Here is a 56,895-nt window from a genome sequence, read left to right as displayed (position 1 = left end):
TTCGCCCTCGTCGATCCAGCCGTTGCGTTCGTAGAACCGGCGCGCCCGGGCATTGCCCGCGACCACGGCCAGCCAGGCCCGGCGATGGCCGTGGTCGCGGACCAGCTGCTCGGCGGCAGCGAGCAGCAGCGCGGCCACGCCGCTGCCGCGATACTTCTCGCCGACGTAGACCTGCTCCACTTCGTCGTCCTCGACCATCACGAACCCGGCCACCGCACCGTCGACGGTCGCGACCGTGGTATCCGGAACCCGTTGTGCCGCACGTGTATCGAATGATTCCCGCGGCCGCACCGCGAGCAGGGCGTCGGGCACGTTGCCGAGATGCCCGTCCTGCCAGCCGTCGTACCAGATCCGCGCGACCTCGGGGGCGTCCGCCGCCCGCCCGGGCCGCAGCTCAACCGCCGCCGCGTCTGCCATTCCGGAACTGTAGCAACGGAATCGGCGCCGGTTCAGCGGTTGCCGAAGACCCCTTCGAGCCGGTTGCGGGACCCGGGATGGACCAGCCGGGCGGCGCTCACCAATCCGGTCGAGGACCAGGTGCGGCGGCGGATGAGCAGGCACGGTTCGCCGCGTTCGATGCCGAGCAGCCGGCATTCCTCGGCGGAACCGAGCACCGCTTCGACGAGGTGCTCACCGCGTTCCAGCGGCGCGACCTTGCTCAGGTAAGTGTTCGGGGTCAGGGCGGTGAAATCCTGGTCGAGGTAGTCCGGCGCCTCGGCCGGATTGACCAGCCGGTCCTCCACCTGGATCGGCACCTCGTCCTCGTAGTGCACGAGGATCGAGTGAAAGACCCGGCGCGGCAGCAGTTCTCGCATGATCGAGCGCCGGTCGAGTTCCTCTTCGCACACCGACACCACCTGGGTGCGGTGCCGGTGTCCGCGCTGCTGGATCTCGTCGGCGATGTTCTTCACCTCGAACAGCGACGACGGTGCCTTGGTGCCCGCGACGAAGGTGCCCACTCCGGCATGCCGCACGATCAGGCCCTCAGCGGTGAGTTCGCGCAGGGCGCGGTTGATTGTCATGCGGGACAGGCCGAGTGCGGAAACGAGCTGGTTCTCCGACGGCAGCTGATCGCCCTCGGACCATCTGCCGGACTTGATCTGCGCGGTCACGAGGTTCTTGATGCGTTCGTAGGCGGGCGCGGACTGGCCCGAATCCCGGAACAACGCAGCAAGTTCCGCGTCGACCGCCGCGATCGCCATCTCCCACACCCATCCCTGAAGTCACACCGATATCTACCGGCGGCTGAAGTGTATCGAGCTTTGGGACGCTCCATCCGGGCACTTGACAGCCGGTTGTCTATACAGGACTATACACCTCAGTCGCCGCGAGCGTGACGCGGCACACAGTGAATGAGGCAAGCCAGTGACCCATGACGATCAATCCGGAGCGGGGCTTACTCCGGAACGCCGGACCATCGACGTCGTACCCGACCATGAACGGCACGGTTCGCCGCGCAGCCAGTTCACCCTGTGGTTCGGCGCGAACATGCAGATCACCGCGATCGTCGACGGTGCGCTGGCCGTGGTCTTCGGCGCCGACGCCTGGTGGGCGATCCTCGGTCTGCTGATCGGCAACGTGGTCGGCGGCGCGGTGATGGCGCTGCATTCCGCGCAGGGCCCGCGGATGGGTCTGCCGCAGATGATCTCCAGCCGCGCGCAGTTCGGCGTGCAGGGCGCGGTGGTGCCGCTGGTGCTGGTCGTCCTGATGTACCTGGGCTTCGCGGCCACCGGCACGGTGCTCGCGGGCCAGGCCATCAACAAGATCCTGCACATCGACACCCCGGTGGTCGGCATCCTGATCTTCGGCGGGCTGACCGCGTTCGTCGCGGTGACCGGCTACAAGCTGATCCACGTCGTCGGCCGGATCGCCACGGTCGTCGGCATCGTCGGCTTCACCTACCTGTGTGTGCGGCTCTTCAGCGAGTACGACGTCTCGAACTTCGTGGGGACCAAGCCTTTCCACGTCGCCACGTTCCTGCTCGCGATCTCCCTGGGCGCGGGCTGGCAGCTCACTTTCGGACCGTACGTCGCCGACTACTCCCGCTACCTGCCGCGCTCCACCAGCGAGCGCACCACCTTCTGGTCCACCTTCGCGGGCACCGTGATCGGCTCGCAGTGGGCGATGACGCTGGGCGTGCTGATCGCCGCCTGCGCCGGCAAGACCTTCCTCTCCGACCAGGTCGGATTCGTCGGCCAGCTGGCCGGGCCCGCACTCATCGCCATGCTGATCTACCTGGTGATCGTGGTCGGCAAGCTGACGGTGAACTGTCTGAACGCCTACGGCGGCTTCATGTCGATCCTGACCACGGTCACCGCGTTCAACGGGCAGTCCCGCATCTCGACGGCCGCGCGTACCGCCTACATCGTCGGCTTCACCGGCGTCTCGGTGCTCATCGCGATCGCGGCCAGCGCGGACTTCCTGAACAACTTCAAGAACTTCGTGCTCGTGCTGCTGATGGTGTTCACGCCGTGGAGCGCGATCAACCTGATCGACTACTACCTGATTTCCAAAGAGCGCGTGGACATTCCAGCGCTGTACGACGTGAACGGCCGCTACGGCCGCTGGAACGTGACCGCGCTGAGCTGCTACGTCATCGGCGTCGTCGCCCAGATCCCGTTCCTGGCCCAGAAGATGTACACCGGCCCGATCACGAAAATGCTGGACGGCGCGGATATCTCGTGGATCGTCGGCATTCTCCTGACGGCCGCCATCTACTACCCGATCGCGCGCCGCTCCAGCAATCCGCCGGACCGGATGATCTACCCCCCGCACACCGAAATGGCCGACACCCGAGCCTGATTCGCCCCCCGCACCGCCCCTCGATCCAAAGGAGCAGATTTCATGTCCGACCGCACTGACGGCGCCCGCCCCGTATCCGCGCCGCGCGGCAGCGAGCTCACGACCCTCGGCTGGCAGCAGGAGGGGGCCCTGCGCATGCTGATGAACAACCTCGACCCCGAGGTCGCCGAGCACCCGGACAGCCTTGTCGTCTACGGCGGCACCGGCCGCGCCGCCCGCAGCTGGGCCGCGTTCGACGCCATGGTGCGCACCTTGAAGACACTGAAGTCGGATGAAACCATGCTGGTGCAGTCCGGCAAGCCGGTCGGAGTGTTCCGCACCAACGAGTGGGCGCCGCGGGTGCTCATCGCCAACTCGAATCTCGTTGGCGACTGGGCGAACTGGGAGGAGTTCCGGCGGCTCGAGGAACTCGGCCTCACCATGTACGGGCAGATGACCGCCGGTTCCTGGATCTACATCGGCACCCAGGGCATCCTGCAGGGCACCTATGAAACCTTCGGCGCGGTCGCCCGCAAGCTCGCGGCGGCGGGCCGGGGGAGCGGGACGCTGGCGGGCACCATCACCCTCACTGCCGGGCTCGGCGGTATGGGTGGCGCGCAGCCGCTGGCGGTCACCATGAACGAGGGCGTCGTGATCTGTGTGGACTGCGATGTGACCCGCATCGATCGCCGTATCGCGCACAAGTACCTCGATACCAAGGCCGACAACCTGGAGCACGCGCTGCAGCTCGCTGTTGAGGCACGAGATGCCAAGCGGCCCCTGTCGATCGGCGTCGAGGGCAACGCTGCCGAGCTCTTCCCGCAGCTGCTCGCCATGGGTGCGCCGATCGACATCGTCACCGATCAGACTTCGGCGCACGACCCGCTGTCCTACCTGCCCGCCGGAATTCCGTTCGCGGACATGAAGACCGCGGCCGAACGGGACCCGGGCCTGTTCACCAAGCAGGCCCGGGAATCGATGGCCCGCCACGTCGAGGCCATGGTCGGTTTCATGGACGCCGGCGCCGAGGTGTTCGACTACGGCAACTCCATCCGTGACGAAGCCCGAAAGGGCGGCTACCCGCGGGCTTTCGAGTTCCCCGGCTTCGTGCCCGCCTACATTCGCCCGCTGTTCGAGGAGGGCCTCGGCCCGTTCCGCTGGGCGGCGCTCTCGGGTGACCCGAAGGACATCGCCGCCACCGACAAGGCGATCCTGGAGCTGTTCCCGGAGAACGAGCATCTGCGCCGCTGGATCGAAATGGCCGGGGAGCGGGTCGCATTCGAAGGCCTGCCCGCTCGCATCTGCTGGCTCGGCTACGGCGAGCGGCACCTGGCCGGCCTGAAGTTCAACGAGATGGTGGCCTCCGGCGAGCTGTCCGCCCCCGTCGCGATCGGCCGCGACCACCTCGACTCCGGGTCGGTGGCCTCGCCGTACCGCGAAACCGAGGCCATGCTCGACGGCTCCGACGCCATCGCCGACTGGCCGCTGCTCAACGCCCTGGTCAACACCGCCTCCGGCGCGTCGTGGGTGTCGATCCACCACGGCGGCGGCGTCGGCATGGGACGCTCCATCCACGCCGGCCAGGTGTGCATCGCCGATGGCACCGAACTGGCCGCCGAGAAGATCACCCGAGTGCTGACCAACGACCCCGGGATGGGCGTCATCCGGCACGTCGACGCGGGCTACGAGCACGCCGCCGACGTGGCCCGGGAGCGTGGCGTGCGCGTCCCCATGACGGAAGGCTGAGCCGTGTCGGTGCTGCTGACCAATATCGGCACGCTGGTTACCAACGACCCCGCGCTCGGCGCGGGTGCGCTGGGCGTGATCCACGATGCCGCAGTCGTTTTCGACGATGGTGCGGTCGCGTGGGCCGGCCCGGCGGCGCAGGCGCCGGACGCGGACGCAGGGCACGACCTGGGTGGTGCGGCGGTGCTGCCCGGGTTCGTCGAAAGTCACTCGCACCTGGTGTTCGCCGGTGACCGCGCCGAGGAATTCGGGGCACGCATGGCCGGAAAGCCATACGCCGCGGGCGGTATCCGCACCACCATCGCGGCGACCCGCGCCGCAACCGACGAGCAGCTACGCGCCAACGTGCGACGGCTGCTGGACGAATCGCTGCGCTCGGGCAGCACCACCGTCGAAATCAAAAGCGGCTATGGGCAATCGGTGGAGAGCGAACTGCGCAGCGTACGGATTGCCGCTGAGTTCACCGACGAGGTGACGCTGCTGGCGGCCCACGTGCCGCCACCGGAGTACGCGGGCCGCGCCGACGACTACGTGAAGATGGTCTGCGCGGAGATGATCGATGCCTGTGCACCGCATGCGAAGTGGATCGATGTGTTTTGCGAGCAGGGCGCGTTCGATCGCGATCAGGCCGATGCCGTGCTCACCGCGGGTGCTGCCGCCGGGTTGATCCCGCGGGTGCACGGCAACCAGTTGCATCAGGGGCCGGGTGTGCAGGTGGCTGTTGCGCACAACGCGGCATCGGTCGATCACGTGGCGCACGTCAGCAAGGCAGACATCGAGGCGCTCGCCGGTAGTTCGACAGTGGCGACGGTGCTGCCCGCCGCCGACTTCTGCACGCGCAATGCCTATCCCGACGCGCGCGCACTGATCGACGCGGGTGTCACGGTTGCCCTCGGTGCGGACTGCAACCCGGGCACGTCGTACACGACCAGCATCCCGTTCTGCATCGCCCTCGCGGTGCGGGATCTGCACATGACACCCGAGGAGGCGGTCTGGGCCGCAACCGCTGGCGGAGCGAAGGCATTGCGCCGCAACGATATCGGCGCACTGACAGCAGGCATGCGCGCCGATGCCGTCGTCCTCGACGCGCCCTCTTACCTGCACCTGGCCTACCGCCCAGGTGTGCCATTGGTCCGGGAGGTGTGGCAGGGCGGGGTAGCCGTCCGCGCCTGGCGGACTCAGCGAAATGACAAGTGAGGCAGGAGCAGTGAGCGAATCGAGGTCGATCATGACTGCGGGCGTCGAGGTATGCCGATGAGCGCGCCGGCAAGGGCGAAGTCGTGGACCGGCCGGGTCGACGGCACGGGGCCGGAGCATCTGCGCTGGCACCAAGCAGTCGAAACCTACACCGGTACAGGCGAACCCGGTGCACCTGTGTTCATCGGCTTCGCCAGCGACGAGGGCGTCCGGCGCAACAAGGGGCGACTCGGCGCGGCCGCGGGTCCGGCAGCCCTGCGCCGGGCGCTGGCGTCCATGGCGCTCCCGGAAGCTTTGCGCGCCTACGACGCGGGCGATATCGAGGTCACTGACGGGAACCTGGAAGGTGGCCAGGATGCACTGGCCACAGTGGTGTCCGCGGCGCTCGACTCCGGCCACTTCCCGATCGTCCTCGGCGGCGGTCACGAGGTGGCGTTGGGTACCTACCTGGGCCTGGCGCGATCCGAGCAGCGCACCGCCGCGACGCGCATCGGCATTCTCAACCTGGACGCGCATTTCGACCTGCGCCCGGACCCGGTGCCGAGCTCGGGTACTCCGTTCCGTCAGATCGCGGAGTGGGAGCAAGCCCAAGGTACGGCCTGGCAGTACTCGGTGATCGGCATCAGTCAACCGAGCAACACCCCGGTGCTGTTCGAAACCGCCGATCGCCTCGGAGTCCGGTACATGCTCGACGATTACTGCGGCACCGGCAATCTCCCGTCGGTCCTGGAATTCGTGGACGGCTTCCTGGAATCGGTCGACCAGGTCTACCTCACCATCGACCTGGATGTACTGCCCGCCGCGGTCGCTCCGGGCGTCAGCGCACCGGCTGCCTACGGTGTACCGCTGGAAACCGTTCAGGCGGTCACCGACCATATCGCCGCCAGCGGAAAGCTCGCGGTTTGCGATGTGGCAGAACTGAATCCGGCTCTCGACATCGACAACCGCACCGCTCGCACGGCCGCTCGTCTGCTGCACCGCATCGCCACCAGGCGGGTCGCGATCACCGACTGAATGGTCGTCCGGTCACCTGGTGGCGATGCGTGCGTGCAACGCCGTGACCACTTCGCGCGCGGAGGTGAAGGCTCCGTGCTGCCAGGCGACCGCATTCGAGAGGTAGTCGCCCGCGAAGTAGATGCGGTCCACCGGCGCGTGCAGCTCGGCGTACCCGGGTCCTTCGACCCACGCGCCCTCGGAATACCGGGTGCGCCGCCAGCTTCCGGAGAACGACGAGAGGATTTCACGGCCGTACTTGGCACCATGGATGGCCGTGCCCGCATCGAGGGCTTTCGTCAAACGTTCGCGGTGCGAGCGGGATTCGAACGCCAGCTGCCGTCTGCCGGTGTTGTAGTAGCCGACGATCACCCCGCGGTCACCGTTGAAATGGTCGGAGGGATACATGATCTGGGTGATGTCGAGGTCGGTGTAGGTGATTCCGCCGAAGATCCGGTCGTCCAGCTCCCACCAGCGCCGGGCGTACTCGATGCCCAGCTTGCCCGCGGGCACCGGTCGCGCTGCGCGCAGCGTGGCCAGCACGTCGGCGGGCAGGTTGGTCGCTAGCCGGCCGATCAGATTCGGCGGCAGCGTGCAGATGCAGTAGTCGGCGGTGACGGACTGTTTCCTGCCGTCCTGACCGAACTCGACGAGCACTCCTGTCGCGGTGTTCATCATCGAGGTGACCTCGGCACCGAATCGGATTCGGCCGGCGCCGATTTCCCGCTCGAACGCGCCGTAGATCCGATCCATGCCGCCGACCGGGACGAGCATCGCCATGGCCTGGTCGTACCCGAACTCGAAGCTGAAGTCGCGACCGAGACCGCCGCGGATCACCTCCGACATGCCGAAGGGAGTCGGCTCGTGTCCGCGGCGCGCCGATCCGAGATAGCGCCCATCGCTGGACAGGTCGCCGAAGTCGCGCAGGAACGACGACAACGCCTCCTTGTCCGCGCCGGTGAGCACATCGTCGAGCGCCCCGCGCGCGGCCGCCTTTTGCAGCAGCTCCGAAAGATAGCCGTACACATCGGCTTTGGCCGCGCGGTACGGAATCGACCGTCTGGAAAGCTCGGTGTTACTTGCGTAGTTGACGAGCGCGTTCGCGTTCTGGTTACCGAACGTCTGGAGCTGCACGCCGAGTTCACGGCAATAGTCGATCGTGAGGTGGCCCTGCGGGATTCGGCTGGCACCGAGGTCGAGGTGGTGACCCGCGCCGAAGGTGCAGGTCTGGGTTTCCTCGTCGAGGTCGGTCTCGACGGTTCCGCCGCGTACCGACCACACCCGACCTCCAGCCCGCTGCCGCGCCTCCAGCACGGTGACTTCGTATCCCGCCTTGCGCAGTTCGTAAGCCGCACACAGCCCGGCCGGTCCGGCGCCGAGCACCAGCACCGAGGCGTCACCCGCGGCCTTACCGATGAGATCGCCCATGGCAGGCGGCCGGTAGCGTGCCGATCCGTCAGTAACCTCGGGCGCGAATCCGAGCGTCGCCAGTGCCCCGTAAGCCAACCCGGCGCCACCGGTGATCCCGAGACCCTGTACGAAATTTCGCCTCGTGACCTTCATCGGAACCCCATCCGTCGCGCCGGGAATCCACACCGGCTACCGAATGAGAATGCCACCGCCGCGCTTGTTCTGCCGCGGTTACCGCATTGGCAAGTGCGGGTATCAGGTGGCCGCCGTGGGTGCCAGGTGGCGTCCGATGACGTGGTAGGGGGTGCCTTCGGCAATGAGGCGGCCGTTGCGCAGGTGCAGGCAGTGGGTGGCACGCCGGGCATCGTCGAGGTCGTGGGTGGCTTGGACCACCGTGACTCCCTCGGCGCTGATCTCGGTCAAAATGATCGAAATCGCTTCTTGTGCTTCGGAATCCAGGCCCGCGGCGGGCTCGTCGAGCAGCAGGAGCTGTGACTCCTGCGCGAGTGCCTGGGCGAGCAGTGCGCGCTGACGCTGTCCGCCGGACAGGCTGTCGAGGCGGCGCGAGGCGAGGTCGGCGATGCCGACTCGGGCCATGCAGGCCGCCACCAGTTCGTGGTCGGCGCGCTTCAGGCGGCGCCATGGGCCGCGCACACCCCAGCGGCCCATGGCCACCGTCTCGCGCACGGTCAGCGGGAGCGTGGTGGGGACAGCGGTGTGCTGGACCACGAAGGCGGGGCGGTCCGAGATCGTCCGACGCACCTGCCCGGCCTGCGGCGACAGCACGCCCGCGAGGACGCTGAGCAGGGTGGATTTGCCGGAGCCGTTCGGGCCGATCAGTGCTGTGACCTGGGCGCGGGGGATTGTGGCCGTCACCTCGTACAGGACCAGGGTCCCCGCGTAGCCCGCGCTCACCCCGTTCAGGTGGATCGCGGCCGGGTCCGGTTTGTGTTCCATGTCACCTCACTTGTAACGATAATCATTTTCATCATAGTGTGTCGCGACATGGAGTGGCTGATGGACCCGTTCGAGGTGGCGTTCGTGCAACGAGCGTTGTGGGGTGGGCTGCTCGTCTCCGGGATCTGCGCGGTGGCGGGGACCTGGGTTGTGGTGCGGGGCATGGCTTTTCTCGGGGATGCGATGGCGCACGGGATGCTGCCGGGGGTGGCGGTGGCGGCGCTGCTCGGTGGGAATCTGCTGCTGGGTGCCGCGATCAGCTGTGGAGCAATGGCTTTCGGTGTCTCAGTGCTGAGTCGTAATCGGCGCTTTTCACCAGACACCGGGATCGGGCTGTTGTTCGTGGGGATGCTGGCGCTCGGTGTGATCATCGTGTCGCGGTCGGATTCGTTCGCCGTGGATCTGACGGCGTTCCTGTTCGGTGACGTGCTGGGCGTGCGGACCAGCGATCTCGGGTTCCTGGTGGCGGCGTTGGTCCCGGCAATCGCGGTGGCGGTGCTCGGGCATCGGGCGTTCGTGGCGCTGGCCTTCGATCCGCGCAAGGCGCACACCCTGGGGTTGCGGCCGAAGGTGGCGCAGGTGGCGCTGGTCGGGTTGGTGACGCTGGCGATCGTCGCCTCGTTCCATGTCGTCGGCACGCTGCTGGTGTTCGGTCTGCTGATCGCTCCGCCGGCGGCGGCGACGTTCTGGGCCGACCGGATACCGCTGATCATGGTGCTGGCGGCGGTCTTCGGGGCGGTGTCCACCTTCGCGGGGCTGTTGATTTCGTGGCACGCGCAAACGGCGGCCGGTGCCACGATCGCGATCGTCGCGGTGGGCTTGTTCTTCGTCTCCGCCATCGTCTCGGCGCTGCGGGAACGGCTGCGCCGCGCCGGGGTCGGCGCGGCCGTGCTGGCCGCTGTGGTCGCGGTGCCGCTGGCCGGTTGCGGTGCGGAAGAGGCGCCGAGTGCGCCCACCGAGACGCCGCACGGTTACGTCGAGGGCGCCGAGGAAACCGCCGACGCGCAGTCCCGGTTGATCCTGGCCGACCAGGCCACCGGGGCGATCCGGGTGCTCGACCTGATCACCGAGAAGGTCACCGAGGCAGGCAAAGCCGAAGGCGCGCAGCGTCTGGTCGGTGACGGCCGATACGGCTATGCGGGCGTGCGGGATGCGGTGCGGATCACCGATGGCGGCGCGTGGATGGTCGACCACGACGATCACGTGCACTACTACCGTGCGCCCATCCGCGCGGCGGGTTCGGTTGCGGGCGGGCCGATTACGGCCGTGCACAGTGACAAGTCCGTCGTGGCGGTGGCATTCGAGAACGGCGCCACGGTGCTGCTGGATCGTGCTGAACTCGACAAGGGCACCGTCAAGGAGCTGCACCGGATCGGCGATGGAGTCGCGGTTCCGTATGCCGAGAACCTGGTGGTCGCCGGGCCGGCGGGGCGGGTCGAGATCCGTTCCCGTGCGGGCGCTCCCGTCACCACTGTCACCGAACCCTGCCAAAACCCGCGCGGCCAGGCGGTCACCCGTCGCGGCGTCGTATTCGGTTGTGCGGATGGCGCTTTGGTAGTGCGCAAGCAGGAAGACGGCTTCACCGGGGAGAAGATCCCCTACCCACAGCCAGTGCCGGAGGCCGACCGTGCCGTCGAGTTCACCCACCGCCCGAGCAGTACGGCGCTCACCGCCAAGGCTGGTCGGCAGGGTCTGTGGTCGCTCGACATCCGCAAGAAGACGTGGAAGCTGGTGCCCCTCGCCGACGTGGTCGCGGTCAATACCGCAGGTGAGGGTGCACCACTGCTGGCGCTTACCCGCGACGGCATGCTGCACGGCTTCGACCCCGAAACCGGCGAGCGGACAACGCAAACCAAGGTCCTGGTGACTCCCGCCGACACCGCGTCACTCGTGGTCGACACCGCCCGGGCCTACATCAACGACGCACCCGCCCGCGTCGTGCACGAGATCGACTACAACGACAACCTGCGCGTGGCACGAACGTTCACCCTCGACATCGCGCCGACGCTGATGGTGGAGACCGGCCAATGAGAACTATCACCCGCGTAATTGCCTGCCTGGCAGTGCTTTTGCCCGCACTGAGCGCCTGCTCCGGCGACAGCGGCGACCGTCAGGGCATCGTCGTCACCACGAACATTCTCGGCGATCTCACCCGCAGCATCGTCGGCGACGCGGTCCCGGTGACCGTGCTGATGCCCGCGGGCGCCGACCCGCACTCGTTCGCCATCTCCGCCCGCCAGGCCGCCGAGATCGAGCGGGCTGGTCTGGTCGTGCACAACGGCCTCGGTTTGGAAGAGGGCGTCGCACGCAATGTCACCGCCGCCGTCGAAACCGGTGTCCCCACGTTGTCGGTGGCCGAGAAACTCGACCCGATCGATTACAGCTCCGACGAGTCCAAGGGCAAACCGGATCCGCACTTCTGGACCGACCCCAAACGGGTGCGCAAGGCAGTCGAGCTGATCAGCGCCCGGGTCATCGAGGACGTCGACGGCATCGACACCGCCGCCGTCCGGCAGCGCACCACCGCCTACCTCGCCGAGATCGATCAGCTCGATCAGTGGATGACTCAGCAGTTCGCCACCATCCCCGCCGAGAAACGCAAGCTGGTCACCAACCACCACGTATTCGGTTATTTCGCACAGCGTTTCGGCTTCACGGTGGTCGGCGCGGTCATCCCCAGCGGCACCACGCTGGCCTCCCCGAGCGCCTCCGATCTGAGCAATCTGGCCGACGCGATCCGCACGGCCGGCGTCGGCGCGATCTTCGTCGACTCCTCCCAGCCGGACCGGCTCGCCCGCGTCCTGGCCGAACGCGTCGGCCTGAACGTCCAGGTCATCGGCCTCTATACGGAGTCGCTCACCGAACCCGGCCAGGGCGCGGGCAGCTATCTGGAGATGGCGCGCGCCAACACCGAAGACATCGTCCGCGGTCTCACCGCACCTTAGAAAATGGAGTACCGAATGAATATCCGGTCACGTGCCACCAAGACGGTGGCCATGTCCGCACTTGTCGCCTCCGCCGTCGCCCTGAGTGGCTGCGGCGCAGACGATTCCGCCGACAAGCACAACCATGAGGCGGGCGCCGAGCCGATCGCTCTCACCTACGACGGCGGCATCCTCGTCCTCGACGGCAAGACCCTGGAACAGCAGGGCGAAGTCAAGCTGGAGGGCTTCAACCGCATCAACCCGGCGGGCGACGACCACCACCTGATGGTCACGCACAAGGACACCTTCAAGGTCTTCGACGCTTACGACGCGAAGTTCACCGACATCGAGTTCACCGCGGCCAAGCCGGGCCACGTGGTGAACCACGCGGGACGCACCGTGCTGTTCGCGGACGGTTCCGGCGAGACGACCAGCTTCGACTCCAAGCAGCTGGAATCGGGCAAGCCCGAAACCAAGACCTACAAGGCCGCCGCGCCGCATCACGGTGTGTCGATCGAACTGGCCAACGGTCAGCTCGTTACCACCCTCGGCACCGAGGACAAGCGGGTAGGCGTCGTGGTCCTCGACGCCGACCGCAAGGAGATCGCCCGCACCGAGGACTGCCCCGGCGTGCACGGCGAGGCCACCGCGCAGGGTGAGGCCGTGGTCATCGGCTGCCAGACCGGCGTGGTCGTCTACCGCGACGGCAAGATCACCAAGGTGACCAGCCCGGACCCGTACGGCCGCATCGGCAACCAGGCCGGCACCGAGGTCTCCGCGGTCGTGCTCGGCGACTACAAGAAGGACAAGGACGCCGAACTGGAACGGCCGACCCAGGTTTCGCTGATCGACACCGTCACCGGCACCCTGAAGCTGGTCGATCTCGGCACCAGCTACACCTTCCGTTCGCTGGGCCGCGGTCCGGCCGGTGAGGCGCTGGTGCTCGGCACCGACGGCAAGATCCATGTGATCGACCCGATCGCGGGCAAGGTCACCAAGACCATCCCGGTGCTCGACTCCTGGTCGGAGCCGCTGAAGTGGCAGCAGGCGCGTCCGGCGCTGTTCGTGCGTGGTGATACCGCGTATGTCTCGGATCCGGCTACCAAGAAGGTGTACCGGATCGACCTCGCCGCGGGGACCGTCGCCGCCAGCACCACGCTGCCGTCGGCGCCGAACGAGATCAGCGGTGTCGTTGCCCACTAGGCGCAGCTGGACGAACCCGCCGTACCCCTGGATGGTCGGCGGGTTCGAGCTCGTCCGCCCCTATCGGTATAGTTGCCGCGGATGAATAGTTCCACCGCGCGTGATGCATCCAAGTCACCGGACCGCCGTTTCCGGCCCGTCGGGTGGCTTGTCCCGGCGCTCCTTGCCGTGGTGGCCTACCTGTTCCTGACCGGGCCGATCTGGCCTGTGCAAGCCGTAGACGGCGGTGTCCCGATCACCGGCGATTTCATCGACCTGCAGGTCTACCGGCTCGGTGTCGAAGCGTTGCGCGATGGCGGCAATATGTACGGCCAGCTGCCCGAGACGAACGCGGGGATCAGCCTGCCGTTCATCTATCCGCCGTTCGCCGCCCTGGTGCTGGGGCCGTTCGCGCTGCTGCCGTGGGATCCGGCGGCGTTCCTCTTCTTCTACTCCTCGATCGCCGCGCTGGCGGTGACGCTGTACCTGGTGGCCCGGCGCATCTGGCCCGAGCGGACCCAGCTGCGCACCGCGCTGTACGCGACCGCCTGTGCCGTGCCGCTGGCCATGCTGCTGGAGCCGGTCTGGGCGACCTTGAACTTCGGCCAGGTCAACCTGCTGCTGATGGTGCTGATCGCGGCCGACGTGCTGGCGCACAAGCCCAAGTGGCGGCGCGGCATGCTGATCGGTATCGCCGCCGCGATCAAGCTGACCCCGGCCGCGTTCGTCCTGTACTTCCTGGTCAAGAAGGACTACAAGTCCGCGATCACGGCCGCCGTCACCGGTGCGGTCGCGACCCTGCTGAGCTTCGCGATCCTGCCCAAGGCGTCGGTCGAATACTGGTTCAACGGCATGGGCAATGTGTCCGGGTTGAGCGGGTCGTCGTTCCACACCAACCAGTCGATCCAGGCGGTGCTGGCCCGGTTCGAAATCGAGAAGCCGCTGTTCACGATCCTGTGGCTGGCGATCAGTGCGCTGCTGCTGGTGCTCGTGGTGGCCGCCATGCGCCGCACGCTGGACTTCCCGCCGCTGGCACTGGCGATCAACGCGGTGTTCACGCTGCTGGTCTCGCCGATCTCGTGGTCACATCACTGGGTGATGATCGCGCCCGCGCTGTTCGCGATGTTCGGGTACGCGTTGCGGTTCCCGTGGCCGCGCCGGCTGCGCTGGTTCGCGGTCACCGCGATCACCGCGTGGGTCTTCGTCTACGGTCCGCAGAACTGGCTGCCGGGTGACGACGATCGCGAATTGTCCTGGACCCCTTGGCAGCACTTCGAGGGCGACACCTACGTGTGGCTCAGCGTGCTGCTGGTAGTGCTGTTCCTGCTGGCGACCCGGCGTTCGGCGCGAGTGCTCGGCACTACGGAACCCGCTGAGCTGCAGCCGATCCGCTAGTCGCGCAGGGCCGCGCGGATCTCGTCGATTCCCGGATTGACCAGGGCCTTTCCGTTCACCAGGACGGTCGGGGTGATCTCGTCGCCGCCGGTGATCGCGCGCACCGCCGCCGCGGCTGCGGGATCCCGAATGGAGACCTTGCGGAACGGGATTCGCGCCGCCCGCAACCGGACGGCCAGCCGCAGGCAGTAGGGGCAACCCAGGCGCCAGTACACCGTGATCGGAGTGCGAGCTTCGGTCATGCTGTGTCTCCGGAAGTTTGGCGCTGCCTGCCGCCCGAGAGGTGATTCGGGCGGGGCAGCCACCATGCATTCAACCGGCCGAAGCTGAGTTCGCGCGGGTGTTTCGGTGTGATTCTGCTGAGAATGCCTGGCGCGTTGCTCATCGGCCGGGCATCCCATCCAAGAGCGACTCCGAGTCCACCGCGCCGGTGACCACGGCATTGGACAGATCCACCAGGCGAATATTGTTGCTGCGGGCATGATCACGCAACCGCTTGAAGGCTTGATCCATGTCCAGGTGGCCGCGTTCGGCGAGCACACCTTTGGCCTGCTCGATGATGATGCGGCTGTTCAACGCCGAACGCAGTTGGCTGTTCAAGGTTTCGGCGCGGTTGAGGATCCGGTGCTGTAGGACGCCGATGCACGCGACGTCGGCCAGCGCCTGCGCAACCCGCAGATCGTCGCCGACCAGCGCACCCCGGGTCGCGCCGAAAAGGTTCAGCGCTCCGATGGTTTCGGTGCGCAACCGCAGCGGCAACGCGTAGACCGACCGGTAACCGTTCTCTTCGCCCCGGCGGACGAACTCCGGCCACTTGCCGGCGGCGGCGCTGAGATCGTCGACAAGCACCGGAGTGCCGGTGTCGTAGGCCTGCAGGCACGGCCCGTGATCGGATTCCAGCTGGAACAGCTCCAGCAGATGAGTCTGCTCGCTGGTCGAGGCCAGCACCTGCAGGGTGCCGCGGTGATCGGCGAGCAGCAGACCGGCCTGAGCGGCGTCGAGCAACCGCACGCAACCTTCGACCAACTCTTGGCAGAGTTCGACCACGTCGTAGTCGGCCACCAGCGTGTCGGCGAGTCGCACGAAGGCATCGACCAGTGGTCCTTCCCGGGATTCCATGTATCCCTCCACCTTCCTAATTGTTCTCGGGACCGAAACGCAGCTGCCGGCGCACTACGCGGGTGGCTACCTCGGTCATGGAAAGTTCTTCGGCGAAGGCGTATCCGCGGAGCAAGGCGTAGGCGTCGCGGGCGGTCGAGCCGGTCTGGGCGATCACCATGCCGGCGGCCTGATGGATATCGCGAGTATTGGTGGCCGCTTCCCACCACCACTGCTCGGCACCGTCGAGATCGCCGCTCGGGCCCGCGCCGTCGGTCCCGGGTTCCTGCCCGTTGCCGCCGGCATGGATTCGGCCCTTCGGCCAGTCGGCATCGTCGACGCGCGGACCGCCCGACAGCAGCAGCGTGGTCACCAGATCAGCCACGTGCAGACCCGCCGCGAGCGTCCGGCGCTCGAGTGGGCCGGGCTGCGCGCAGTAGATGTCGAGTACTCCCAGCCGGATCGCGCCGAGATGCAGCGGCAGGGCATACATCGCCCCGGTGATGTCCTTGTCGGCGACGGCACTGAGAAACCCGGGCCAGCGCGGGTCGTCCGCGGCGAGATCCGGGACCAGCACCGGCACACTGTCCCGGATCGCCGAGACGCCCGGGCCCTCGCCCAGCATCGACTGCAGCGCTTCCACATCCGCCGCCACCTTGTCGCTGGCGCACCAAACCTGCAGGCCCGCGTCCGCCTCGTCGATCGCGATCGCCGCGCGCTGCATCGACAGCACCTCCGCGGCGGCGGTGCACAGCCCGTCGACCCGGTTCCCGTCGTGATACAGCGCTGAGAGGAATTCGGTGGTCAATTGATCGAAGGACGTCATCGGACGCGATTCGGGAAGCCCACGCCACCGCGCCTGTCCTGTCCGCCGTTGGTGTTGTCCCTGCTCCTGGAGCGGCCTGCGGCCGTTGGGCAGTGTGGCCCCCGCGCCGCGGACGTAAGCGCGAGAGTCTCCGTCTCTCAGCATAGTGCGATGAAAGGTGCATTGCGGCCGCGACGCGGCGTACCAATCGCCGACGCGAGCAGCGGTCGTGCCGTCGAGCTCTTCCGCTACCAGGTGCGACGCCGTACTCTTACCGCCTACGCACCCGGAGACTGTGTTACTCCGGCTCGGTTTCGACATTCTGCATTCTCTTCTCCGCCCCGGACCCTGGTGGATCACGCATCCACGTTTGATCGATACGGCAAGGGGCCGAATTCATGACCAGCGGCGAGCTCGAATTATCTGCGACAAGAATGCTTTCCGGCCTGACCGCGCTCGTCCGGCTCCGCCCCGAGGTGCCACAGATCTCGCCGGCCAGGGGCACGCTGCTGCGGTTGGCGCTGGAATTCCCCGATGTCGCGCCGGAGGTGATCCGGGCGATCGTCGTGAGCAGCAGTGCCGATCTGCGGCCCAGCGTGGCGGAATCACTGAACGAAATGGCGGAATTACTGGCCCGGCAACGTATTCGGCGAATCGCCGCAGCCGGGAAGGTGGCGTCGGGATGATTGGTTAACGGGTGTCGCACCGGCGGTGATATGGACTGCGGGGCCGATACTTTCACAGCAGGGAGACGCCGGATGCGGTTGTCCATGATGCGGGCTGCGCTGATCGCGACCGCGGTTTCGGTGTTGCTCGCGGTGGTTCCGGCGGCTGCCGTGCCACCGCCGACCGAGCAGACGGCGACATTGCAGGCTGAGCTGGACGAGCTGGTGGCGACGGCCGGGGTGCCCGGCGCGCAGCTGGTGCACACCGTCGCCGGGCGGGTCGATCAATTCGACAGTGGGGTAGGAGATTTCGGTACCGGAGCGCGTTTCCCGGATGGCGCGCAAGTACGGATCGCGAGTATCACGAAGTCGTTTGTGGCGACGGTGGTGCTGCAACTGGTGGCGGAGGGGCGGGTCGAGCTCGACAGTCCGGTGCAGCGTTACCTGCCCGGGGTGGTGCACGGCCCGGGTGGTGACGGTGCGGTCGTCACGGTGCGAAATCTGTTGCAGCACACCAGCGGTATCCCGAACTACCTGTCGAAGATCGATCAGGATTCGGTCGAGGGCTTACGGGCCGCCCGCCCGGCCGCCGAGCTGATCCGGATCGGGCTGGACAGTCCGGCGGAGTTCACGCCGGGCTCCGAGGTCGGTTACTCGAACACGAACTATCTACTGCTGGGGCAGCTGATCGAGCGGGTCACGGGACTGCCGGTGGGGGTGGAGGTCACCCGCCGGATCCTGGTGCCGCTCGGCATGCTCGGGACGTATTGGCCGCTGTACCCGGTCGAACAGATGATCCGCGCACCGCATCCGCGCGGATATCACGAATTCGACGGCGTCCGGGTGGACGTCACCGATATCGACGCCGGGTGGGGGCTGGCCGACGGGGCGATGGTCGCAACCGGCGGTGACCTCAACCGGTTCTTCCTGGCACTGCTCGCGGGCGAACTGCTGCCGCCGGACCTGCTGGCGCAGATGCGCGACGGCCTGCCCACCGGCCTGGTCGGCTACGCCGAGGCCGCCGGACTCGGGCTGTTCCGGTTCTCCACCTCGTGCGGCGTGCAGGCCTGGGGGCACACCGGCGCCATCCACGGTTTCAGCACCCTCAGCGTCGCCACCGAAACTCGCGCCGTCACCGTGGTCATGAACGAACTGCCGGGCGTCGCAGGCAATATCGGGATCACCGTCGGCTCGGACACCATCCTGGAGGCGGTGCTGTGCATGAGCTGACCCGGGCAGTGACTGACTGGAGTGGTACCGGCCGGGCGCGGGTTCCGGTCGGCGGCCCGAACATCGGGTGATACTTGCGCGCGTGTCTGCGACCAAGCTCGATCCGCGACGGCTGCTGGCCGTCCTCGTGGTAGGCGGTGCGACCGCCCTGACGCCCGCCTTCGACAGCGCGGCACAGGTCGACGTGCTGTCCGACTGCGGGTGGAGCCAGCGGATCGGCGCGGACACCGTGAACGTCGCCCTGCCCGACACCTTCGCCAACTACTGGATCGCCGCGATCCCCGGACTGCCCGCCGAGGGCGTCACGCTGCACGGCCAGTTCCCGCACGGGCGCTACATCTCTTTCACCAGCTATCAGGGCTCGCGCACCCTGGACGGGCTCGACGACCTGCGCATCGAACCCGATCCGGGCAGCGTCAACCCGTTCCGGCCGGGCGCCGACCGCACCGCCGCGAAACGGTCGTACACCGTGCACATCAAGCCGGGACCGCGCCCGGAACGGCCCGAACCGAACACCCTCTACGCCGAATCCGGGTTCGCGGTGTTCATATATCGGATCTATCGGCCGGATGCGGGCCTCGGTCCGCTCGGCGGTACGTCGCTGCCGGAGCTGACGATCAATCGGCCCGACGGCCCCGAACGCATGCCCGCCTGCGAGTCCCCGCAGGAGGTCAGTGCTCCCAAGGTCGCGCACCTGCCCAGCGGGGCGCCATTGCCCGCCGACGTAGCCGGGCCCGATCCGCGCCGATGGGTGCGGACCACCGGCAACGGAGTTTTCGCGAACCCGGACAACACCTATCTGGCCGCCCATGTGACACCCGATGCCGGCGAGGTCGTGGTGGTGCGCGCGAAGCTGCCGACCACCCCTGCCACGTATCACGGCGAACCCGAGATGGGGCACGGTCAGCTGCGGTACTGGTCGATGTGCGCCAATGAGCTTGTCAGCACCCGGGTTTCGGCATGCGTCGCCGATGACCAGATTGCTGTGAACGAGGCGGGAGAGTTCACCGTGGTGGTCTCCGACCCCGCCGACCGCCCCGCCACCGCGACCCCGGAGTGCGGAATCGCCTGGCTCCCGACCACCCACGTCGCCACTCTGCTGCTGATGCGGAACCTGCTGCCTGCCGAGGACTTCGCCGAGGCGATCCAGGACGCCCCGGAGGACGATCTGGCCTCGGCCATGGGTGCGTACTATCCGCTTACCACCGTCGAATCGAGCACCGATTTCGAAGCGGCGGAGTGCCCTGCGGCCAGGTAACAAGCCGACCGGTCGGCACTCTCTGTGAGTTCCCCTGTCGCCCAATAGGTTCCGCATGCACGGAGTAGGATTTGTCCGGCATATTCGAACCGGCCGAAGGGGAATCAACTGTGAGCATTATCCTCGCCGCGACACAGGACTTGGTCGGCTCCGCTGTGCTGGCCCAGGTCGGCAATCCGGAACCGCTGGCCCCGCCGATCGCGGACAAATTCCAGCAGATGGTCAGCTATTTCACCTGGTTCGTGCTGCTCGCGGGCATCGTCGCCATCATCTTCGCGGGCGGCAAATTCGCCTGGGAGAAGTGGACCGGCGGCGGCTTGCAATCGCCGAAGATGGTCGCCGGGGCCATGATCGGTGGTGTGGTCGCCACCAGCGCGGGCACCATCATGAACGCCCTCGTCGGCTAGCCGTCACCAGGAGCTCGGGTCGGTGTTCGCGCCGCACAGCACGACACACACCCGTTCGCCGGCATCGGGCCGGTAGCGCCCGGAGGTGATCGCAGCGAGCGCCGCCGCCGCGCCGTGCTCGACCGCGATGCGGCGATCCGCCCACAACATCCGCCGCGCCGCGACGATCTCGTCGTCGGTCACGAGCACCGACTGCGCGTCGAACCGCTGGGCCGCGGTGACGGCCAGCTGCGTGGCCCGGCGCGCCCCGAGCGAGTCCGCGGCGATCGAGCTCACCTCCACATCGACCGGCTCCCCGGCGGTGAGCGCCGCGTTCAGCGCACAGCACCCGGCGGGCTCCACCGCGATCGTCCGCACCCCGTAATGCCCTGCGGCCGTAGCCACTCCGGCGAACAAGCCACCTCCGCCCACGGCCACGACGATGGTGTCCAGCTCGGGCAGGCGGTGGTGAATCTCCTCGGCCAAGGTGCCCGCTCCGGCGGCGATCAACGGATGATCGTAGGCGGCCGACAGCAGCGCGCCACTGGACGCCGCGAACTCCCGGCAGGCCTCCAGCGCCTCGGCGTACTCGGTGCCGACCAGCCGCACCTGCGCGCCGTAACCGCGCAGCCGCTCGACCTTCACCGCGGGCGCTGTCGTCGGCACGAACACCGTCGCCGGAATGCCCTGATTACGCGCCGCCCACGCGCACGCCAAGCCCGCGTTGCCGCCCGAGGCGATGGTCACCCCGGCATCGGGCACGGTGCCCTCGTCCTTGTGCGCCTGCAGGAAGTTCTGTGCCCCACGCGCTTTGAAGGTTCCGGTGTGCTGCATGTACTCCAGCGCGAACCACGCCTCGAACGGATTCGAACCGCCGGGCGCGATGTCGTCAGCGGGTGCGACGGTGACCGGGCGGATCCGGCCTTCGATGCGAGCGGCGGCGTCTTTGACATCCCCGTAAGACAGTTCCATCGTGCTCCTCGATACGCGGTCGATCCGAGGACCATTCTGTCGGATGGGGCAGGCGGCTAGCGGCGGCGGTCCGGGAAGTTGCGCTCGAGCAGGGCGAGTAGATCGGTCAGGTGCCGCTGGTAGGCCTGCTCGTCGAACACCGGGGTGTCGCGCATCGTGAAGCCGTGCTCGGTCTCCGGGTAGACCACCGAGGTGTGCCGCACACCAGCGGATTCCAAAGCCTGCTCCAGCACCTTGATCTGCTCCGGCGGCATCGACTGGTCCGCGCTCGCGTGCGCGACGAACACCTCCGCGGTGACATTGTCGAGGGAATGGTGCGGGCTGTCGGGCGCGTCGGCATCGGCCAGGCGCCCGCCGTGAAAACTGGCCGCGGCGGCGATGAGCGCCGGGTAAGCGGCGGCGGTGCGCAAGGCCATCCGCCCGCCCATGCAGTAACCGGCGACGGCGACCGCGCCCGGCGCGCAGAACTCCGACGCGGCAAGATAATTCAGATAGGCCGCCGCGTCTTGCAGCGATTTCTCCGGGGTGAGTGCCGCGCGCACGGGGCCGAGTTTCTTGAAGAATTCGGCATGCCCCGCCGGATCCCGCCGATCGGGCATCGGCAATACCGGCGAACGCCCGGACCGATACAGCACATTCGGCGCGAGCACCGTGAATCCTTCGGCGGCAATGGTTTCCATGATCTCGCGGATCACCGGGCGGAGCCCGTAAGCGTCGGCGAGCAACAGCACCCCGGGGTGTGCGGCGCCGTCGTCCGGACGGGCCAGATAACAGTCCGCGGTGCCCTCCGGCAGCGCGATATCGGGGGTGCTGAATGCGACGGACTTGCTCACCGATGTCCTCCAAGACAAATGCCGGTCGATACAGCGACGCGCGCGGCCGACAAAGGCCGCCACTTGCGCGATCATAGCGGCGGATCAGCGGTAACGCCGTCGGCGTGGAATCCGGTGGGGGGTCGGATTTAATTCCGAATTATTCCGGCCGGGTAGTCTGCATTCGCTGTTGAAGATTCATGCTCGGTTCGATCCATTGATCCCATCCTGTCGCCTGGTGCGCGGGCGTGACGAGAGGTTGATCTGTGAGGCTGATCTGGCTGACGGTTCCGGCGCTGCTCGCGGCGACGGTGGCGGGGTGCGGCGACGACAAGGCGACGGAAGCGGCGCCCGTGACCGCCACGACGACCGTCGCGGCGACCACGACCGTCGCGCCGCCGGTGGTCGAGGGTGTCCGAATTCCCCTGGGCGACACCGATATGGTCGTCGTGCCCGCCGACGCGGTCATGGATATCAAGGTGCCCGCGGCGTGGGGCGGCGCGGTCTCCGCGTTGCGCTGCACGGTCACCGACAGCACCGGCCGCAACGAGGACCTGCGTTCCGGGGATCAGCGCAAACGCGAATCCCTCGAAGGCCGTGATTGGACCACCCTGTGGACCTTCTCCTCCTCACCGGCCACCGAGGTCACCGTCGGCTGCAAGGACCCGCAGTCCAAGGTCACCACCGGCGACGTCGACTACCTGCGCGTCACACCCCGGGGCCTGATGCCGGAGTAGGTGTCACAGCCCCGACGTAGCCTGGGTTCGTGGCTGACATCAGTGGGTCGCCGGGCTACCGGGAGCGGCCGTCGCGATTCGGCGATGCCGTGGTGTGGGAGCGCACCGTGGCCGCCGGTGACGTGGCGGCCCCGGTGCTGCCCGACGGCTGCATCGATCTGCTGTGGCGTGAGGGCCGCCTGGTTGTCGCGGGCCCGGACACCACCGCCTTCGCCCCGGCCATGCCGGCCGGTACGCGGATCGCGGGCATCCGGTTCTTCCCCGGCACCGCGCCCGCGCTGCTCGGGGTGCCCGCGCACGAACTACGCGACCGCCGAGTAGAACTCGCCGACCTGTGGCCCGCCGCGCAGGTACGCAGGCTCACCGAACAGGTCGACGACGCGCCCGACCGGCTCGCCGCGCTCGAAGCCATCGCGCTGGACCGCGCGGTCGAGGCCGATCCCGCTGATCCGGTGTTGCGCCGGGTCGTGCACGCGCTCGGCTCCGGCCGGTCCGTCGCGGCGACCGCCGTCGCAACCGGGCTCAATGCCCGTGTGCTGCACCGGCGTTCGCTCGCGGCCTTCGGTTACGGCCCGAAGACTCTGGCCCGGATCCTGCGGTTGCAGCGCGCGATGGAGGTGGCGCGTTCGGGCACCCCGTTCGCCGATACCGCGGCCCTCACCGGTTTCGCGGATCAGGCGCACCTGTCCCGCGAGGTGCGCGAGCTGGCCGGAATGCCGTTGGGGGAGTTGCTCGCTCGCGCCTAGCCGTTACGACAGCGGCGCGTAGAGGTCCACCCCGTTGCCGTCCGGGTCCTTGATGACCGCGTAGCGCTGGCCCCACGCCGCGTCGAACGGTTTGAGCTCGGCCTCGTACCCGGCGTCCACCAGTTCCGCGAAGACGGAGTCGACCTCGGCGGCCTCGGCGCAGCGGAACGCCATCCCGATCCGCCCGCCGTCGGCCGTCGCCTGCCACTCGGGGTAGAACGACTTGATCACGGTTTCGGTGTCCAATGCGATTCGTACGCCGCCGGGAATTTTCGCCTCGGCGTGTGATTCGGTCTCGGCCCCCTCCGGGAACGCCAGCCCCAGCCGTTGGTAGAACGCCACCGAAGCCGCCATATCCGAAACCACGATGCTGAAGAAATCCAATTGCGGAGTCATGGCTCTCACCCTAGGAGCCCGCCGCGAGCCCGGTCTTGAAGAAATCGGACTCAGTGTGGCGCGGGTACCAGTTCCGCGATGAGGTTCTCGACGAGGATGCGGATGTGGTCGCGGATCGGGCGCACCACCTCGATGGACTGCCCCGACGGATCGGGCAGTACCCAGTCTCTGTAGCTGATGCCGGGGAAATACGGGCAGGCATCGCCGCAGCCCATCGTGATCACCACATCGGAAACGCCGACGGCTTCGTCGGTCAGTTTCTTCGGGGCGGCATCGGAAATGTCGATGCCGATCTCGGCCATGGCGGCCACCGCGACGGGGTTCACCTGCTCGCCGGGCGCACTGCCCGCGGAACGTACTTCGATACGGCCCCCGGAGAGCGCGGTGAGGAAACCGGCCGCCATCTGGGAGCGACCGGCATTGTGCACGCAGACGAACAGCACACTGGGTGTGTGGGCCATCGAGCGCCTTTCGGGGGTGAGGAGAGAGCTACCAGGGCTGTGCCGCCTGCCGGCCGACGCGACGTCGGTGGCCGAAACGCTGTCGTAGCGTAAGGGATACAGGTTCTCGCCTCATGCAGATGGGCCGGTTCCGGCGCGTTCGATGCGCCCGGGTCGGCTTGCCGAAAGATTGCTGTGCAGCTGGTGGTGGGTGTCGGCAAACCGGGCGCGCCGACGGCGGGCCCGGTTCGCGACGCCTCAGATCGGGCGCAGGTCGATGACCTTGCGCAGGCGGACGCGGTCGCGTTCCAGGCGCCGGGCCTCGTAGGCGATCGGGAAGTAGCGCAGCCGCTCCGGCAGCAACGGCACCAGCCGCGCGATCAGCCAGCCCAGTGCCCGGAGTTTGCGCTCATCCGCTTCGGACCAGGTCAGCCCGAGCTTGCGGCGAGCGGGTTCGGGCGTGGTGCCGACGGTGACGAAATACTGCAGCTTGCCCACCGGCGCGACCGCAGCCCGCCAGAGCGGCGTGAGCATCCGCGGCAACTGCTTGGGCGGCGCGACCGACTGGATGACCCGCAGGTAGTCGCGGGCCGTGCCGGTAGCTTCCAGGTGGTTCTCCACCATGTCGGCGAAGAACTTCTCGAACGCGGCGAAGTCCGCCGGAATCTCCTTGGGCGCCACCGAGAAGTTGCGCATCATCTGCAGCGTTTCCTGGTAGTACGCTTCCTTTTCCGCGTAGGTGAGCGGCCGGCGTGCGAAGTACTTCGCGTTCTCGGTGAAGGCGAAAGTCCCGGTGTGCAGCACCCACGCCCACGGCCCGGACGCCAGCGCCTGGTGCTTGAACCCCGCCTCGTCGGTGGTGTTGAGGGTGGCGTGCATGGTGCGTAGCCGGGCGGCTTCGGCGAGTGCCTCCTCGCCGCCGTAGACCCACATCATCACCGAGGAGATGCTGCGCAGTGCCCGGCCCACCGGGTCGGTGCGGAAGGTGGAGTGCGCGTCGACCACCGCGGCGATGGTCGGCTCCATGGTCTGGAGCAGAAAGGCCGAACCCGCGGTCAGCGAGAAGGTGATGAGCCCGGTTTCGTCCCAGGTGCGGGTGCCCGGGCGAAACGGGTTGGGGGGCGGGAGTTCCGGTGCGGTGGCTTCGAGGGCGGCAGTCATCGCGATCTCCTTTGATCGACCTTCACAAGACAATGAGAAGATTAGACCAACACTCTCTCATTATCTAGGTCCCGCGAATCGCCCCTGGTCATACGCCCTCTTCAGTTCATCGGGCCGAGCACGCTGTCCAGATAGGGGTTGGTGAACAGTCCCTTGGGATCGAACCGCCGGCGCACCTCGGCGAACTGATCCCAATGCGGGTAGCGCTCGCGCAGGGTGTCCGCGGTCTGGAAATGCCGCTTACCCCAGTGCGGGCGGCCCTCGTAGCGATCGAAAACGGCCTCGCAGGCGCGGAAGAACGGCTCCCACTCCATGCCCTGGTACTGGTGCACCGCGATGTAGCAGGTGTCGCGGCCACCAGCAGGGGAGAGGAAGGCGTCGTCAGCGGCAACCCAGCGCACCTCGATGGGCATCGGGGTCTCGTACTTCGTGGCAAGCTCCTTGATCGCGCGGATGGCGTCGGCCGAATGTGCCCGCGGGATCGCGTATTCCATCTCGGTGAAGCGGAACAGCCTGGGGGAGGCGAACACCCGGTAGGACCGGTCGACCTGGCGGCGGTAACTGCCCGCGTAGGCCGCGCCGCGGTGGATCCACGGAATCACGCCCGGGCGCCACTTGCTGAGGCGGCACAGGCCGTCGAACATGTAGTTCGACATCAGGATGTCGGCGAACCAGTCGACCGCCTTGGCGCGCGGCTGCTCCGGCAGCTCGGTCGCGTTGTTGCGCTTGGTCATCGCCAGCGGGCTGTGCGCGAACATGTAGAACTCGAAGTGCTCGTTGCCGTCTACGTGGGAGTCGAGGTCGTCGAGGATCTCCTCGACCGGAACCGGGCGTTCGATGCCTTCGAGCACGAACGAGGGCACCAGCTGCAGCGTCACCGCGGAGACCACGCCGAGCGCGCCGACGCTGACCCGCGCCGCCCGCCAGCTGTCCGGATCGGAGGCCTCGTTCAGTTCCACCACGCTGCCGTCGGCGAGCACCAGCTCCATCGAATGCAGTGCGGCCGAGATGTTCTGCAGGCCCGCGCCGGTGCCGTGGGTGCCGGTGGCGGTCGCGCCCGCGATGGTCTGGACGTCGATGTCGCCGAGATTGGGGAACGCCAGGCCGGAGGCGTGCAGAGCGTTGCTCGCGGCGTTCAGGGTGAGGCCGCCCTCGACCCGAACCAGACCGGAGGCGCTGTCGACCTCGAGGATGCGGTTCATGTTCGACAGGTTCATCAGCGTGCCGTCGGTGAGCACGGCGTCGGTGAACGAATGTCCCGCGCCGGCGACGCGTACGGTGTGGCCTCGGTCGGCTGCGCGGGCGAGGATTTCCGCGATTTCGTCGCGATTGCGCGGTGCGGCGACGTCGGCTGGAGCGCAGCGTTGATCGCCGGCCCAGTTCACCCACGAGTTGGTCATGTGACCAACTTTAAGGGAACTCTGTGACCTGCGCTACCCCGCTGCTGGTTTTTACGAGTTCCGGCGGCGCCCGTTGCAGCCCTTGGCCTGCTCGACCTCTTCGTCGGTCAGCGGAGCCACCGTCAGTGGCCGCCGCGGCACCGCGTCCGAGCGCAGGCCGTTGAGCGCGATGGCCATATAGCGCTGCCAGGTGTCGGAGTTGACCGGCCGGGCGAATTCGGCCAGCGCGTCGACCATATGGATGAGCGCGAAGAAGTCCGACGGCTCGATGCCGGGCGCCAGCGCACCGGCGTCCTTGGCGCGGTCGATGATGAAGCCGACCGTCGGCTTGATGCGATCGCGCACCTGGGTGAATCGCTCCAGGTCGTCCTCGAGTTCCAGCAGGACATCGCTGAAGCCGCGATTGGTGGCCAGGTGGGTGCACGCATATTCGAAGAACTGGACCATCCCGAGCCACGGATCCTCGTGCCGCGCCGCGTCTTCGGCGGCCACCGCGAACTCGTCGATCTTCTGTGCGAAGACCTCCGCGATCAGTTCCTTCTTGTTGGCGAATCGGCGGTACACCGTCCCGACCCCGACTCCGGCGCGCTCGGCGACGTCGTCGAGGGTGATCTCCAAGCCGTGCTCGGCGAACAGGTCCGCCGCGGCGGCGAGGATCCGTTGCTGGTTGCGGGCGGCATCGGCGCGTAAACGCCGTGGTGGAGCGGGTGTAGTGGCCTGATTCACAACTCGATGCTAGCAACGGATCGGATAAGTGGAGAGTTGATCTCCGCTATTGCTCGAAAAGCGTTGCGGGTCAGCAGTTGGTCGGCGCGGGGCGTCCGGCGAAACGATCCGACATGTACATGAACGCGTTCGGCAAGCCCTGGATGACCGCGGTGGCGTGGTCGGCGCCGGGGACCATCTCGAGCAGCATCGGGGTGCCCGCGGAGCAGTAGCGTCCGGCCAGTTCGCGCACCAACTGCGGGTTGACCTGGTCGGCGTCACCGTGCCACTGGTAGACCGGCGCGCGCGGCACGCCGGGGTAGGTCTCCAGGCTGTTCTCGTGCAGGATCCGGATCAGGGTCGGATCCGCGTTGCTCACGCTGACTTGGGTCGCGCCCGGCTGGAACACGTCATAGAAGCTGCGGTTCGCCCCGGCCGAGATGATCTCGGCGGAACAGGCGTTCGCGATCTGGTTGCGCAGCCCGTGACCGGCGTCGTTGAGCTTGGGCCCCATGTTCACCTCGTCGGGGTACTCCCGCTCCAAGCCCATCGCCGCCGCGAAACCCAACCCGAACAGCGCGTGCGGTGACTGTCCGACGTCCAAAGCGAGCTTGCCGATGTTCACCGGCACACCACCCTGGGCGACGCCGACGATCGGCAGCTCCGGCGCGTATTCCGGAGCGAGGGCCGCCGCGAAGCCGGTCGTCATCCCGCCACCGGAGTAGCCGGTCATGCCGACCTGGCTCTCGGCGAGATGCGCCGGTTCGAAGCGCCGGACCGCGCGGACGCTGTCGAGGGTGATCTTGCCGCCGAGTTTGGCCGCCCCGTAGGCGCTCGTCGGGCCGAGATGGTCGGGAACGTTCACCGCCCAGCCGCGGGCCAGCGGGAGATTCAGCGCCGCCGCCTCCTGCATCTGGCCGTTGAACAGGCTGTGCGACGGCGCGCATTGCATGCCGAGCGAGTTGACGAAGGCCTGATATGAGAGCAGTGGACGACCGCCGCTACTTCCGGTGTCGCTGCTGCCGGCACCACCCACCGGGATGAGCAGGGTGGTGACGGCGGCGATCGGATTGTCGTGGGAATCGCTGGAGCGGAACAGCAACTGCCATCCGGTGGCGCCGGGGAAACCGGGCGTCGGGACGGAGCGGCTGCGAATGACATCGCCCGGCTGGAAGTTTGCGATATCCGGCGGCGCCCAGTAGAAAGCGTCCGGGTCCGGGATCGGGTAGATCGCCGCCGTCGCGGGCGGCGCACCGAGCAGACCGGTCGAAAGCGCGGTTGCCGCAACCACTGTCAGCGCGCGCACCGCTGCCCGGCGCAGTCCTCGCACGCTGGAGGTTTGCGGCTGCTCCGTCGGGGGGTATTGACACGTGGTCGGAACTGCCTGTCGTGCCGCCATCTTCGCTCCCGGTATGAGGGTGTGCAGAATCGGTGGGACTTTCGGCGAAACCTTGGTGGGAATTCGTACGTGGTAGCGGCGTGCAAGTCAACGAACGAGGCTGTTCTTCATGGGCGTGGCGTCCCCTGGGGACCGTACCGTGCGGTCCTACCGATACCATGCTGCGCGATGACATTCGGCGCGGCAGGAGGTCAGGACATGGGTTCGCGGACCCGTACCCCGGCCGTCGAGCCGATGGTGCTGGTGGCGATCGCGTTCGGTGGCGGGCTCGGCGCGGTGGCGCGCCACGGCATCGGCGAGCTGTGGCCGGTGCTGCCCGGGCGCTTTCCGTGGTCCACGTTCATGATCAACGTCGTCGGCTGTTTCCTGATCGGGATACTGATGTTCCTGATTACCGAGGTATGGGTTGCTCATCGGCTGCTAAGGCCGCTGCTGGGCGTCGGATTCCTTGGTGGCTTTACAACTTTTTCGACCTATAGCCTCGAAATTCGTAGACTGCTCGAATCTGGTGACACGGCCGTGGCATTCGGCTATCTCGGGGGAACGGTGGTGGCGGCGTTGGCCGCGGTGGTGCTCGGCCTGGCGGCCGCGCGGGTAGTGACAGGACGAAGGCGGGGACAGCAGGCCCGACAGGGCAACCGACGAGACGCGAAGGGGGTCGACCGATGAACGGGGTGCTGGTGGTGCTCGGCGGCATGGTCGGCGCACCGGCTCGTTACCTTCTCGACCAGGCTGTCGCGGCCCGTTTCGGATCCCGGCTGCCATGGGGCACATTGACCGTTAACATTGTCGGTTCGGCGGTGCTCGGCGCTCTCATCGGCGCCGGGGTTGACGGATCCTGGCTGGCCGTCGCCGGTACCGGCTTCTGCGGTGCGCTCACCACGTACAGCACGTTCGGTTACGAAACCATCCAGTTGGTCACCACCGGTGCCTACGCGTCCGCGTTCGGCAACGTGGTGCTCAACGTGGCGGCCGGCCTGGCCGCGGTGTTCGCTGCCGCGTCTGTAACCCAAGGGTTGTGGGCATGATCCTGATGACGAGCCGGGCGCAGCCGACACTGAAGGGAGACCCGAGCATGGCCCATGATCGAGCCGGGCGTCCCGCGCGCCCGACCGACCTGGAAGACATCGCACACTTGGTGACGGCCTACTACAGCCGCATTCCGGATCCGAAGGAGCCGGCGCAGCAGGTGGTCTTCGGTACCTCGGGCCATCGCGGATCCAGCCTCGACACCGCGTTCAACGAGGCGCATATCCTCGCCGTCACCCAGGCGATCGTCGAATATCGCGCCACGCGGGGGATTACCGGTCCCGTGTACCTGGCCCGCGACACGCACGCACTGTCGGAGCCCGCGTGGACGACCGTGCTGGAGGTGCTGGCCGGCAACGGCGTCACCGCCGTGGTCGACGCCCGCGACCGCTACACCCCGACCCCGGCGCTGAGTCATGCCGTGCTGCGCCACAATCGGCGGCGCACCAAGCATCAGGCCGACGGCATCGTGGTCACCCCGTCGCACAATCCGCCCCGCGACGGCGGCATCAAATACAACCCGCCGCACGGTGGCCCCGCCGACACCGTCGCCACCGACGCCATCGCCGCGCGCGCCAACGAACTGCTGCGCGCGGGCCTCACCGAGGTCAAGCGCACCACCCTGCGCAACGCCATGCGGACCCTGGTGGAGCGCTACGACTACCTCGACCACTACATCGCCGACCTGCCGAATGTGCTGAACCTGGACGCGATTCGGGGTGCGGGCATCCGGCTGGGCGCCGACCCGATGGGCGGGGCGAGCGTCGACTACTGGGAAGAGATCGGGCAGCGCTACGACCTCGAGCTCGAGGTGGTCAATCCCTTTGTCGACCCGACCTGGCGGTTCATGACGCTGGATTCGGACGGCAAGATCCGGATGGATCCGTCCTCGCGGTACGCCATGGCGGCGCTGGTCGCGATCAAGGACGACTACGACATCTCCACCGGCAACGACGCCGACGCCGACCGGCACGGCATCGTCACGCCCGACGGCGGGCTGATGAACCCGAACCATTTCCTCGCCGTCTCCATCGAGTATCTGGTGGCGAACCGGATGGGCTGGGACGCGCTCACCAAGATCGGCAAGACGGTCGTCACCTCGTCCATGATCGACCGGGTGGTCAGCGTCCTCGGCCGCGACGTGCACGAGGTGCCGGTCGGATTCAAATGGTTCGTGCCCGGATTGTTCAGCGGCAGCCTGGCTTTCGGCGGTGAGGAAAGCGCCGGGGCGTCGTTCCTGCGCCACGACGGCACGGTGTGGACCACCGACAAGGACGGCATCCTGATGGCGCTGCTCGCCGCCGAGATCGCCGCCGTCACCGGGCAGAGCCCGTCCGCGCGATACGTCGAGTTGGAGCGTCGCTACGGCAGCCCCGCCTACGCCCGGATCGACGCGCCTGCCAGCGCGGAACAGAAAGAGCGTCTGGCGAAGTTGAACCCGGACATGATTGCCAGCACAGAGATCGCGGGCGAGCCGATCACCGCCGTCCTCACCCGGGCGCGTGGAAACGGCGCGCCGCTGGGCGGATTGAAGGTCACCACCGAGAATGCGTGGTTCGCCGCCCGCCCGTCCGGCACCGAGGACAAGTACAAGATCTACGCCGAGTCGTTCCACGGACCCGAGCACCTGACGCAGGTGCAGGCGGCCGCGGAGGAAATGGTCGGGCAGGCGCTGCAAGGTGCCAAGTAAGGATTTGCCGGGTCCCGGAGTGGGTCCGGGGGGCGGTGGCGCTGTCGCGACCGGGGATCAGGCCGGCGGAAGGGTCGGGGCCGGGGATCCGGCGATCGATGGGACCGTGACGCCCGCCGAGTCGGTGACGATCCGCGAGCCGGTGCGGCGGGGCCGGAGTCGGCCCGAACCGCTGCCCGTCGAGATCTGGGTGCTGGTCGGGGGCTCGTTCGTCATCGCCCTCGGGTTCGGCTTGGTCGCACCTGTGCTGCCCCAGTTCGCGCGCAGCTTCGGGGTGGGCGTGGCCGCCGCGTCCGCGATCGTGAGCGCGTTCGCGTTGATGCGGTTGCTGTTCGCGCCGTTCAGCGGGCGGCTGGTGCAGCGGCTGGGGGAGCGCTGGGTGTATCTCAGCGGGCTGCTCATCGTGGCGGTGTCGACCGGTGCCAGTGCGCTGGCCCAAACCTATTGGCAGCTGCTGGTTCTGCGGTCGGTGGGCGGAATCGGGTCGACCATGTTCACCGTGTCCGCGCTGGCCCTGGTGATCCGGATGTCGCCGCCGCAGCAGCGCGGTCGGGTGTCCGGGGTGTGGTCGACCAGCTTCTTGGTGGGATCGATCAGCGGACCGCTGGTCGGTGGTGCGCTGGCCGGGCTCGGGGTGCGTGCGCCGTTCGTCATCTACGCGCTCGCGCTGCTCGCGGTGACCGCCGCGGTGTACCTGGCGTTGCGAAACTCGAAACTGGCCGCGCCCGAAGTGAGCGGCGTGCTGACGGTGATGTCTTTCCGGCAAGCGCTCGACCGCTCGGAGTACCGGGCGGTGCTGTGGTCGAACTTCGCCAACGGCGCCGCCATCTTCGGTGTGCGCATGGCGTTGGTGCCCTTGCTCGTCGTCGAGGTGCTGAAGCTGCCCAGCGGGATGGCCGGTGTCGCGCTGACGACGTTCGCGGCGGGCAATGTGGCGGTGCTGTTCCTCGCGGGGCGCGGCTCGGACCGGTTCGGGCGCAGGCCCTTCCTGATCGCCGGAGCATTGATCTGTGCGGTCGGCACCGCCGGGCTCGGGTTCGCCCCGAATCTGCTGTGGTTGCTGGTGACTTCGGTGATCGCCGGCATCGGATCCGGCATGCTCACCCCGAGTCAGCAGGCCGCGCTGGCCGACATCATCGGGCCGAAGGCGCGTGGCGGGCCGGTACTCGCCGGGTTCCAGATGGCCGGGGATCTCGGGACGGTGATCGGGGCGGTGTCCGTCGGCGCGCTGGCCGAATACACCTCCTATGAGGTGGCGCTGACCGCCACCGGGGCACTGCTCGCCGCCGCGGCCGTCGCGTGGTTGCTGGTGCCGGAGCCGATGCAGCGGGGCGCCGGGATGGTCGACGAGCCGGAGCGACCCAAAGTCGAGTCCGGCTGAGGAGACCCGTCGGTCCGCGTGTCGGTACGGCCCGGCGGCGGCGGTGGGCGGCTGGTGCGGCAAAGTATCCGGGGTGAGCGATTCGCGTCCGAATTACACCCCGCGCCCGATGTCCAGCGCGACCACCTACGCGCTCGGCGCCCTCGCCCTGGTTGTCGTCGTCGCCATCGCGATCGTCGCGGTCCGAAACGGCCGTCAGGATGAGTTGCCCGTCCGCAACGACGGCTACGGCGCGGTCCACAACGCCGCCGTGGTTTCCGTCCTCGGCGCCGACGGGACGATCCTGCTCGGCCGCCCCGACGCCGCGAAGACCATCGACATCTTCGAGGACCCACTCTGCCCCGCCTGCGCCATGGTCGAACGCGCCTACGGCCAGGAACTCGCGCAGCGGGTCGACGACGGCAAACTCGCCATCCGCTACCACTACGTGAACTTCCTGGACAAGCAGTCCGGCAGCGGCGACTACTCCACCCGCGCCATCGCCGCCGTCGAATGCGTCGCCGCCGCCGGTTCCGGGCCCGTCTACTCCCAGTTCCAGCACACCTTGTTCACCAGCAAGCAGCCCAAGGAAGGCGGCGACAGCGATCTCACCAACCAGCAGCTCGCCGACATCGCCCGCGAATCCGGGGCACCTGCCGACGCGGTCCAATGCGTCGTGTCCGGCGCGAAAGTCGAAGCCGCCAAGGCCAATGCCAAAATCGCCAGCGATGCTCTGAAGGTTCTGAACGACGGAAAGGTCGCCACCCCTTCGGTTTTCGACGGGACGAACCGTCAAGACATGAACAATCACAACTGGGTCGCCGAGGTGGCCGGAGCGTAATTACCGTTCGGTGTCGGGGATTTCGTCCTCGGGGGTGATTTGGCGGAGTTGGCGGTGCAGGGGGCCTGTCACGGGGTAGGCAAGGTCTTCGGGGGTTGGGGAGTCCGCGTGGAAGGGGGAGGGGCGGCGCGGATCGGAGTCGATGGGCGGGGGCGCAGGCGGGGCGTCGATGTCGGTGTGCGGGAAGAGGTATCGGGCACCCTCGCGAATGGTGGTGTGGATGTCGCCGTTCGGGGTGGTCCATTGCAGGCGGTCGGCATCCGCGCGCCAGACGCGCCAAGGTTGTTTCTTGTTGTCCGACAAGGATTTCAGGCGGTGGTGGCGGCTACACAGCACCGCGAGGCCGGATCGAGGTGAATTGGTGGTGGGCCGCGCATCGAGTTCGCACTCGGCGGCCGGAAGTACGCAACCCAGGAAGCGGCACATTCCGTCGATCGCGCGTACTTCGCGGACCAGACGGGCGGCTTCCGCGGCTGCCACCGGTTCCGGGGAGCACTCCGGGATGACCTCGAATCGCGCGTGTTCGGACAGGATTCGCGCCAGGGCCGCGTCGATGGGTCCGTAGCCCGCCAGGAGGGCCGGCGCCTCCTGCATGCCGAACAGCGAATCGGCTGGTATTCCGATCTGAATCAGCGGGCGGCGCGGTGTCTCGGCCTCGATCTGGGCCGGGCAGCGATCACCACGCCCGCAACCACACCGCAGACTGCCCGAGCCGTCCGCCAGAGCGACCAATGCGTCTGCGCGGCGCTGCGGCATGGTCCGTGGATCCTGGGCGCACACCTGCAGGCTCATCTCCCGCAGACGCATCGCCACCGTTTGCGCGCCCGGCGCCGGCAGCAACCCGTCGAACACCGCCATGCTGTCCTGCACGGCCCGGATCCGGATCTCCCGCTCCTCCTGCCGCACTTCCCGGCGTCGTTGCGCCCCACCGGGATCCAGCCGCGCCGCCCACCGCCGCGCCGCCTGCCGCAACCGCGCGGGATTCGTCCGCCCCGCCGCCTCGATCAACCGCGGCTCCAGCACCTCGACCATCTCCTTGGTCAAGGCCCGCGTGCTGTCGACGATCACCCGCACCTTCGCCAGATCGATCCGCCCCGCCGCGAACGCCTTACGCGTCCGCGGCAGCACCTCCTCGAGCGCCAGCCCGATATCGATCAGCGCCGCCGCCGTCCCCTCATCGGCGTGCAACGCCACCGCCGCCTCGGTCGCCGCGAACTCCCCACCCCGCACCCCACCCGGCCCCGGCTCCACACTCCGCGCCCGATGCCGCCGATACAACTCCCGCACCGCACCCACCTCCGCCGCCTGCGCAGCAGCGGCCACCCCATGCACCTCCCGCAACGCGTCGATGAGTCCTTCGTCACCCATCGCCCCGAAGTCCAGGTCAGCCAGCCGATCGAGTTCGAACATGCGTTCGATTCTACGTCCCGCAAACCCACCCCGCCAGCCCATATCTAGGCGATTTGGTTTCCACACACCACGTCGTGTAACTTCATTCAAGCGCGAACGGGGAAGCCCGGGAGCGTCCACCCAGGGGCTATGGCGCAGCTGGTAGCGCACCACACTGGCAGTGTGGGGGTCAGGGGTTCGAGTCCCCTTAGCTCCACAATCAGGGTCTGATCGAAAGATCAGGCCCTTTTTGCTGTCCCGGCACGGCTAGGCCGGTTCGCGGCGGAGCCAGTTCGGCCGCGAACGGTTCGGCAGTGCATGCCTTGCTACGATCCGCTTGATCAACTGATGTGCCGCTAGTGCGGCATGGCGGGGGTGTCTGTGAATCCGATGGAACCAGTCGCTATTTCGCTGCGTCGAAGTGAGTAGGTGTAGTTCTACGGCTTCGTCCGTGATGGTCGGGCCACGGCGGTATGAAGGAGTGTGTATGGCTGGCTTTCTGAGTGTTGATATCGAGGTGCTGAGCAAGGCCGCGCAATCACTGAGCAACGCCGAACAGGTGCTGAATGACGCGATGAAGCTGATGTCGAAAGACAGCCATCCTGACATCGGAACCAAGGAACTCAATGATGCTGCCGACAGCTTTCAGACGCGATGGAAGTACGGCATCGAACGCATCGGTGAGTCTGCGAAAGTGACCGCAGAGGGCGTCACGAAGTGCCTCGAGGCGTATCAGGCGACAGATGGTGCCTATGCGAAGGCGCTCGAGCAAGCCAAAGCGGCCGTACCGTCATGAGCCAAAACCCTTACCCCAACTTGGGATTCAATCCGGTCCCTGGCGCAGTGAGCGATGTAGCCGGTCTCCAAGCGCAGATCAACAAATCATACGAAGCCGTCCAAGAAACCAACACATTGTTGACACGCTTGCGTAACAGCAACGACGACGTGTGGAAGGGAGACGCCGGCAACGCATTCCGCGCCAGTTTCGACGCCACATTGGCTCAAGACCTCGGCTACGCGCAGAGCTCCCTCGAGAAGGCCGTGGCTCTGATCCAGGAGTGGCACACGAACCTCGTCAGCTTCCAGAACACCGCCAAAGGGCTGGAGACCGAAGCGGCGGAAGCCAGAGCGCAGCTCACACAAGCCACAGCGAAGTTGCAGCAGGCGCGGTCTAATCCGGACTTGTCGCTCGCGAACCAGAGTTTCTCGGACGCGGATCTGCCGGCCGCTCAAGCCCGTCTCAATGCAGCGATCGCGCAGGTGCAATCCGCGAGCGCTGCAGTCGATGACTGGCAGGAAAAGCTCGACGCCCTCATCAAGCGCGCACGTGATCTGGAAACAACTCATGACACGCTGGCCCGCCGGATTGCCAGCGAATTGGATACTGCCGCCAAGGATTTCGCTCCCAGTCCGCCGGACAAGAGTATTTGGGATAGCATCACCGACTGGATCAAGGGCGTCGGTGATTGGATCGACGAGCACCGCAAGGGCCTGTACGACATCCTGTCGACCACGGCCGCCATTGCTGGGCTGCTGGCGGTGGTTACTCCTCCCCCTATCGATGCCATCGCGTTGGGAGTCGCCCTGGTCGCGGGCGCCGGGGCACTGGGACTCAGTTTGACAGATGAAGAATTACGGGACGATCTGCTGAACGGGAGTCTCAAGGAAAAGGGAATGGCGGCGCTGCAGTTGACCGGCGACACGTTAGGTTTGATCCCGGGTGTCGGCGCGCTGGGTAAGACTTTGAAGGTCGGGGTGCTCGGTGAAGCGGTGGATGCGGCGGCGGATGTGGGTCGGCACGCCGCTTCTGCTGTTCCGGTCGGCCGACTCGAGGCTATGGCCAGGACATTCTCCGAAGCCGCGCACAATCCCGGGTGGTTGAACCAGAAGATGATCGATAACAATACGTTCAACATCACAAACCAATTGACCGACTCGGGGGCATCCGCCGCGGTGCACAAGGTGCTTCAGTTCACCGGTGTCGAAGGGAAGTTCAGCACGCCTGATCCGGCCAGTGCCTTGCTGGTCTTCAAGCGGGCCGAGGGTGCCGCCGGTGCGTTGGCGGGCTTGGCCATAGGCAAGGTGTTCGGAGACTGACATGAGCACACCACAGGCGAAATCCAGTCCCGGGTATTCCATTTCAGTCGATATACCGCCCGGCTATCACGAATTGCCTTTGTCGAATATCGATGAAATTCTGAGTAGGGCGCAGCCGGTGGTGGCATCGGTGCTGTCCGATGACCTGAGGCCGGAAGTGCCGAAGGTGGTCGGGACGTTGCAATTCATGCTCAGTAAGCTGGCGAGTAAGAACGCCCTCTATTGCGGAATCGGAAGGCATGCTTCCACCGATGGGCATCCGGTGAGTTCATGGTTGACCATATCCTCGCTCGACTACGGCCAGGCGGAGAACCCTCGGCTGGTCCTGCACGGTCTGGCGACAGCGAAACTGGCCGATTCGTCGTGGCAGGTCGAGTTCGTCGAGATCGGGGGCCGGCAAGTATTGGTTTCCGAGTCCGTGCAGACATATCCGGCACCCGATGTCGCCGACTTGGCAGAAGCCGGCGACGCTGTTCCTGCGTACCAGCTGGAGGCGCTCGTGCCGTCCGGCGACGGAAGTGCTGTCGCGGCAATAGAATTCGCTACGTCGAACGTCGATCAGGGGCCGGAATACCTGGCGATGATTTTCGCGATGGTTGCGTCGCTCGAATTCGAGAAGGTTTTGCCGATGACATCGAGCCTGGACCTATGATGACTGGAGCATCGGACGGGGCCGGGCAGCGAGCCGAGACCGCCACCGTGGCGCCGCCGGCGGGGCGGGCATTCGATACTTCGGCAACTCGATCTGCGATACGCAGGAATATGTGGTTCAGCTGGGTGTTTCTATTGGCCGGTGCCGCCTGTTTGCCTCTGACAGTGCTCATGTTGAATGCCTTCGATACTCCCGGCGCTTCCGGAGCAAGGAAAGTGGGGGTGCTGGCTGCCGAGGTCACCGGCGTGGTGGGCATTCTCGGTACCGTCTTCGGAATAGCGGTGGTGCGCATAAGCCTTCGGAAGCGGCGATCCGCCCGCCGCTATCCCTGGGTGCTCTGGCCTATCAACTACATCAGGGCCGGGCGCCATGAATGGGTCGAGTTGCTGGATCGTTTCGGCCGACCGGTCTCCGCGCTGATCCTGAGCACTTGGCCGAAGGACATCGGAAAGCTTGTCAACCACAAGACTGAAACGATCTGGTTCGCTGGCAACCCAGAAAAGTACGGTGTGATCTCGCGTCCAGGCGGAGCCGATGTTCGCTACGCCTACCTCTCCAAAGGCCGGCAACCGCCACGGTTCTCGTTTCGAACGGATGCCGGGGATGGTGCGGTCAGGCAGGGCGAGTTCACCCCGGATGTCTCGCGGCACGAATTGGTCCGCGAGCACGGCAAGTTGCGGATGAAGCCGATAGAAGAAGCGGCGGTGCCTGATCGCCATGGCGCGAAAGGCGATGAAAGGTACCCATCGTCACGCATGCTTCGCCGGGTATTGGCATTCGCCTTCGATTGGCTTGTGCACCTGGGCGTCGGGCTGGGTTTGGCGGCCGTTCTCATCCCGGGGTTTTCCGTCCAAGCTGTTGGAAAACTGGAGTGGAAGTACGTCGGTATCGCACTCGGGTTTTGGCTGGCAACGTCCGCGGTCGACCGCATTCTCCTTCAGGGTCTGTTTCACACCACCATTGGCAAAGCGTTGTTCGGGCTGTGCGTGATACGGCCCGACAACGGATCGTTTCCTTCCTACGGCAGGCTGGCACGGGTCTGGCTCATGAACGCCTACTTCTCGTTGATGCTGCCGCTGGCGCTACTCGGTGGCGACGGGCCCGGCCCCGACAATCTCGACGACTACTTCCTCCCCGCAGTCCGGCGACGAGATGTTCGGCCCCAGCCGATGCTCGATCGATAGGACATAGGCCAGACCGGTCAGGCAGCCCCGTATTCACCCTGCCGAAAGGCCGACGGCGGCGTACTGCGGTAGAAGTAGAACTCGATGTCGAGAGGTGTGTGGTGAGTCAGGTTCGCAAGGTGGTGGGTGGCCCCACCACCCTGGTGTGGATGCTCGGAGTTTGCGCCGGGTCTGTCCTGTTCGTGCTGGCGGTGACGGGGCAGGGGATCCGGATCGGACAGCATGTCAATGCCGACGTCGGGCCGTTCTTCGGATTCTTGGGCGGAATCGTCACCGGACTGGTGTTGTGGTCGTTGCTGCTGCGGGTAGCTTGGCGCTACCGACGGGAGTACCTGCGCCGGAAGGGAACCCACAGCATCGGCTCGGTGGTCGACTCGGATTACCGGCATACGCTGCGTTCCAGTGTGGTGACCCAGCGCGAAGTGAGTATCGAGGTGCTGGTCACTCACCCCGAGACCGGCGAGGCCCTGCAGGTGCGCAAGAGATACTGCTTTGTCGAGTTCCGTGCCCGCCGGGCCAGGGCGCTGCATGCTGAATTCCCCACGGGCACACCGATGCCCGTATTCCTTCGCGGAAGGTACGCGGCATTCGATATCCCGGACCGGCCGGGATGGCTGGATATCTGGTAATCGAGCGGTCAGCCAGGGCGGCGAGCAGGGGGACGATCGTCTCAGAACCTGGCCGAGGCGCTGGCTGACAACCAAAGGCTACGAGAACATTTGGAGCAGCTCGGAGGGCTCGGGGTAGCCAGCGCACCCCTAATCGGCACCGAATTGCCGGCCCGGTTCTCCAGCAACGAGCCCGCGCCGGGACGGACCAGGCGGATCGTGTCCACCGTCTTGATGCCTGACGGATAAGCGTGGCGGAATTCGTCACGCGGGGGCCAATAGATTTCCCGGCTTGCGCCGTATTCCCTTGGTGCGCAGGATAACTCCATGGCACTCACCGTCGTGTACGACCTCGATGCGGATCTGGCGAAACTCGGCTCTTTCGAGTCCGCCTGGAAAGCTCAGAAGGAGAAGTTGACCTGGGCGGCGGACACAATCAACAACGCGGCCAACAGCGTGGTCGGAGAGGGGTGGAGTGGACCCGCGGCCACTCGATACAACAGCCACCGGGGGAAGCTGGTCGCGGACCTGGACGAGTGCGCCGACCTGGCCGGTAAGGCCGCTGCGGCGGTCGGGGCGTGTATCCATACGCTGCGGTTCAACCAGGGGCAGTTGGAAAACGAGAAGGCGAAGCTCAAAGGCAAAGTGCCGATGACCGAGTACGGGGCCGGCGGGGCAGTCGAGCTGAATCCCGAGGACGGTGAGGAGGATCAGATCGAGCTGGTCGACAAATTGGTCAAGTCGTACAACGAGATTCGCGGGCGGGTCGACACGAAGCTGAATGTCGAGGCCGGGGAATTCAAGTCGGCCATGGCAAAGTTCAAGGCTTTCGAGAGCACTTGGTCGCGGCGGACATTGCGCACGCTCAACTGGAACGTCCAGCAGGGCGGCGGCGGCAACAAGCTCTGGGGGCAAGGGCACCAGATCCACGACATGGGCGAGTTGGCACAGCGTCTTATCGACGGCAAGGTCGACGTGGCGACACTGCAGGAAATGTTCGGCGACGGAGCGCAGTTGTTGCAGGTGGCACTCGACAAGCAGGATGCCGACGGCAATTGGGTGGTGCACTTCGGGCCGGCCTCGATGAAGGGGCAGTGGACGAATTCGGGGTTCTCGAGCGAATTCGGTAACGCGGTTGCCGTACGAACCGGCAGTGGCCTGACTGCGGGCGATCCCACCGTGGCCGATCTCGGGGACGGCGACGAGGGACGATCCTCCACGCGGGTCCGGGTCACCGTCGATCGTTGAGTATTACCAAGCGGGCATTGTCACATCCACCCGCTGACCGTCGTGGTCGGATTCGCCGCGATCCCAGCGTTCGGCCGGGGTGGAACCGACGCCGCGCGGCAGCACATGGTCGATCGGATAGTGCTGTTCCGAGGTGCCCTTCGGTTGCCCGCCGGGACCGTCGTGGATGGTGCCTGCCTTGGTGTCGAAACCATCCAGGTCGAAGTTCCGGATCTCCTGCGCAGACGGGCTGTCGCCGCCGGCCTCGGCATTGAAGTCACCACCGACCACCACATTGCCGTTGCGGATATCGGCGACCAGGCCACGTAGCTTGGCGATCTGGTCGGCCTGATCGCCTGCGTGTTTATCACCCTTGGTGCGGGTGAGGTGAGTGCTGAGGAAATCGAGCATGTTGCTGTTCTGGAGCATCAGTTCCTCGGCGTTCTCGGCGTCCATCACCCGGTAGAGCGCGATCGCCGATTTCAACCGCTCGGCATCCGAATCAACCGTGCCCGCGAACGCCTTCACGGTGCCCGTGGCAGTCGTGAACACCTCGGAATGGGCCGTGTAGCAGGCCTGACCGCTTGCGGTACTGTGCTACAGCATAGTAGAGCGCAAGCCATCACAGTCATTTGACTGATTCAGCGCTCAGTGGCGCCTCGTACATTCGTGGCATGCCCACAGACACCACGCCAACACCATCGAGGCTGGCGCATACCTTGGCCGCCGGGCGAGACCGGGCGTTCGTCGGCAGGCGCGCCGAACTCGACTGGTTCGCCGCGGCACTCGACGGGGAGTCCGAGGCCCGTCCCGTGCACTACTTGCACGGGCCGGGCGGCATCGGGAAGTCGACGTTGCTGCGGGTATTCGCCGGGCTGGCGCAGCGCGCCGGTCGTCCCGTGGTCGAAATCGACGGCCGGACAGTGGTTCCCACGCCAGAGGGGTTCCTGGCGGCGGCGGGGACCGCTTTGCACCAGCCCGGGGTCGTGCTGCTGGTCGACACCTTCGAAAAGTGCCAGGGGCTGGAAGGCTGGCTGTGGGAGCGGTTTCTGCCGCAGTTGCCGGTCGGGGCGGTGGTGGCGGTCGCCGGGCGGGCCGAGCCGGATCTGTTGTGGACGTCCGACCCCGGGTGGGTGGATCTGCTGCGGGTCACCGCGCTGCGGAATCTCGCACCGGAAGAGGCCGCGGAGTTTCTGCACGCCCGGCACGTGCCGGCCAGTGTGCAGCAGGCCGTGCTCGAATTCACCGGCGGCAATCCGCTGGCGCTGGCATTGGCGGCGGTGGTGGCGGTGAAAGATGGTGCGCCAAAGGGGGATTGGCGTCCGAGCCAAGACACGATCGCGACACTGTTGCGCCAATTGATCGGCAACACACCCAGTTCCGAGCACAGCCGGGCGCTCGAGGTGTGCGCACACGCCTATGTCACCTCGGAGTCGCTGCTGCGCGCGGTATTCGGCGTCCGGGCGGCCGAGTTGTTCGCGTGGCTGCGGGTGCAGCCGTTCATCGAATCCACCGGCGCGGGGCTGTTTCCGCATGACGTGGTGCGGGAGGCGCTGGAGGCCGATCTGAAGTGGCGGGACCCGGAGGGGTTCGCCGAGATGCATCACCAGATGCGGGAAGTGCAGCTGGCGCAACTGCGTTCGGTGCCGGAGTCACAGCTGCTGCAGGCGACCGGTGCGCTGATCTTCCTGTATCGCACCGACCGGCAGATCTCGGAATTCAATGTCTGGCGTGACGTGGGGCTCGTCGAAGATCATCCGTACGTCGAGTCGCAGCGCGAGCAGGTGCTGGAGCTGGTGCGCCGGCACGAAGGAGCGGAATCGGCCGCGATCGCGGCATTCTGGCTGGACCATCAGCCCCAGGCCTTCCGCGCCTACCTATCCACGCAGACCGGCGAGCTCTGCGCGTTCTCCGCCTGGCTCGAAATCGCCGACCCCGTTGGGCTGGAAGTGGATCCGGTAGTCGCGGCGGCGTGGCGGTACGCGCGGGCCAACGGGCCGTTGCGGTCGGGGGAGTACCTGGCCTTGGCTCGCTTCACCATCGATGGCACCGCCTATCAGCGGCCCGCGGCGGCCACCACCCTCGCTCAGTGGCGTGCCACCGGCGAGATGGTTCGTGGTGAACGGCTCGCTTGGTCGTTCGTCGTCATGCGTGACGACGGCTATTGGGACGGGCATCTCGGCGATATCAACATGCTGCCCATCGACTCTCCGCCCGCTGTCGGCGCCCATCGCTACGCGCTGTTCGCCCACGACTGGCGCACGCAACCACCCGGCCCGTGGCTGGCGGAGAAGTCCGCCGCCATGCTCGCAGGCGCCTCCATGGCCGATGGGCCGGTGCGCGGACCCGCGGAGCTGGTGGTGCTGTCTCGTCCCGAGTTCGACGCGGCCATCCGCGACGCACTGCGCACGCTGCGCAGACCCGTTGCGCTGGGCGACAATCCGCTCAATCGCAGTCGCCTGGTGAAAGAGAGCGGGAAGTCGCTGACCGAGGTGCTCGCGGACGCGGCGCAGGCACTGCTGACCGAGCGTGGTGGCGAGAAGTTGCATCGGGCGGTCAGTGTCGCCTATTTCAAGGGCGCGCCCACCCAGGAAGTGGCGGCGGAGCTGCTGGGATTGCCGTTCAGCACCTACCGCCGCCATCTCGGCACCGCCGTGGAGCGGATGAGTGAATTGCTCTGGCATCACGAATTGAACGGCCAGTGAGGTTGCGGATTCACCAGGAAAGCTGAGGTCCGTGGCCGGGAAACAGTGAGGTCCAGAAGTCTTGCAGCGCTTCGGCTGCCGCCGCCGGGCGCTCGACCATCCACCAGTGGCCCGCGTCCGGCATCAGGTAATGGTTCGCCGCGAGCTGCCGGGCAACCTCGGCGGCCGGTTGGTAGTCGTCGTAGGGGTCCTGCAGCGGCGTGATGACGAGTCCGGGCGCGGTGGAGCGCTTCAGGTCGGGCCCCCAGTCGCGGTAGGGATTGGGGGTGGCGGAACGGTAGAGATCGAGGATGGAGCTGCCCATGCGGGTGTCGATATCGGTCGCTTGCCGCACGAATTCCTCGCCGGCGCCACTGGTCTGCCAGGTTTGCGCCAGCTCGTGCCAGCGGTAGTCCGGGTGCATGATGGCTGCTCCGTCGGCAACCCAACTCCGGAGTGGGACATCGTATTTCGTGACGATGCGGTAGGTCAGCAGGGCGCCCCAGTCGTGGCCGACCAGGTCGATGGGGCCGGGAATTCGGCGCAGTTCGGCGGCCAGCCAGTCCGCGTACGCATCCTTGGTGGCGGCGAACGATTCCGGTCTGGCGCTCGCGAAGCCGGGCAGCGACAGTGCCATGCTGTCGCCGTCGAGGTGGTTGCGCAGGCTGTCCCACAGGGCGGCGGTTTCCGGGACGCCATGGACGAAGACGACAGTCATTCGAGTTCCTTTTCGAAAGATGTTGGGTAGCAAACAGTTCGGCGTGGCTCACGGCTGAGCGCGGAGCAGTCCGTAATCCCGCGCATAGATTCGAGGGGCAGCCAAGCGCAGCACCGTGTTACGAATCGCCGGGGCCAGGCTCCGGGTGCTGTCGCGCCGCCGCGCCCGCGCCTGTACCCACTGGGTGCGCGGGAGCCGCCGCTGCCGATACCGCTCCAGCCGCTGCTCGATTTCGCCACTCCCGCAGAGTGATTCGGCCAGCACGAGGGCGTCCTCGACCGACATCGCCACGCCCTGAGCCATAGTGGGTGAACTCGCGTGCGCGGCGTCACCGATCAGTACGACGCGCCGGGTCCGCCAGGTCGGGTCGGTGGCTTCCTCGATGACGGAGACATAGGCCCCGGCTGCCTCCGGCGCCGCGAGCAGGCCGCGGACCTGATCGTCGAAGTGGGAAAAGTGCTGGGCCAGTTGCGCACCGACTGCCGCCGGTTCAGGCGTCGACAGATCGGCATAGCAGTACAGCCGATCCTTTCCGACCGGCACCGCGAGGAATGTCGTCCCGCGTCCGAGCCACACGGTCCAGTTGTCGATTCCCGCGGTGTTGGCGGTGACGAACCGCCAGCAGATCTGACCCGCGTAGCGCACGCCCGCATCCGGATTCACGATGCGCCGCAACTCGGAGTGCACCCCGTCGGCCCCGACCACGACGTCGTAGTGACCGCTGCTCCCGTCGCTGAACGAAACCTCCACACCGGATTCGGACTCGGTCAACTCCCGCACGGTGACACCCGCCTGGATGGTCAGGCCGAGATTGTCCACGAGCGCCGACCGGAGCCGGTCATGGGTGATGCCCACCGGCTGCGCTACGCCTTGCCACAGCTGGGCCATGTCGATGTCGGCGAGCTCGCGACCCCGATGGTCCAGTAGTCGCTGGGTGCGGATCGGTGCGGCGTCCGCGTCCAGGACGGCACCGAGGCCGAGCTCTGTCAGTGCCCGAACGGCATTGCCCGGCAAGAAAAGTCCGGCCCCGGCCGGGCTCTGCGTCCGTCGCTCGACGATGTCGACCGAGAATCCGCGGCGATCCAGCGCGGTGGCGGCGGCTATCCCCGCGACCCCCGCGCCGACGACGAGAACGCTGAGCGCATTCGACATGTTGGCCTCCTCGTGGTGCCTTGTCCGGCTCACTCCGAGCCGGTGCGTCACCACTGTCCGTGGCGGCACAGCTCATTCGCCAGTCCAGAAGCTGCCCACTTCCGGGTCAGGCGCCGTCCGCGGCGAGCAGTCCGGCCAGGCCGAGGAAGCACACTCCGGTACCGAGATCGATCCGGCGCGAGGTCCGGGCCGAGAAGCCGGTCGCGCCGATCAGACCGCCGACGATGACATAGCCGAGGCCCACCACGAGCTCGATGCCCACGTAAGCCGCACCGAGCAGCGCGATCTGAGTCCCGAACCCGCCTGCCGATTCGGCGGCGAACTGCGGTAGCAGCGCGGCGAAGAGCAGCAGCGCCTTCGGATTGCTGATCCCGACGGCGAATTCGTTCCCGACGATCCGCCACCGGACCGTGCTCGCGGCCGGTACGGCCGCCTCGGCAGGCGCTGGCCGCCAAGCCCGCCGTAAGGCCTGGACGCCGATCCAGGCGAGATAGGCCACACCCGCCCACTTGATCACCGTGAGCGCGGTCACCGAGGCCGCGAGCGTCGCGCCGAGGCCGGCCACCACCAGCGTGACCAGCACGACGAAGGCGGCAAGCCGTCCGCCCACGCCGGCCAGGGCAGCGGGAATGCCGTGGCGCACAGCATTGTTCAGGCCGAGGATCTGGCTGGCTCCGGGGATGAGTGAGACGAGCAGCGCGGCCGGGAAGAACCCGACCCAGTTGATCGCGTGCATAGTGGTGCTCCATTGCCTGGTCAGGAGGCGCAGCTTGCGCAGCGGCGCGGCGCGCCATCGTCGGTCAGGATGCGCTGGTGCAGTGCGGCCAGCGGGGCGCTCGGCTCCAGGCCCAGATCTGTCACCAGGCGCTGCCTGGCCTCCAGATAGACCGCCAATGCCTCGGCCCGGCGGCCGCTGTCGTGCAGGGCCGTCATCATCAGCGCCGTCAACCGTTCGCAGTGCGGATCGATGATCCGCAAAGCCTCGACCTCCGCGATCGCGCGATCGAATTGGCCTGCCGCCAAGTCGATTTCGATGGAGCACTCCTGCAGGGTGCGGCGCAGCCTGCGTAGCCGCGCACGCTCCACCGCCGCCCACGGTCCCGGCAGCCCGGACAGCGGGTCGCCGCGCCACAGTGCCAGTCCGGCCAGTGCTTCCCGGCCCGCACCCGCGAGATTGCCTGCGGCACGGGCTATTTCCGCCGCGTGCCGATGTCTTTCGGCGGCACCGGCATCGGTGTCGACCGGCAGCGCCAGGCGGTAGCCGCCGCGCACCGAGACCACGGCGTCGGCGCGGTCTTCGTGGCGGGCCAGTTGCCGGCGCACCGACCACACGAAATTCCGGATGGCCCCGACCGCCGAGTCAGGACTGTCGTCCACACCCCACAGGCCATCGATCAGCTCGTCGATCGACACCACCCGGCCCGCGTTCCGGGCCAGCATCGCCAGCAGCGTCTGCGGCTTCTGCTGCCGGATCGCCACCGGCTCGTCCCCGAACCACACCTCCACAGGTCCGAGCATCGAAAGCCGCAACAACGTCATCTCCGTGTTCGACACCGCCTCGTACTCCTCACTCTGGGTAGGAGCCCATGGTCACGGCGGAAGCTGCTCACTTACCAGCCCATTCGGCTGTCCAGTGCTGCTCGAATCGAAGTCAGGCGGCGACACTCTCCAGGGCCGCGGCCAATTCGACCCGGCCGGTGATGCCCAGACGCGGGAAGATCCGATACAGGTGCGAGCCGACGGTGCGGTGCGAAAGATAGAGCTTCTCGGCGATCTGACGGTTGGTGAGTCCTTCGGCGGCGAGCGTGGCGATCTGGAGTTCCTGCGGAGTGAGCTGGTCACGGGCGTTCGCGGCGCGCCGGGTGCTGGCCTCGCCCGCGGCGCGCAATTCGATGCGCGCGGACTCGGCCCAGGGGGCAGCGCCCAGGGCGTCGAAGCCGTCGCGGGCGGCGCGCAGGGGTTCGCGGGCTTCGGCCATGCGGCGCAGGCGGCGCAGGCGGCGGCCGTGGTGCAGTTGCAGCCGGGCGCGATAGAGCGGCCAGCTGCCGACGTGGCTGGTGAGCGCGGCGGCGTAGACGGTGTCCGCGTCGTCGTCGGCGGCCAGGACCGCACGGCTGTATTCGTCGACGACCAGCAGCATGGGCGCCGGTAGCCGGCCGGCCAGGGCGGGCAGCTCGGCCAGCAATTGCCTTGCCTCGTCGACCTTTTCGGCCGCGACGGCGGCGTCGGCGAGTTCGGCCGCGATCCACCAGCGCCGCATCGGATGACTGACCGGGTCGGCCGGGTCGTAGACGCGCCGCAGTGTCGCGAAGGCGTCCTCGGCGCGGCCCGCGAGCAGCTGGATCATGCCGCGGGTTTGCTGAGCGGTGACCTGGATGCAGCGCATGCCGACCGCCATCGGGCTGGCATGGATCTCGCGCAGATGATCCTCGGCGAGTTCGGTTTCCCCGCGCAGGGCGGCGATCATGGCCAGGTTGGTGCGTCCCGCGACGCCGTAGAACTCCTCGCCGGTTTCGGCGGCGAAGGCCCGGGACTCCTCGGTTTCGGCGCGCACCGTATCCCATTCGCCGAGCCAGATGCGGCTCCAGTTGCCCGCGCCCAGAATGCCCGCGAGCAGGCCCAACCGGCCCTGATTGCGGCCCACTCCGGCGGCGGCGTCGATGTAGGCGGAACCACGCCGGAGGTCGCCGAGGAACAGCGCGGCGTAGCCGAGGTAGCGCATGGTGTCGGCGTCGGAGCGGTCCGGCGTCAGCCGGGCGAGTTGATCGAGCACCGCGGGACCGCGATCCCACGGCACCGTGTACGCCTCGATGGCGAGGCGGCGTGGGTCTTGCGCGGGCAGGTCGAGGAGGTCGAGTTGCTCGGCGATCGCTGTCCGGGCCGGGGCGGCGGCGTCCTGGAAGAAGCAGCGGGAAGCGGCCCGCCACAACAGCTCGGCCGCGAGATCGGTATTGCCCGCCCGGTGCACGTCCCCGGCGATGTCGACCAGTTCGAGCATCCGGTTCTCCGGGTCGTAATGGCTGAAGGCGATGACCTCCTGGACAGTCGCGAGCCGGGCGCGATCGATGGGCCCGAGCGCGCTCGGGTTGGCGCGGTCCACGAGGTCCTGTGCTTCCCGGCGGGCGCCGATCTCGCTGGCCAGTTCGGCCGCGCCGAGCAGCAGCGTGGTGGTGCGCTCAGGGCGTTCGGCGAGTTCGGCCGCGCGGTGCAGCGCGTTCACCGCCGTCATGATCGCGCCGCGGCGGCGGGACCGTTCGGCGAACGCCTCCAACTCCGCGGCCAGGGAGTCGTCGGTGCCGAGGGTCGCGGCGGCGCGATGCCAGAGCTGCTTGTCCGGGAAATCCGCGAGCGCCGCGGCCAGGCAGGAGTGGGCGCCCAGGCGCTGGGTCAGCGGTGCGCGCGCGTAGATGGCCGTGCGCATCATCGGATGCCGGAATCGCATTCCCGCGCCGGACAATTCGACCAGGCCGATGTCGAGGGCGTCCTGCAGATGGTCGGCGGTTACCGGCGCGCCGGCGAGTTCGGTGGCCGCGGACAGCAACCGGCGCAGCTCGCAGCCGACATCGGCGGCGAGTACGACGAGCAGTGTGCGCGCGGCCGGGCAGAGTTCGGCGGACCGGGCCGCGAACGCGGCCTCCAGCCGAGCGGTGAGCGGGAAATCCTCGCCCACCCGGTCGGTGCCGCTGTGTCGCAGCGCACGGGGAAGCTCGGTCAGCGCCAGGGGATTTCCGGATGCTTGCGCGAGGAGTCGCTGGCGCGCGGTGGTCGTCAACGTCGGCGCTTGGGCTTGGAGCAGTTCGGCGGCAGCGTCCTCGGGAAGCGGTTCGACCACCAGATCCGGCAGTCCGGCCCGGTCCGCCGGATCGCCCTGGCCGGCGCGGGTAGCGGCCAGAACGAAGACCGCGTCCTTGCCGATGCGGCGGGCCAGGAAGCTCAGCGCGTCGGCGCTGGCCGGGTCGAGCCAGTGCAGATCGTCGATGATCAGCACGATCGGCTGCTGTGCCGCCGCCTCGCCGATCAGCTGCAGGGCGGCCAGCGCCACACTGAACAGATCCGGGCCGCCCTCTTCCTGCCCGAACGCCGCGCGCAGCGTGCGCTGCTGTGCCAGTGGCAGTTTCACGGCTTCGGGTAGCAGGGGATGCAGCAGCTGATGCAGCGCGGCGAAACACAAACCGGCTTCGTTCTCCACACCGACCGCCGACAGGACCGTCAGATTCCGTTCCAGCGCGGCGTCCCGGACCGCCGCCAGCAGCGCCGACTTACCGATACCGGCCGCACCGCGCAGCACCAGCGCGGACCCGTTTCCGTCCGCCGCACGGTCGAGCAGTTCCCGCAGTGCCGCGAGGTATTGCTCGCGTCCGACCAGACCACCACCGCCGGTCGGGGTGGTCGCCAGCACGTCTCTGGTGAAGAACGCCGGCGCCGCAATCTCGCTTCCCATCCCCGAAGCCTGGCAGAACCGCCGCCGTTCGACAACGCGACTCAGTCATCGACGCAGTCGCCGATGCAGTCGTTCGACTGATTCGGCAGGGGTGCCCCACTTCGTAATTTCATAGCCATGACATCGACATTCACCACCACAGACGGCGCCGAGATCTTCTTCAAGGACTGGGGCACCGGACAGCCGGTCGTCTTCAGCCACGGCTGGCCGCTCAACGCCGACGCCTGGGACGACCAGGCCCGCCTGGTCGCCGAGCACGGTTACCGAGCGATTGCCCATGACCGCCGCGGCCACGGCCGATCCACCCAAACCTGGGACGGCAATCACATGGACCGCTACGCCGACGATCTGGCCGAACTGATCGAGACGCTCGATCTGCGCGACGCCGTGCTCGTCGGACATTCCACCGGCGGCGGCGAGGTGGCCCGCTACCTCAGCCGGCACGGCAGCGGCCGGGTCGCCAAGGCGGTGCTGCTGGGCGCCGTGCCGCCGGTCATGGTCAAGTCGGAGACCAATCCCGAGGGCACCCCGATGGAGGTGTTCGACGGCATTCGCACCGGCGTCGCCACCGATCGCTCGCAGTTCTACTGGGATCTGAGCGAAACCTTCTACGGCTTCAACCGGCCCGGTGCGGCCGCCTCGGAAGGGATGCGCCGCGCGTTCTGGCGGCTGAGCATGCAGGCCGGCGTCCGCGCCGCCTACGAATGCATCACCCAGTTCTCCGAGACCGACTTCACCGAGGATCTGCGGCGCATCGACGTACCGGTGCTGGTCGCCCACGGCGACGACGACCAGATCGTCCCGCTGCACGACTCGGCGGTGAAATCCGCTGAGCTGATCAAGAACTCGACCCTGCGCGTCTACCCCGGCGGTGCGCACGGGCTGCACGGCGAATTCCGGACCGCCTTCGAAGCGGACCTGCTCGAGTTCCTGAAGAACTGACCTCCCCCGAAATCATCACGAAAAATCCTGCACAGCAAAGGAATCCGTCATGCGTATCACCAACTCCGCCAAGATCGCCGCCGCCGCCGTGGGCCTGAGCGCCACCCTCGCCACCTCCGGCTGCGCCTCCGCCGAACCCACCCCGGCGAAGCCGACCATCGTCCTGGTCCACGGCGCCTTCGCCGAATCCGCCAGCTGGAACGGCGTCATCGACCGCCTGAACCAGCAGGGCCTGACCAACATCGCGGTGGGCAACCCGCTGCGCAGCGTCCAGGGCGACGCCGACGCCGTCCGCGGTGTGGTCGCCTCCATCAACGGGCCGGTCGTGCTGGTCGGGCATTCCTATGGCGGGCAGGTCATTTCGCAGATCAACGACCCCAAGGTCAAGAGCCTGGTCTACGTGGCCGCCTTCGCCCCCGAGGAGGGCGAGACCATCGGCGAGCTGTCCGGCAAGTTCCCGGGCAGTACCCTCGGCGAAACCCTGAACAAGGTCACCCTCGCCGACGGCAGCACCGACCTCTACATCCAGCCCGAGAAGTACCAGAAGCAGTTCGCCGCCGACGTGCCCGACGCGCAGGCCACCCTCGACGCCCGCACCCAGCGCCCGCTCAACGACCGCGCGCTCAACGGCAAATCCGGTGCACCCAGCTGGAAGAGCCTGCCGTCCTGGTTCGTCTACCCCGACGCCGACTACAACATCCCGGTCGCCGCGCACCGGTTCATGGCCGAACGCGCCAAGGCCCGCGCGATTGTCGAAATCCCCGGCGCCTCCCACGCGCTCACCGTCTCCCAGCCCGATGCTGTCGCCAAGGTCATCGTCGACGCCGCCAACGCCTGATCATCGGCCGATTCCCCAGCGGTGCCACGTGGATATCACGTGGCACCGCTCACTTTCCGAACAAATGAGCAGTTTCCGGTCTGGGAACTGAGCGTCATTCCGGCCGACAGTGGCCAGACCTCCGCTCCCGGAGTCGAAAGGACACATCATGCGAACCACCAAGGAAGGCCGGCCGATGCACGTAGTCGTGCTCGGCGCCGGCCCGACCGGTACGACCGCGGCCATGCTGCTGGCCCGTGAGGGTCATCGAGTTACGCTGCTGGACAAGGATTCCGGTGGTCCCGGAACCGACGGCGAGCAGGCCTGGGACCAGTGGCGCCGACCGGGCGTCAATCAGTTCCGGCATCCGCACATCATGCTGCCCGGCGGGTATCAGCTGCTCTCCCGCGAATTACCCGACGCGATCACCGAGTTGCGGGCGCTGGGCGCACGCACACACAACATGCTCGACGGCGCCTTCGACCTGGCCGCCATCGGCGGCCGCAAGCCCGGCGACGAACGGTTCGACACCCTCGCCGCCCGCCGGCCCGTCATCGAACAGGGCCTCGGTAACGCCGCGGCGCGGGCCGGGGTCACCGTTCGCCGGGACACCCCGGTCACCGGATTTCTGACCGATCCCACGCCCACCTCCGGGATTCCGCACATCACCGGCGTGCTGACCGCACAAGGCGAAGAAATCCACGCCGACCTGGTCGTCGACGCCCTCGGCCGCAATTCCCCCGCGAGCAAGATGCTCACCGAGGTCGGCGCGGTCGCCCCGGTCTACGACAAACACGAGACCGGATTCCTGGCCTACAGCCGCTATTTCCGCTCTGCCGACGGCTCCTATCCGGAACAGGCGACGTGGCCTTTGGAGCACCACAACAGTCTGGGGCTGACCACCGTCCCCGGCGAAGCGGGCACCTGGGCACTGGCCTTGTTCGTCTCGGCCAAGGACCGCGCGCTGCGGGCGCTGAGCGATCCGGCGGTCTGGCAGCGAGTCGCGGCGCTGTATCCCGGTATGTCGCACTGGGCTTCGTACGGTGAGCCGATCACCGGCGTGCTGGCGATGTCCGGCATGGAGTCCCGGCATCGGAGCTTTGTCGTCGACGGCAAGCCGGTGGCGACCGGGCTGCTCAGCGTCGGAGATGCTTGGGCGACAACCAATCCCACCTTCGGCTTCGGCCTGACCATGGGTATGTCACACGGCCTGTTGCTGCGAGATGTGTTGCGCGAGGTCGGCTTCGGCGATCGGGAAAAGCTCGCGCTCCGGTTCGACGAGATCACCAACGCCACACTCGGACCCACCCAGCGGGCCTCGGCTGCCTGGGATCTGCACCGGCTCGCGCAGATCGACCTCGAGATCGAGTCCATTCCTTATCAGGACACCGTCACCTACCGAACCGACGACCCGGACTGGAACCTGCGGCAGGCCCTGGAGGCCGCGAAGCTGTGGGATCCCGACGTGCTGCGGGCTTTCGGCGATGTCGGTTCGGGGCTGGCCGGCCCCGAGGAAGCGCTCGCCCGGCCCGGAGTGCTCGATCGAATCATGGATCTCGGCGGCGGTGCCACCGGCTATCCCGAGCCCGGCCCGTCCCGCGCCGAGCTGCTCACCGCGATCGGAGCGAAGTAATGCGGATCGAAACCAATGGCATCGAACTACAGGTGCAGGTCAGCGGGTCCGGGCCGGATGTGCTGCTGGTGCACGGCTATCCGGACACTCACGCCGTGTGGCGCTACCAGGTGCCCGCGTTGAACGCCGCCGGTTATCGCACGATCGCACCCGATCTGCGTGGCTTCGGGGCCTCGGACAAGCCTACGGAACTGTCGCAGTACGAGCTTGCGGAGTACGTCGCCGATCTGGTCGGCGTGCTCGACGACCTCGACGTGCAGCACGCCCACGTCATCGGACACGACTGGGGCTCCTCGCTGTCGGTGCTGCTCGCCGGGCTGCATCCCGAGCGGGTCGACAGCCTCACCACCCTGTCGGTCGGAACTCCGGCGGCGGTCGTGGACGCGGGCCTGGCGCAACGCGAGAAGTCCTGGTACTTCCTGCTGTTCCAGTCCTTGGGCATCGCCGAACGCTGGCTCTCGCAAGACGATTTCGCCAACACCCGGCAATGGCTGGCCAGTCACCCGGACCTGCTCGAAGTCATCGAACGGATGCGTGACCCGCGCGCGCTCAGCACCAGCCTGGGGCTGTACCGCACCGGAGCCGGACCGGAGTTCCTCGTCGATCCGCCCGTCCTGCCGCCGGTGCTCGCGCCGATGATGGGCGTGTGGAGCAGCGGCGACGCGTTCCTCACCGAGGAGTCGATGCTCGGCAACGAGAAGTACGTCAAAGAGTCGTGGCGATATGAACGTCTCGACGGCGTCGGCCACTGGATGCAACTCGAAGCGCCGAACAAGGTCAACAAGCTGCTGCTGGACTTCCTGCCGGAACCGGCGCAGTGACGCAGATGCGAATTCTGTTCTCCAGCACGCCCGCTCACGGTCATCTGCTGCCGTTGGTGCCGCTCGAAAGGGCGGCCCGCCGGGCCGGGCACGTCACCGCCTTTCTGACGCACGGATCCGTCGCTGATGTCGTCGCTCCGGCCGAGGTGCTCTCGGCCGGAGCGACGCTGGGGGAGGCCCTGGCCGAAGTGCACCGCCGTACCGGGGCCGACGCCACTACCGATATGAGTCCGGCGACGGTGGCCGAGTTCTTCGGCGGTGCCCGGATCGATCTGGGGGCCGACGAGTCACTGGCCGCGGCTGCGGCTTTCGCTCCGGACCTGATCATCGCCGAGGCCGCCGATTTCCTCGGACCCCTCGTCGCATCGAAGCTCGGCGTGCCGTGGGTTTCGCACGCGGTGGGCATCGCTATCGACGCGGCAATCGCGGACGCTGTCGTTGTCGTGGCGGCTCAGCGCATGAAGGAACGAAATATCGAGTTGACGCCCCCGATCGCAGCGGTCGACCCGTGGCCCGACTTGCTGCAACCCGAAACCTGGGAGCCCTCGAGCGATCGCATCGGCATCCGGCCGGAAGCGCCGGAGTCCGAACATGATGCGCCCTGGACTGCCCCTTCCTTTCCCGGGCGTGCGGAATTGCCGAGGGTACTGGTGACACTCGGCACGATCGTCGACGAGCCGGGCACGCTCACCGCGATTGTCGACTCGCTCCTCGAACAGGAGGTGAATGTCGTTGTGGCCGTGCACCCCGCGTCGGATCCGCGGGATCTCGTCGTCGACGCGAGCCGCGTGCACGTGACGGGTTTCGTGCCCATGCGGTACCTGCTGGACGGGGTCGACGTGGTGGTCAGCTCGGGAGGTGCGGGCACAGTGCTTTCGGCGTTGGGCGCGGCTGTTCCGATGGTCATCCTGCCGCTGGGCCTGGACAAGCCGCTCAATGCCGAACGCGCGGCAGCGGTGGGCGCCGCGGCGGTCATCCACGATCCGCGCCAGGCAGGTGATGCCGCTGTTCAAGTCCTGGACACCCCGTCGTTCGCGGCGGCCGCGTCCGAGATGGCCGCCAGGATCGCCGCCATGAAGCCCGCCGATGAGGTTCTTGCACTATTGCTCGACCGGATCACCTGAGGAGGCCCGAAACATGAAGACAATCAGTCGATTCCAGCGTTCCGTGCTCGTTGCTATCGCGCTTGCCGGGCTGCTGAGTGCCTGCGACAGCAGCCCGGTAAGCGAGACCTCGTCGACGATGTCGCAGACGGCCGCGTCGTCCCCGGTCGCCGTTCCTTCGACAGCCGACGCGCGACAGCCCACACCGGCGAAGACCCAAGGGTGGTTGCAGATCTTCAGCGGCGCCACCCCGGCCGGCGCGGCGCATGTGCAACTCGCTGCGACCAGCAAACCCGATATCGGACAGTACGTTTCAGACGGCAGCGGCCGGTCGCTGTACCGATTCGACAAGGACACCGCGACACCGCCGACGTCGACCTGCGCCGGTCAGTGCGCTACGACGTGGCCGCCACTGACGGTTGCTCGCGGGCAAGCAGTCTTCGCGGCCGGAGTCGATCCGCAGCTCGTCGGATTCATCGAACGCGCCGACGGCAGTTGCCAAATCACCATCGGTGGCTGGCCCGTCTACTACTTCTCGAAAGACAAACTCCCTGGTGATCTGCTCGGCCAAGGTGTCGGCGGGACGTGGTTCGCGGTCACGCCGAATGGAGGTAAGGCATCGTGACGAATTAGCATAGTCAGACTATATGTATAGTCAGACTATGAAATGGAATCGAGAGGCCGGTATCCCGATGAACCGTCGACGGTTGTTCGGGCTCGGCGCGATGGTTGCCGTCGCCGGTTGCTCCCGCCTCGATGTGGGCAACGATGACGCAGCCCGGGCAGGAACCGGCGAGATCGCCGAGATCGTCGGGCCGGTAGCGCCGATCTCGGCATTTCCGACGGCCGAGGAGATGAACACCTTCGTCGATCGGCTGGCCGCGGACCATCCCGGCCGAGTCGTTGTCACCGAGATCGGCCGCTCCCGGGGCGGCGAGCCGATTCGCAACGTGCGCATCGGGTCCGGGCCGCGCCCGATACTCGTGCTCGGTAGCCCACACTCGAATGAGCCGATCGGCTTGGCCACCACCCGTCATCTGCTGGGCCGATTGGCTGCCGACGAGTCGCTGACGGCTGCGCTGGGAGCTACCTGGAATTTCGTCCCGCTGGTGGATCCGGACGCCACGCGGCTGGGTGAAGGCTGGTTCGGCGGCCCGTTCACGCGCACCAACGTGGCGCGTCACTTCTATCGGCCGCCTTCCGATCTGCAAGCCGAGTGGACCTTCCCGATGAACTGGCGGGGCGCCGCGATCGGCCGGCCGTTGCCGGAGACGCATGCACTGATGACGCTGATCGACTCCACTCGCCCCGCCCTGGTGGCTTCGCTGCACAACGCGGACTTCAACGGCGGATTCGCCTATGTCAGCGGCGGCGACAGTGACTACTGGAGCTCACTTACCAGTCACATCACCGGCAACGGATTGCCGCTGTACCGAGGCGAACCCGACGCTCCCGGTGCGAAGTCGCTGGCCGAAGGCATCTTTCGGATGCCGAGCTTCGACCAGATGTGCGGCGCGATCGCGGCCGGCGGCGAGAATCCGCTTGCACTGTCCGGCGGCAGCAGCGGCCACTACGCCGGACAGTACGGTGCCGCGTACCTGGTCAGCGAATTGCCGCTGTGGACCGACCCACGCCTGGCCGACCACACCGCCTCCGAGATGTCCGTGGCCGAATTGAATCGCGCATGCGCGGCATCAGCCCAGGAAATCGCC

General features: G+C 67.3%; 55 protein-coding genes and 1 tRNA gene (2 of these 56 running past the window's edge). 34 read left to right on the top strand and 22 right to left on the bottom strand.

Annotated elements, in window-relative coordinates:
- Window positions 1–417, bottom strand: the 5' portion of a protein-coding gene (locus IBX22_RS10010; RefSeq protein ID WP_194815014.1) for a GNAT family N-acetyltransferase. Its footprint begins 75 nt before the window's first position; only the first 417 of its 492 coding nucleotides appear in the window; it begins with the start codon at window positions 415–417; its stop codon lies off the left edge, out of view.
- Between the two features lie 32 nt (window positions 418–449).
- Window positions 450–1,202: a histidine utilization repressor gene (gene hutC / locus IBX22_RS10005; protein ID WP_194815013.1), complete on the bottom strand. Its 753-nt coding sequence runs from the start codon at window positions 1,200–1,202 to the stop codon at window positions 450–452.
- 163 nt (window positions 1,203–1,365) lie between these two features.
- Here hutC and IBX22_RS10000 point away from each other — a divergent pair, with 163 nt between their 5' ends.
- From IBX22_RS10000 to hutG, 4 genes are read left to right on the top strand one after another with little or no spacing between them, the layout of a single operon-like run.
- Window positions 1,366–2,802, top strand: a complete 1,437-nt coding sequence (locus IBX22_RS10000) for a cytosine permease (protein WP_194815012.1) — start codon at window positions 1,366–1,368, stop codon at window positions 2,800–2,802.
- Window positions 2,803–2,844: 42 nt separating this feature from the next.
- Window positions 2,845–4,527 (top strand): urocanate hydratase, encoded by a 1,683-nt coding sequence (gene hutU / locus IBX22_RS09995; protein WP_194815011.1) that lies wholly within the window; start codon window positions 2,845–2,847, stop codon window positions 4,525–4,527.
- Window positions 4,528–4,530: 3 nt separating this feature from the next.
- Window positions 4,531–5,724 carry an imidazolonepropionase gene (gene hutI, locus IBX22_RS09990; protein ID WP_309234514.1) on the top strand — a complete coding sequence of 398 codons (1,194 nt, stop codon included), beginning with the start codon at window positions 4,531–4,533 and terminating at the stop codon, window positions 5,722–5,724.
- 57 nt (window positions 5,725–5,781) lie between these two features.
- Window positions 5,782–6,738, top strand: a complete 957-nt coding sequence (gene hutG, locus IBX22_RS09985) for a formimidoylglutamase (protein ID WP_228538277.1) — start codon at window positions 5,782–5,784, stop codon at window positions 6,736–6,738.
- Window positions 6,739–6,750: 12 nt separating this feature from the next.
- Here the strand turns inward: hutG and IBX22_RS09980 are convergent, their stop codons facing one another.
- A complete protein-coding gene (locus IBX22_RS09980) occupies window positions 6,751–8,280 on the bottom strand; it encodes an FAD-dependent oxidoreductase (RefSeq protein ID WP_194815009.1) in 1,530 nt (509 codons plus the stop codon).
- 102 nt (window positions 8,281–8,382) lie between these two features.
- The gene (aztA, locus tag IBX22_RS09975; RefSeq protein WP_194815008.1) at window positions 8,383–9,084 is read right to left on the bottom strand and encodes a zinc ABC transporter ATP-binding protein AztA; all 702 of its coding nucleotides are present in this window, start codon (window positions 9,082–9,084) and stop codon (window positions 8,383–8,385) included.
- Between the two features lie 48 nt (window positions 9,085–9,132).
- Here aztA and aztB point away from each other — a divergent pair, with 48 nt between their 5' ends.
- From aztB to IBX22_RS09955, 4 genes are all read left to right on the top strand, one after another.
- Complete coding sequence (gene aztB, locus IBX22_RS09970; RefSeq protein WP_194815007.1) at window positions 9,133–11,115, top strand: zinc ABC transporter permease AztB; 1,983 nt, start codon at window positions 9,133–9,135, stop codon at window positions 11,113–11,115.
- Window positions 11,112–12,029, top strand: coding sequence for a zinc ABC transporter substrate-binding protein AztC (aztC, locus tag IBX22_RS09965; protein WP_194815006.1), 918 nt, complete (start codon window positions 11,112–11,114; stop codon window positions 12,027–12,029). Before aztB ends, aztC begins: the two co-directional genes overlap by 4 nt.
- A gap of 15 nt (window positions 12,030–12,044) precedes the next feature.
- Window positions 12,045–13,211: a zinc metallochaperone AztD gene (gene aztD, locus IBX22_RS09960; RefSeq protein WP_194815005.1), complete on the top strand. Its 1,167-nt coding sequence runs from the start codon at window positions 12,045–12,047 to the stop codon at window positions 13,209–13,211.
- Between the two features lie 81 nt (window positions 13,212–13,292).
- On the top strand, window positions 13,293–14,585 hold the full coding sequence (locus IBX22_RS09955) for a glycosyltransferase 87 family protein (protein WP_194815004.1): 1,293 nt from the start codon (window positions 13,293–13,295) through the stop codon (window positions 14,583–14,585).
- Here IBX22_RS09955 and IBX22_RS09950 read toward each other — a convergent pair.
- The 3 genes from IBX22_RS09950 to IBX22_RS09940 form a co-directional block, all read right to left on the bottom strand.
- Window positions 14,582–14,827 carry a glutaredoxin domain-containing protein gene (locus IBX22_RS09950; protein ID WP_194815003.1) on the bottom strand — a complete coding sequence of 82 codons (246 nt, stop codon included), beginning with the start codon at window positions 14,825–14,827 and terminating at the stop codon, window positions 14,582–14,584. The genes IBX22_RS09955 and IBX22_RS09950 overlap by 4 nt on opposite strands.
- Before the next feature lie 139 nt (window positions 14,828–14,966).
- Complete coding sequence (locus IBX22_RS09945; protein ID WP_194815002.1) at window positions 14,967–15,704, bottom strand: GAF and ANTAR domain-containing protein; 738 nt, start codon at window positions 15,702–15,704, stop codon at window positions 14,967–14,969.
- A gap of 16 nt (window positions 15,705–15,720) precedes the next feature.
- Window positions 15,721–16,509, bottom strand: a complete 789-nt coding sequence (locus IBX22_RS09940; protein WP_194815001.1) for a GAF and ANTAR domain-containing protein — start codon at window positions 16,507–16,509, stop codon at window positions 15,721–15,723.
- A gap of 377 nt (window positions 16,510–16,886) precedes the next feature.
- On the opposite strand from IBX22_RS09940, the gene IBX22_RS09935 reads away from it, so the two are divergent.
- From IBX22_RS09935 to IBX22_RS09920, 4 genes are all read left to right on the top strand, one after another.
- Entirely contained in the window at window positions 16,887–17,174 is a 288-nt protein-coding gene (locus IBX22_RS09935) for a hypothetical protein (RefSeq protein WP_194815000.1), read from the top strand.
- A 72-nt stretch (window positions 17,175–17,246) separates the two neighbouring features.
- Entirely contained in the window at window positions 17,247–18,383 is a 1,137-nt protein-coding gene (locus tag IBX22_RS09930) for a serine hydrolase (RefSeq protein WP_194814999.1), read from the top strand.
- Between the two features lie 82 nt (window positions 18,384–18,465).
- Window positions 18,466–19,641, top strand: coding sequence for a hypothetical protein (locus IBX22_RS09925; protein ID WP_194814998.1), 1,176 nt, complete (start codon window positions 18,466–18,468; stop codon window positions 19,639–19,641).
- Window positions 19,642–19,751: 110 nt separating this feature from the next.
- A complete protein-coding gene (locus IBX22_RS09920; protein WP_194814997.1) occupies window positions 19,752–20,048 on the top strand; it encodes a hypothetical protein in 297 nt (98 codons plus the stop codon).
- Between the two features lie 3 nt (window positions 20,049–20,051).
- On the opposite strand, the gene IBX22_RS09915 is transcribed toward IBX22_RS09920, so the two are convergent.
- Together IBX22_RS09915 and IBX22_RS09910 are read right to left on the bottom strand one after the other, a co-directional pair.
- Window positions 20,052–20,999, bottom strand: a complete 948-nt coding sequence (locus IBX22_RS09915) for a threonine/serine dehydratase (protein WP_194814996.1) — start codon at window positions 20,997–20,999, stop codon at window positions 20,052–20,054.
- A gap of 56 nt (window positions 21,000–21,055) precedes the next feature.
- Window positions 21,056–21,832, bottom strand: a complete 777-nt coding sequence (locus tag IBX22_RS09910) for a dienelactone hydrolase family protein (RefSeq protein ID WP_309234513.1) — start codon at window positions 21,830–21,832, stop codon at window positions 21,056–21,058.
- Window positions 21,833–22,077: 245 nt separating this feature from the next.
- On the opposite strand from IBX22_RS09910, the gene IBX22_RS09905 reads away from it, so the two are divergent.
- Both IBX22_RS09905 and IBX22_RS09900 read left to right on the top strand, forming a co-directional pair.
- Complete coding sequence (locus IBX22_RS09905; RefSeq protein WP_194814994.1) at window positions 22,078–22,548, top strand: hypothetical protein; 471 nt, start codon at window positions 22,078–22,080, stop codon at window positions 22,546–22,548.
- 29 nt (window positions 22,549–22,577) lie between these two features.
- The gene (locus IBX22_RS09900; RefSeq protein WP_194814993.1) at window positions 22,578–23,294 is read left to right on the top strand and encodes a DUF6597 domain-containing transcriptional factor; all 717 of its coding nucleotides are present in this window, start codon (window positions 22,578–22,580) and stop codon (window positions 23,292–23,294) included.
- A 3-nt stretch (window positions 23,295–23,297) separates the two neighbouring features.
- Here IBX22_RS09900 and IBX22_RS09895 read toward each other — a convergent pair whose 3' ends face one another.
- The 6 genes from IBX22_RS09895 to IBX22_RS09870 form a co-directional block, all read right to left on the bottom strand.
- The gene (locus IBX22_RS09895) at window positions 23,298–23,690 is read right to left on the bottom strand and encodes a VOC family protein (protein ID WP_194814992.1); all 393 of its coding nucleotides are present in this window, start codon (window positions 23,688–23,690) and stop codon (window positions 23,298–23,300) included.
- 50 nt (window positions 23,691–23,740) lie between these two features.
- Window positions 23,741–24,151: an arsenate reductase ArsC gene (locus IBX22_RS09890; RefSeq protein WP_194814991.1), complete on the bottom strand. Its 411-nt coding sequence runs from the start codon at window positions 24,149–24,151 to the stop codon at window positions 23,741–23,743.
- A gap of 237 nt (window positions 24,152–24,388) precedes the next feature.
- A complete protein-coding gene (locus IBX22_RS09885; protein WP_194814990.1) occupies window positions 24,389–25,291 on the bottom strand; it encodes an oxygenase MpaB family protein in 903 nt (300 codons plus the stop codon).
- 101 nt (window positions 25,292–25,392) lie between these two features.
- Window positions 25,393–26,691: a D-arabinono-1,4-lactone oxidase gene (locus IBX22_RS09880; protein ID WP_194814989.1), complete on the bottom strand. Its 1,299-nt coding sequence runs from the start codon at window positions 26,689–26,691 to the stop codon at window positions 25,393–25,395.
- Window positions 26,692–26,742: 51 nt separating this feature from the next.
- Window positions 26,743–27,417 (bottom strand): TetR/AcrR family transcriptional regulator, encoded by a 675-nt coding sequence (locus IBX22_RS09875; protein WP_194814988.1) that lies wholly within the window; start codon window positions 27,415–27,417, stop codon window positions 26,743–26,745.
- A gap of 70 nt (window positions 27,418–27,487) precedes the next feature.
- Complete coding sequence (locus IBX22_RS09870; RefSeq protein ID WP_309234512.1) at window positions 27,488–28,726, bottom strand: lipase family protein; 1,239 nt, start codon at window positions 28,724–28,726, stop codon at window positions 27,488–27,490.
- A gap of 237 nt (window positions 28,727–28,963) precedes the next feature.
- Between IBX22_RS09870 and crcB (IBX22_RS09865) the strand changes: the two genes are divergently transcribed.
- The 5 genes from crcB (IBX22_RS09865) (at window position 28,964) to IBX22_RS09845 (ending at window position 33,715) form a co-directional block, all read left to right on the top strand.
- The gene (crcB, locus tag IBX22_RS09865; RefSeq protein WP_228538276.1) at window positions 28,964–29,464 is read left to right on the top strand and encodes a fluoride efflux transporter CrcB; all 501 of its coding nucleotides are present in this window, start codon (window positions 28,964–28,966) and stop codon (window positions 29,462–29,464) included.
- Window positions 29,461–29,823, top strand: coding sequence for a fluoride efflux transporter CrcB (crcB, locus tag IBX22_RS09860; RefSeq protein WP_194814986.1), 363 nt, complete (start codon window positions 29,461–29,463; stop codon window positions 29,821–29,823). The genes crcB (IBX22_RS09865) and crcB (IBX22_RS09860) overlap by 4 nt, the downstream gene beginning before the upstream one ends.
- Window positions 29,824–29,870: 47 nt before the next feature.
- Window positions 29,871–31,514, top strand: a complete 1,644-nt coding sequence (pgm, locus tag IBX22_RS09855) for a phosphoglucomutase (alpha-D-glucose-1,6-bisphosphate-dependent) (protein ID WP_194814985.1) — start codon at window positions 29,871–29,873, stop codon at window positions 31,512–31,514.
- A 142-nt stretch (window positions 31,515–31,656) separates the two neighbouring features.
- Window positions 31,657–32,895: an MFS transporter gene (locus IBX22_RS09850; RefSeq protein WP_375540231.1), complete on the top strand. Its 1,239-nt coding sequence runs from the start codon at window positions 31,657–31,659 to the stop codon at window positions 32,893–32,895.
- 73 nt (window positions 32,896–32,968) lie between these two features.
- Window positions 32,969–33,715 carry a thioredoxin domain-containing protein gene (locus IBX22_RS09845; RefSeq protein WP_309234511.1) on the top strand — a complete coding sequence of 249 codons (747 nt, stop codon included), beginning with the start codon at window positions 32,969–32,971 and terminating at the stop codon, window positions 33,713–33,715.
- Here IBX22_RS09845 and IBX22_RS09840 read toward each other — a convergent pair whose 3' ends face one another.
- Window positions 33,716–35,125, bottom strand: coding sequence for a DUF222 domain-containing protein (locus tag IBX22_RS09840; RefSeq protein ID WP_194814984.1), 1,410 nt, complete (start codon window positions 35,123–35,125; stop codon window positions 33,716–33,718).
- A 123-nt stretch (window positions 35,126–35,248) separates the two neighbouring features.
- On the opposite strand from IBX22_RS09840, the gene IBX22_RS09835 reads away from it, so the two are divergent.
- The 7 genes from IBX22_RS09835 to IBX22_RS09805 all read left to right on the top strand — a co-directional run bounded on the left by IBX22_RS09835 (window position 35,249) and on the right by IBX22_RS09805 (window position 40,893).
- A tRNA-Ala gene (locus IBX22_RS09835) sits at window positions 35,249–35,321 on the top strand.
- A gap of 270 nt (window positions 35,322–35,591) precedes the next feature.
- Complete coding sequence (locus IBX22_RS09830) at window positions 35,592–35,900, top strand: hypothetical protein (RefSeq protein ID WP_194814983.1); 309 nt, start codon at window positions 35,592–35,594, stop codon at window positions 35,898–35,900.
- 47 nt (window positions 35,901–35,947) lie between these two features.
- A complete protein-coding gene (locus tag IBX22_RS09825) occupies window positions 35,948–37,201 on the top strand; it encodes a hypothetical protein (RefSeq protein WP_194814982.1) in 1,254 nt (417 codons plus the stop codon).
- Window position 37,202: 1 nt separating this feature from the next.
- Window positions 37,203–37,853, top strand: coding sequence for a hypothetical protein (locus IBX22_RS09820; protein ID WP_194814981.1), 651 nt, complete (start codon window positions 37,203–37,205; stop codon window positions 37,851–37,853).
- Window positions 37,850–39,037, top strand: coding sequence for an RDD family protein (locus tag IBX22_RS09815; RefSeq protein WP_194814980.1), 1,188 nt, complete (start codon window positions 37,850–37,852; stop codon window positions 39,035–39,037). Before IBX22_RS09820 ends, IBX22_RS09815 begins: the two co-directional genes overlap by 4 nt.
- Window positions 39,038–39,138: 101 nt before the next feature.
- The gene (locus IBX22_RS09810) at window positions 39,139–39,666 is read left to right on the top strand and encodes a hypothetical protein (RefSeq protein WP_194814979.1); all 528 of its coding nucleotides are present in this window, start codon (window positions 39,139–39,141) and stop codon (window positions 39,664–39,666) included.
- A gap of 306 nt (window positions 39,667–39,972) precedes the next feature.
- On the top strand, window positions 39,973–40,893 hold the full coding sequence (locus IBX22_RS09805; protein WP_194814978.1) for a hypothetical protein: 921 nt from the start codon (window positions 39,973–39,975) through the stop codon (window positions 40,891–40,893).
- A 3-nt stretch (window positions 40,894–40,896) separates the two neighbouring features.
- Here IBX22_RS09805 and IBX22_RS09800 read toward each other — a convergent pair whose 3' ends face one another.
- Window positions 40,897–41,424 carry an endonuclease/exonuclease/phosphatase family protein gene (locus tag IBX22_RS09800; RefSeq protein WP_194814977.1) on the bottom strand — a complete coding sequence of 176 codons (528 nt, stop codon included), beginning with the start codon at window positions 41,422–41,424 and terminating at the stop codon, window positions 40,897–40,899.
- A 122-nt stretch (window positions 41,425–41,546) separates the two neighbouring features.
- On the opposite strand from IBX22_RS09800, the gene IBX22_RS09795 reads away from it, so the two are divergent.
- Complete coding sequence (locus IBX22_RS09795; RefSeq protein ID WP_194814976.1) at window positions 41,547–43,577, top strand: ATP-binding protein; 2,031 nt, start codon at window positions 41,547–41,549, stop codon at window positions 43,575–43,577.
- Between the two features lie 10 nt (window positions 43,578–43,587).
- On the opposite strand, the gene IBX22_RS09790 is transcribed toward IBX22_RS09795, so the two are convergent.
- From IBX22_RS09790 to IBX22_RS09770, 5 genes are all read right to left on the bottom strand, one after another.
- The gene (locus tag IBX22_RS09790) at window positions 43,588–44,274 is read right to left on the bottom strand and encodes an alpha/beta fold hydrolase (RefSeq protein ID WP_194814975.1); all 687 of its coding nucleotides are present in this window, start codon (window positions 44,272–44,274) and stop codon (window positions 43,588–43,590) included.
- Window positions 44,275–44,322: 48 nt separating this feature from the next.
- A complete protein-coding gene (locus IBX22_RS09785) occupies window positions 44,323–45,426 on the bottom strand; it encodes an FAD-dependent monooxygenase (protein WP_194814974.1) in 1,104 nt (367 codons plus the stop codon).
- A gap of 106 nt (window positions 45,427–45,532) precedes the next feature.
- The gene (locus IBX22_RS09780) at window positions 45,533–46,162 is read right to left on the bottom strand and encodes a LysE family translocator (RefSeq protein WP_194814973.1); all 630 of its coding nucleotides are present in this window, start codon (window positions 46,160–46,162) and stop codon (window positions 45,533–45,535) included.
- Between the two features lie 20 nt (window positions 46,163–46,182).
- The gene (locus IBX22_RS09775) at window positions 46,183–46,980 is read right to left on the bottom strand and encodes an AfsR/SARP family transcriptional regulator (protein WP_194814972.1); all 798 of its coding nucleotides are present in this window, start codon (window positions 46,978–46,980) and stop codon (window positions 46,183–46,185) included.
- Window positions 46,981–47,077: 97 nt separating this feature from the next.
- Complete coding sequence (locus tag IBX22_RS09770; protein ID WP_194814971.1) at window positions 47,078–49,867, bottom strand: BREX system ATP-binding domain-containing protein; 2,790 nt, start codon at window positions 49,865–49,867, stop codon at window positions 47,078–47,080.
- A 117-nt stretch (window positions 49,868–49,984) separates the two neighbouring features.
- Here IBX22_RS09770 and IBX22_RS09765 point away from each other — a divergent pair, with 117 nt between their 5' ends.
- The 7 genes from IBX22_RS09765 to IBX22_RS09735 form a co-directional block, all read left to right on the top strand.
- Entirely contained in the window at window positions 49,985–50,809 is an 825-nt protein-coding gene (locus IBX22_RS09765; RefSeq protein WP_194814970.1) for an alpha/beta fold hydrolase, read from the top strand.
- Window positions 50,810–50,858: 49 nt separating this feature from the next.
- Entirely contained in the window at window positions 50,859–51,647 is a 789-nt protein-coding gene (locus IBX22_RS09760; RefSeq protein WP_194814969.1) for an alpha/beta fold hydrolase, read from the top strand.
- Between the two features lie 148 nt (window positions 51,648–51,795).
- A complete protein-coding gene (locus tag IBX22_RS09755; RefSeq protein ID WP_194814968.1) occupies window positions 51,796–53,259 on the top strand; it encodes an NAD(P)/FAD-dependent oxidoreductase in 1,464 nt (487 codons plus the stop codon).
- A complete protein-coding gene (locus IBX22_RS09750; RefSeq protein ID WP_194814967.1) occupies window positions 53,259–54,080 on the top strand; it encodes an alpha/beta fold hydrolase in 822 nt (273 codons plus the stop codon). The genes IBX22_RS09755 and IBX22_RS09750 overlap by 1 nt, the downstream gene beginning before the upstream one ends.
- A 5-nt stretch (window positions 54,081–54,085) precedes the next feature.
- Entirely contained in the window at window positions 54,086–55,204 is a 1,119-nt protein-coding gene (locus IBX22_RS09745) for a glycosyltransferase (protein ID WP_194814966.1), read from the top strand.
- 13 nt (window positions 55,205–55,217) lie between these two features.
- Window positions 55,218–55,808, top strand: a complete 591-nt coding sequence (locus IBX22_RS09740; protein ID WP_194814965.1) for a hypothetical protein — start codon at window positions 55,218–55,220, stop codon at window positions 55,806–55,808.
- A gap of 37 nt (window positions 55,809–55,845) precedes the next feature.
- Window positions 55,846–56,895, top strand: partial view of a M14 family zinc carboxypeptidase gene (locus IBX22_RS09735; protein ID WP_194814964.1) — the 5' portion only. Its footprint extends 426 nt past the window's final position; the window shows 1,050 of its 1,476 coding nt (coding positions 1–1,050); its start codon is at window positions 55,846–55,848; the stop codon falls past the right edge of the window.

The organism is Nocardia sp. XZ_19_385, from assembly GCF_015355755.1.
Classification (GTDB): domain Bacteria; phylum Actinomycetota; class Actinomycetes; order Mycobacteriales; family Mycobacteriaceae; genus Nocardia.
Note: the sequence above shows the minus strand (reverse complement) of the source record. Positions and strands in the feature narration are given on the sequence as shown.

Coding starts and splice junctions, on each gene's coding strand:
- IBX22_RS09760 (WP_194814969.1), top strand. CDS start 50,859: ATGCGTATCACCAACTCCGCCAAGATCGCCGCCGCCGCCGTGGGCCTG.
- IBX22_RS09945 (WP_194815002.1), bottom strand. CDS start 15,704: ATGGAATCCCGGGAAGGACCACTGGTCGATGCCTTCGTGCGACTCGCC.
- IBX22_RS09915 (WP_194814996.1), bottom strand. CDS start 20,999: ATGGAACTGTCTTACGGGGATGTCAAAGACGCCGCCGCTCGCATCGAA.
- IBX22_RS09795 (WP_194814976.1), top strand. CDS start 41,547: ATGCCCACAGACACCACGCCAACACCATCGAGGCTGGCGCATACCTTG.
- pgm (WP_194814985.1), top strand. CDS start 29,871: ATGGCCCATGATCGAGCCGGGCGTCCCGCGCGCCCGACCGACCTGGAA.
- IBX22_RS09890 (WP_194814991.1), bottom strand. CDS start 24,151: ATGGCCCACACACCCAGTGTGCTGTTCGTCTGCGTGCACAATGCCGGT.
- IBX22_RS09840 (WP_194814984.1), bottom strand. CDS start 35,125: ATGTTCGAACTCGATCGGCTGGCTGACCTGGACTTCGGGGCGATGGGT.
- crcB (WP_228538276.1), top strand. CDS start 28,964: ATGACATTCGGCGCGGCAGGAGGTCAGGACATGGGTTCGCGGACCCGT.
- IBX22_RS09935 (WP_194815000.1), top strand. CDS start 16,887: ATGACCAGCGGCGAGCTCGAATTATCTGCGACAAGAATGCTTTCCGGC.
- crcB (WP_194814986.1), top strand. CDS start 29,461: ATGAACGGGGTGCTGGTGGTGCTCGGCGGCATGGTCGGCGCACCGGCT.
- IBX22_RS09820 (WP_194814981.1), top strand. CDS start 37,203: ATGAGCACACCACAGGCGAAATCCAGTCCCGGGTATTCCATTTCAGTC.
- aztC (WP_194815006.1), top strand. CDS start 11,112: ATGAGAACTATCACCCGCGTAATTGCCTGCCTGGCAGTGCTTTTGCCC.
- aztD (WP_194815005.1), top strand. CDS start 12,045: ATGAATATCCGGTCACGTGCCACCAAGACGGTGGCCATGTCCGCACTT.
- hutC (WP_194815013.1), bottom strand. CDS start 1,202: ATGGCGATCGCGGCGGTCGACGCGGAACTTGCTGCGTTGTTCCGGGAT.
- aztA (WP_194815008.1), bottom strand. CDS start 9,084: ATGGAACACAAACCGGACCCGGCCGCGATCCACCTGAACGGGGTGAGC.
- aztB (WP_194815007.1), top strand. CDS start 9,133: ATGGAGTGGCTGATGGACCCGTTCGAGGTGGCGTTCGTGCAACGAGCG.
- IBX22_RS09770 (WP_194814971.1), bottom strand. CDS start 49,867: ATGGGAAGCGAGATTGCGGCGCCGGCGTTCTTCACCAGAGACGTGCTG.
- hutG (WP_228538277.1), top strand. CDS start 5,782: ATGAGCGCGCCGGCAAGGGCGAAGTCGTGGACCGGCCGGGTCGACGGC.
- IBX22_RS09780 (WP_194814973.1), bottom strand. CDS start 46,162: ATGCACGCGATCAACTGGGTCGGGTTCTTCCCGGCCGCGCTGCTCGTC.
- hutU (WP_194815011.1), top strand. CDS start 2,845: ATGTCCGACCGCACTGACGGCGCCCGCCCCGTATCCGCGCCGCGCGGC.
- IBX22_RS09765 (WP_194814970.1), top strand. CDS start 49,985: ATGACATCGACATTCACCACCACAGACGGCGCCGAGATCTTCTTCAAG.
- IBX22_RS09805 (WP_194814978.1), top strand. CDS start 39,973: ATGGCACTCACCGTCGTGTACGACCTCGATGCGGATCTGGCGAAACTC.
- IBX22_RS09815 (WP_194814980.1), top strand. CDS start 37,850: ATGATGACTGGAGCATCGGACGGGGCCGGGCAGCGAGCCGAGACCGCC.
- IBX22_RS09830 (WP_194814983.1), top strand. CDS start 35,592: ATGGCTGGCTTTCTGAGTGTTGATATCGAGGTGCTGAGCAAGGCCGCG.
- IBX22_RS09955 (WP_194815004.1), top strand. CDS start 13,293: ATGAATAGTTCCACCGCGCGTGATGCATCCAAGTCACCGGACCGCCGT.
- IBX22_RS09880 (WP_194814989.1), bottom strand. CDS start 26,691: ATGACCAACTCGTGGGTGAACTGGGCCGGCGATCAACGCTGCGCTCCA.
- IBX22_RS09745 (WP_194814966.1), top strand. CDS start 54,086: ATGCGAATTCTGTTCTCCAGCACGCCCGCTCACGGTCATCTGCTGCCG.
- IBX22_RS09950 (WP_194815003.1), bottom strand. CDS start 14,827: ATGACCGAAGCTCGCACTCCGATCACGGTGTACTGGCGCCTGGGTTGC.
- IBX22_RS09785 (WP_194814974.1), bottom strand. CDS start 45,426: ATGTCGAATGCGCTCAGCGTTCTCGTCGTCGGCGCGGGGGTCGCGGGG.
- IBX22_RS09790 (WP_194814975.1), bottom strand. CDS start 44,274: ATGACTGTCGTCTTCGTCCATGGCGTCCCGGAAACCGCCGCCCTGTGG.
- IBX22_RS09930 (WP_194814999.1), top strand. CDS start 17,247: ATGCGGTTGTCCATGATGCGGGCTGCGCTGATCGCGACCGCGGTTTCG.
- IBX22_RS09885 (WP_194814990.1), bottom strand. CDS start 25,291: ATGACTGCCGCCCTCGAAGCCACCGCACCGGAACTCCCGCCCCCCAAC.
- IBX22_RS09755 (WP_194814968.1), top strand. CDS start 51,796: ATGCGAACCACCAAGGAAGGCCGGCCGATGCACGTAGTCGTGCTCGGC.
- IBX22_RS09940 (WP_194815001.1), bottom strand. CDS start 16,509: ATGACGTCCTTCGATCAATTGACCACCGAATTCCTCTCAGCGCTGTAT.
- IBX22_RS09895 (WP_194814992.1), bottom strand. CDS start 23,690: ATGACTCCGCAATTGGATTTCTTCAGCATCGTGGTTTCGGATATGGCG.
- IBX22_RS09980 (WP_194815009.1), bottom strand. CDS start 8,280: ATGAAGGTCACGAGGCGAAATTTCGTACAGGGTCTCGGGATCACCGGT.
- IBX22_RS09750 (WP_194814967.1), top strand. CDS start 53,259: ATGCGGATCGAAACCAATGGCATCGAACTACAGGTGCAGGTCAGCGGG.
- IBX22_RS09740 (WP_194814965.1), top strand. CDS start 55,218: ATGAAGACAATCAGTCGATTCCAGCGTTCCGTGCTCGTTGCTATCGCG.